Source organism: Mycobacterium montefiorense (assembly GCF_003112775.1).
In the GTDB taxonomy this organism is placed as follows: Bacteria; Actinomycetota; Actinomycetes; order Mycobacteriales; family Mycobacteriaceae; genus Mycobacterium; species Mycobacterium montefiorense.
Genome location: NZ_BFCH01000019.1, coordinates 57,672 through 115,342 on the forward strand (window position 1 = coordinate 57,672; position 57,671 = coordinate 115,342).

The window sequence follows — 57,671 nt, forward strand, 5'->3', positions numbered from 1 at the left end:
GCGGGTGTTCGACGCCGACACCGACAGCCCGGTAGCGGGCACGGTGCGCTTCGAATGGGACGCGCTGCGGTGGTTCGAGGAGGACGAGCCCATCTACGTCCACCCGCGCAATCCCTACTCGCGGGTCGACGCCCTGCGCTCGCGCCGGCACATTCGGGTAGCGCTGGACGGCGTCGTGCTGGCCGATACCAAGTCGCCGGTGCTGCTCTTCGAAACCGGTTTGCCGACAAGGTATTACCTCGATCCCACCGATGTCTTTTTCGCGCATCTGGAGCCCAGCCCGACTCAGACGCAATGTCCGTACAAAGGGGTGACGTCGGGCTACTGGTCGGTGCGCGTCGGCGACACCGTGCATACCGATCTCGCGTGGACGTATCACTATCCGCTGCCGGCGGTGAGCCAGATCGCGGGGCTGGTGGCGTTCTACAACGAGAAGCTCGATATCGAGGTCGACGGTGTCGGCCTGGCCCGGCCAAAGACGCAGTTCAGCTAATTAACCGCGACATGCCGAGCCCGCTGAATGTGACATTTACCTCTTTTTGCCGAAAAATCTAATGAATTCTTATTCGGCTATATGCTCACTGCTCGCATCAGCATTAGCCTGGCTGCACATAGCCGCAGATAATCCCTCTATGACTTGTTTGCCTGGGGGTGGCCGTGTATATACTCGGTAACAATCACCTGAGCAGATCCTGAGGCCGCACGGTGATTTAGCCGACATTGCCGATTTAAATGAATTTTGGCCGAAATTGGGCCAGTAAAATTTGTGCAGATCAGCGCATTTCTCCGGTGCTGAAACGCGGTTATCCCAGCCGCCGGTGTCGCATCAGAGTTGCGGTGACCGGCTCGAGCGGGGATCGCCGTTGACAACAGCGAAGGCGGTACGAACGTGAACGAACTCAACGGCCGGCAGGCCGCCAGCGAGATCGTCGAGGTCGACCCCACGCCGGTGGCCGTCGAGATCGCGGTCGGCAACGGCCCGATCAGCGGCATCGCCATCAGCCGCGACGGCAGACGACTGATGGTGACCAACTTTCGCGCTGGCAGCGTCTCGGTCATCGACACTGAATGCTTCCGGGTCGTCGATTCGATCGACGGCGTCGACGAACCGTTTGCCATTGCGGTGGACGGGTCGGGACTACAGGCATACGTCAGCACGGCGTCGGCGTCCTATGACTCAATCCAGGTCATCGACATGTCCACGAACGCGGTGGTCGCGACGCACCCGCTGGCGCTGTCCGTCAGCGACCTAGCGGTCGATGCCGCCGGGCGCCATGTCTACGCGAGCCGCAACGCCGCCGGTGTTGTCGACCTCGCTGTCCTGGACACCACGACCGGACGGGTTCAGGCAATCAGTGTCGCGGACGCCGCGGCGGGCACCGCGACGGAATGCGTGCGGGTGCGCCCCGACGGGACTCGGGCCTATGTGGGGATCAACGGGCCCGCCGGCGGCCGGCTCGTGGTGATCGGCACGAAAGCGCAGTCCGGTGCGGCCGGCGGCCACACCGGCTGGCGGAAGAAGCACGGCACCGACCGCCAGACCGCATTGCAGGTCATTGACACCGTGGAGATCGGCTTGCCCGTCCGCGACGTCGCCCTGAGCCGGGGCGGTGCGCTCGCCTACGTGGCGAGTTGCGCTCCCGAGATCGGCGTCGTGGTCGACGTCATCGACACCCGGACCAACAAGATCACCAACACGCGCAAGGTCGGCGAGATCGGCGGCATTCTCACCGGGATGACGCTGTCCGCCGACGGCGATCGCGCCTATCTGGTCAGCGACGACAGGGTCACCGTGCTGTGCACGCTGACCCACGACGTCATCGCCACCATTGGCGCGGGCACCCAGCCGTCGTGCGTGGTGGAGAGCCCGGATGGGACGCGCCTGTACATCGCCGATTACTCCGGTGCCGTGAGCGTTGCGCCGATCGCCTCGGCCACCACGCTGGCCATCGAGAGCGCCGTGCCCAACAGCGAGCTGTCGGCGACCGGTTGGATGCTCCCCGATCTGATGCCGCAGGAGCCGGTGCCCGCCTGACTCTCGGCCGGGGGTACAACACGCCTTGTCAGGGGAACCCTTTCTCCTGATGTAGCGCGGCGATACCATTCGCCCGACCGACCATGTGGCGGTGCTGCGCCGAGACCGTAAGGCGGTAGATCGATGGACAGCACAATGCAGGACTTTCCGCTGACTATCTCCGCGATCATGCGGCACGGCTGCGGCGTTCACGGGGCCCGAACGGTCACCACCGCGATGGCTGACGGCTACCGCCACACCACGTACCGCGAATTGGGTCAGCAGGCGGCTCAACTGGCGAACGGGTTGCACGGCCTGGGCGTGACCGGAGATCAGCGGGTCGCGACGTTTATGTGGAACAACGCCGAGCACCTGGCGATCTACCTCGCGGCGCCCTCGATGGGGGCCGTGCTGCACACCCTCAACATCCGCTTGTTCCCCGAGCAGATCGCCTACGTCGCCAAGGAAGCCGAAGACCAGGTCGTGCTGGTCGACATGTCGCTGGCCAAACTGCTCGCCCCGGTGCTGCCTGAGCTCGAAACGGTGCACACCGTGATCGCGGTCGGCGACGGCGATACGGCGCCGCTGCAGGAGTCGGGCAAGACGGTGCTGCGCTACGCGGAATTACTCGAGGGCCAGCCGACCGAATTCGACTGGCCACGCATCGACGAGAATTCCGCGGCCGCGATGTGCTACACCAGCGGCACCACCGGCAACCCCAAAGGTGTTGTCTACAGCCATCGTTCGAGCTTCCTGCACGCAATGGCCACGTGCAGCACCAACGGGATGGGGGTTGGGGCCTGTGACCGGGTGCTGCCGATTGTGCCGATGTTCCACGCCAACGCATGGGGGCTGCCGTACGCGGCGGTAATGGCGGGCGCCGAATTGGTGCTGCCCGATTGCAACCTCGACGCTCGGTCGGTGATCGGCATGATCGAGAAGCTGCGGCCTACCCTGGCCGGCGCGGTACCGACCATCTGGAACGACGTGATGCATTACCTCGAAAAAGACCCCGACCACGATATTTCGTCGCTGCGGCTGGTCGCCTGCGGCGGCTCGGCCGTTCCGGTGTCGATGATGCGCACCTTCGAAGACAAGTACAACGTCCAGATCCGGCAGCTGTGGGGCATGACCGAAACGTCGCCGCTGGCTACTTTGGCCTGGCCGCCGGTCGGAACGCCGCAAGACCGGCACTGGGCCATCCGCGGCACCCAGGGCCAACCGATATGCGGTGTGGAAATGCGGATCGTCTCCGACGACGGCACGGTGCTACCCAACGACGGTCAGGCCGTGGGTGAGGTGGAGGTCCGTGGCCCTTGGATCACCGGCTCCTACTACCGCGGGCACGACGATTCGAAATTCGATTCCGGCTGGCTGCGCACCGGCGATGTCGGTCGCATCGACGAGGAGGGCTTCGTCACCCTCACCGACCGCGCCAAGGACGTGATCAAGTCCGGCGGGGAGTGGATCTCCTCGGTGGAGTTGGAGAATTGCCTGGTCGGTCACCCCGACGTGCTCGAGGCCGCAGTCGTCGGAGTTCCCGACGAACGCTGGCAGGAACGCCCACTGGCCGTCGTCGTGCTCAACGAAGGTGCGTCAGTCAGCGCCGGCGAGCTGCGAACGTTCCTCTCGGACAAGGTCGTTCGTTGGTGGCTGCCCGAACGGTGGGCTTTTGCCGACGAAGTCCCGCGCACCAGTGTGGGTAAGTACGACAAGAAGGCGATCCGATCCCGCTACGCGGACAACGCATACGAGGTCACCGAGGCGCGCGACTGAGCGGCTCGTCAAGCCAGAGGTCTGAAAGGGTTAAGCGCATGGCACATTCGCGTGTTGTCTCCGAATCGCTGGTGATCCCCGTGCCCGTCGAGGAGGCCTTCCACCGCACCCTGCCGGCGCCGCTTCCGGAGATTTTCAGCCGCCGGCACGGGGTGTTCCCGCCGATCAAGGAGGTCCGCGACCAGACGGGTGGTTGGGACGCGGCGGGCCAGACCCGCACTGTGGTGTTGGCCGGTGGTGGTAGCACCCGCGAGGAGTTGACCAGCGTCGACCCACCGCGATCGTTCGGCTACCGGCTCGGCAACGTCACCGGCCCGATGGCCTTGCTGGTCGACCACGTGCTGGGCGAGTGGATCTTCACCCCGGCCGCCGGCGGCACCCAGGTCACCTGGCGCTGGGACATTCACCCGCGGTCGGCGCGCAGCGCCTTGGCGCTCCCGGTGTTCGCCGCGATGTGGAAGGGCTACGCGCGCCGGTCGCTGCATGAGCTGTCGGTGCTGCTGACGCGCTGAGGCCGCAACGGCATTCGGTACCGTCGAGCCATGTGTCGACTCTTTGGCCTGCACGCCGGGACGCACGCTTGCACCGCGACCTTCTGGCTGCTGGACGCACCGGACAGCCTGTCCGAACAGAGCAGGCGGAACCCGGACGGCACCGGCCTGGGTGTGTTCGAATCCAACGGCGGACCGCGGCTGTACAAGGAGCCGATCGCGGCCTGGCAGGATGCCGACTTCGCCACCGAAGCACACCGCAAGACCGGCACGACGTTCATCGCCCACGTGCGCTACGCGACGACCGGGTCGCGCGACGTCCGCAACACCCACCCGTTTCTGCAGGACGGCCGGATCTTCGCGCACAACGGTGTGCTTGAGGGGCTGGGGATCCTCGACGAACGGCTGCGCGAGGTCGGCACCGATGACTTGGTGCTGGGCCAAACCGATTCCGAGCGGGTATTCGCGTTGATCACGGCATCGATCCGCGCCGCCGACGGCGATGTCTGCGCCGGCATCACCGACGCGATGACCTGGCTTGCGGCGAACGTGCCGATCTATGCGGTCAACGTGCTGCTGAGCACGGCCACCGATATGTGGGCGCTGCGCTACCCGCAAACCCACCAGCTCTGCCTGCTGGACCGCCGCGACGGGGCACCCGATCCGGAGTTCGATTTGCGTACCAAGCGAATTCACGCCCAATCCGAAGCTCTGTGCACGCGCCCGTCGGTGGTGCTGGCGACCGAACCGATGGACGACGACCCGCGCTGGCGTCTGCTGCATCCCGGCGAGCTGGTGCACGTCGACGGCTCGCTGCAGATCAACCGAACGATGATCCTGCCGGACCCGCCCCAGCATCTGCTGCGCCGGCAGGATCTCAGCGTCCCGGTCGAAGACGCGCAGCACGCACTGCCCAACACCAGGAAGTTGTGACATGACAATCAGACGCGCGCTGGTGCTGGCCGGTGGGGGGATAGCCGGAATCGCTTGGGAGACAGGTATTCTGCAGGGCATCGCCGATGAGTCGCCGGCCGCGGCACGGCTGCTGCTGGATTCGGATGTGCTGGTCGGCACGTCCGCGGGTTCGGCGGTCGCCGCCCAGATCGGCGCCGGCAGCACGCCCGAGGCGCTGTTCGAACGGCAAGTCGCCGAGACGTCGGCCGAAATCGATTCCGGCGTCGACTTCGAGACCATCACCGAACTGTTCTTGACCGCCCTGGCCGAGCCGTACGACGAGTCGCCGCCCAGGACGCGTCAGCAGATGCAGCGGATCGGGGCGGTGGCGCTGGGTAGCAAAACCGTGCCCGAGCCGGTCCGCCGCCAGGTGATCGTGCAGCGCCTGCCGTCGCACGACTGGCCTAGCCGCACACTGCGCATTACCGCAATCGACACGGCCACCGGCGAATTGGTGGTCTTCGACTCCGATTCGGCAGTGCAGCTTGTCGATGCGGTGGCGGCCAGTTGCGCGGTGCCGGGCGCGTGGCCGCCGGTGACGATCGCGGGTCGGCGGTACATGGACGGCGGGATCGCCAGTTCGGTGAACCTCGGTGTCGCCGACGACTGCGACGCGGCCGTGGTGTTGGTGCCCTCGGCGCCCGATGCTCCAGCACCGTTCGGCGACGGACCGGCCGCCGAGATCGCGGCGTTCGACGGCACCACATTCGCGGTGTTCGCCGACGATGGCTCGTTGAAAGCGTTCGGGCCCAACCTGTTAGACCCGCGCTGTCGGGTCAGCTCGGCCGAGGCTGGACGTGAGCAGGGTCGCCGTGAAGCGCGCGCGATCGCCCGGTTCCTGGGCGTCTGATCGGATCAGCCTTCGATCGCGGGCCCTACGGGTTCGGTGGCCACGTGTTCGAGCGCATCGAGGGCCCGATCGGCCAGTAATCGGCCGACGTCGATCACCTCCGCGGCCCGGTGAAAGTCCAGGCTCCGGCAGGTCGAACGTGGTACCTCGATCAGCAGATCGGGCGGGTAGGCCGACAGCATGTGGCGGGTGAGCGCCGACTGGGCGATGTCGAACGCCCGGTACATCACTTCGAAGCTGCCCAATTTCGGAACCCCGGGCCCGCCCACGAGGTCGTCGGTATCCGCGTCGCCGGCTTCCTCTGACCAAGTGTCAGCGCCGAATCGGCTCAACACGGCGCGCGCGGTGGGCCGGTCGAGCAGCGAGCGAACGGCCGACGTGTCGAGCAGCGCAGAAGTGCTGCGCACCATCCGGTTCAGCAACTCGACGGTTGCGCCGGGCTCGGGGGATCGTTTGGCGATCACTTCGCTGCCGCTGACGCCCACCGCGATCGTCAGGTCGGCGTTGACCGCGGCGAGCGGAGCCATCGGCAGCGGATCCAGGATGCCGCCGTCGGCGAGCAGGCGTCCGCCGACTTGGTGGGGAGGGATCACACCCGGAATCGCGATGGATGCCCGGATCGCCTCGTCGAGCGGTCCGTGCTGAAACCACACCGACTTACCGGCCAGCAGGTCGGTCGCCACCGCGGTGTACGGGATCGACAGTTCCTCGATCGTGACCGGGCCGAGGATGTCGCGCACGGCCTCCAGGATCTTCTCGGCCCGCATCACCCCCGCCGCGCTGATCGACGGGTCAAGCAGCCGCAGAATCGTGCGTTGTGTCAACGACTTCGCCCAGTCGGCGAACTCGTCAAGCCGCCCGGCGGCCTGCAGACCCCCGATCATCGCGCCCATCGACGAGCCGGTGATCCCCACGATCTCGAAGCCGCGCGCATCGAGCGCCTCGATCACCCCGATGTGGGCGTAGCCCCGGGCGCCACCGCTCCCGAGCGCGATCGCGACCCGGGGCGGTGCTGAGCGTCGTGCGGCAACTTCGGTAGGCACCCCTACATTTTGCGTGGCGGATCGTGCCGTCGCCGGGTCGGGGCGGCACTTTTTACAGCCGTGATCGCAATTGCGCAGGCGTTCGAAGCCCGTTCGCCTGGTGCTACCCGCATTCGTCGTTGGCGGCCGCCCGCGCGGCGGTGATCACCGCCGCCTGCCGGGCCGGCGCCAGGTCCACCCACCTGGCATTCCAGCTGCCAGCAGTGCCCGAAGACGAGGTTTGGACCATGGCCAGATACGGCTCGAACTGGGATTCTCCGGTCTTAGGCCGGGCGTCCATCCACACTTTTGCGGCGTGACAGGCCTGGTAATACTCTTCTTCGGTCGAATCCGCGGGGACGTCGACCCTGGTTGTCACGCCGGCGGGGGAGAGCCCGACAGCTCCCGGTGGCGCCGAAGTGGGGCCGTGCGGAATGGCCGCCGGCCGCGTCGTCGACGATGTGACCTTGCCCGGGGGACCGCTGCCCGGCGAGCATCCCGTGACCGCAGACAGCCCGGTCACACACGTCGCCGCAACGAGCGCGCCCCACAGCAGGGGACGATGACAGCACCAGCGCACCGTCTCAATCTATGCAACACTTGCGGCCGTGATGGAGCGCTTCGGATTTTGCGAGTGTTGTCGGCCCTAACGCGCCGCCCTTGCCCCTTCCGCTTTCTCTGGAGCTCTCCCAATGTCATTGCCTGTCACCAGTTCCGTTGCGTTGCGTTCGCCGACCATCGCGTCGCCTGCCGCGGGGCCGACGCGGCTGCGGGTTCCCGACCTGCTGCGCGCCACCGACCAAGTCGCCGACGACGTACTCAGCGGCCGTTGCGACCACCTGCTGCCCGACGGCGGCGTACCGGATTCGCAGCGCTGGTTCACCCGCGTCCACGGTGACGACGAACTCGACGTCTGGCTGATCAGCTGGGTTCCCGGTCACGCCACCGAATTGCACGACCACGGTGGGTCACTGGGCGCGCTGACCGTGGTGTCCGGGTCGCTCAACGAATTCCGTTGGGATGGGCGCAGATTGCGGCGCCGCCGCCTTGACGCGGGTGATCAGGCCGGCTTTCCGCTGGGCTGGGTGCACGACGTGGTGTGGGCGCCCAGGACTGTTCCAAGCCCGGTCCCGGGGACCGTCATGCCGATCAAGACACCGGTTGCACCGACGCTGAGCGTGCACGCCTATTCGCCGCCGCTGAGTGCGATGTCCTACTACGAGGTCACCGGGAACAACACGTTGCGCCGCCAGCGCACCGAACTGACCGACCAGCCAGAGGGGACGTGATGAGCCGTATCGATGTGGTCTTGAGATCCGCCCGACGCCGCTATCGCCGGCTTTCAGCCGCCGAGGTGCCCGATGCGCTGCGGCGCGGCGCGGTGCTCGTCGACATCCGCCCGCAGGCTCAGCGATTCCGTGAGGGCGAAGTGCCCGGCGCGCTGCTGATCGAACGCAATGTCCTGGAATGGCGTTGCGACCCGACCAGCGACGCCCATCTGCCGGAAGCCGTTGGCGACGACGTCGAGTGGGTGATCCTGTGTTCCGAGGGTTACACGTCCAGCCTGGCGGCGGCCGCGCTGCTCGACATCGGCCTGCACCGCGCCACCGACGTCGTCGGCGGCTACCACGCGCTGGCTGGCGCCGGCGTGCTGGCGGAGTTGGCCGGTGCCGCGGTCGACCCGGCGGCGCTGGCGAATGCGGGGGCGACCGGCCGCCGCTGGCTGTAGTTATTCGTTGGCGTGCAACAGCGGCCGCAGTCGCTCGGTCTTCTCCGGCGTCCACCCGGGCGGTGACAGCACCGCGGCCCAGCCATTGGCGACGTCGGCGACGTAGCGGTGTCCGTGCCCGTCCGGCACATCCACGGCGACCGCCATGTCCGCCGACACCTGTAGGAACGTCACCACCGGAATCCAATTGGTTTGCGGCAGCACGTCGTAGCCCCGCCGTTCGCGCAGCCAATCCGGCTCGCTGAACAGCAGATCGGGTGTCCACCACGCGATCGGGTCGGAGGCGTGCTGCAGATACACCACTCGCGGTGCGCCCCACGGGTCCTTGGGACGATCCAGATTGGTTGGGCGAGCGACGAATCGGACGTTGTGGCCGTCGTCGTAGATGGGCAGCCACTGCGGTGAACCGGAGTCCCGGGTGGAGGTCAGGTCCGTCCAGATGGTGTTGTTGAAGGTCGGTCCGCTGAACAGGGCACCATCCGTTCGGGCCAGCACATTGTTGAGGCTCATGAACGGCGCCTCGCCGCCGAACGAACCCAGGCTTTCGCCGAACACCACGAGTTTGGGGCGTTGCGCCTCAGGCATTTGGCGGATCAGTCTGTCGACGGCTTCGAACAGCGCCTGGCCGGCATGCCGAGCGTTCTCCTTGTCCACCAGGAACGAGAGCCAGCTCGGCAGAAACGAGTACTGCATGCTCACGATCGCGGTGTTGCCGTTGTACATGTATTCCAGCGCCGACGCCTCCGCCTCGTTGATCCAGCCGGTCCCGGTGGTGGTCGCGACGGCGACGACGGCACGTTGCAGCCCGCCTTCGCGTAGCAGTTCGCGCGCCGCCAGTTCGGCGGTCGCGGTGATGCCGTCGGCCGAATTCAGGCCGGCGTAGGCGCGGATCGGCTGGGTGGCGGGGGTTCCGTTGAATTTGGTGAGGTCATCGACTCGGGGACCGCCCTTGACGAAGATACGGCCCTGATGGCCCAGGGATTCCCACGACACCAGCGACTGCGGACTCCCGGATCGCTCCGAAATTGTCGGGGCCGTGCTGTCGGGATTCATCTCATTGTTGACCGAGGCGAACGTGTTGTTCATCGTGCGCATCGCGAACTTGATGACCACGCCGTTGAGCAAGGTGATCGTCAAGACGACCAGCAGGACCACCACGATGGTGGCTGAAACGCGGAACGGCGCGAGCCGATCGAGTTGGCCGACAAGGAATCTGACCAGGAGGCGGATGGCCTGGCCGATTTCGACCACCGTGAACAACACGATGACCGACAGGATCCCGGTCAGGGGGTAATCGAACCAGTGCAGGTGAGCGACCCCCATCAGGTTGCGCACGTCGTCCTGCCACACGTGAAACCAGATCGCCATCAGCACCTGGCCGACCAGGGCGACCGGTACGAGTACCTTCCACGCCCAGCGTGGCGGCGGCGGGCTGTGACGCTTTTCGCGCATGAACCGCACCAACCACACCGAAAACACGCCCAGGCCGTAGCCGATGGCGCCGGAGAACCCGCTGACCAACGCCTGGAACAGCGGGCCGCGGGGCAGCAGCGACGGCGTCAGGGAGAACCAGATGAAGATCAGGCCGACCGCCGTGCCGGTGAAGGTGTAGTGACGCACCCAAAACGGCTTCGTCGCGATTTCCGTCGCATCAGCAGCATCGTCAGCGGAGAGGATTTCGGGAGCCGTTTCGGCCTTGGTCGCCTCTCCGGTGACCTGGGCGTCGTCGGAGCCCGCGAGTTTGTCTGCGCTGACCGCTGGTTCGTCGTCGGTGCCGGTCGCAGAACCTGGCTCGCTCATCCGAGCATCTTAGCGATGCGTGAAGTTAGGAGCCCGCTTCTCGACGAATGCCGCCATCCCTTCGGACTGATCGTCGGTCGCGAAAGTCGAATGGAAAAGCCGGCGCTCGTAGAGAAGTCCCTCGGCCAGGGTGGACTCGAAGGCACGGTTGACGGCTTCTTTGGCCATCCGGGCCGCCGATAGCGACATCTGCGAAATGGTGGTGGCGACGGCCTTGGCCTCGCCGAGTAGGTCGTCGGCCGGCACCACCCGCGAAACCAGGCCGCTGCGTTCGGCTTCTTCGGCGCCGATGGTGCGGCCGGTCAGGATCAGGTCCATCGCCTTGGCCTTGCCGATGGCGCGGGTGAGGCGCTGCGAGCCGCCCATGCCCGGCAGCACACCGAGTTTGATCTCGGGCTGTCCGAACTTCGCGGTATCGGCCGCGATCAGCAGGTCGCACATCATCGCGAGCTCGCAGCCACCGCCTAGTGCGTGGCCGGCCACCGCGGCGATCGTCGGGGTGCGCACGGCGGCCAACTTGCCCCAAGCGGCGAAGAAGTCGGCGCCGAACGCGTCGGCGAAGCTCAGCGCGGCCATCTCCTTGATGTCGGCCCCGGCCGCGAACGCCTTGGCCGAACCGGTGATGATGATCGCCCCGATGCCCGGATCCTCGTCGAGTTCGGCTGCGGCACTGGTGACTTCGTGCATCACCTGACTGTTGAGCGCGTTGAGTGCCTGCGGCCGGTTCAGCGTGATGATGCCGACCCGCTGATCGCGCTCGACCAGGATGGTTTCGTACGTTGTCTCGCTCACCCAAATCGCCTTTCTAGAAACTCAAGTCGTCGTCGACCGGCGCGAAGTACGCGTCGATGTCGGCCGCGGAGACCGCGGCAAGGTTCGGCGGCGACCACTTCGGATCACGGTCTTTGTCGATGATCTGTGCTCGAATGCCTTCCACCAGATCGTGTGAGCTCGCCGACGCCGACGACACTCGATAGTCCTGTACCAGAACGTCTTCCAGTGTGTCCAGCTTCGCAGCTCGGCGTACCGCCTCCAGTGCCACCGACACCGCGATGGGGGAGCGAGTGTCGATCAGGTTGGCGGCGTCTTGGGCAGGCCCGGCGTCATGCCCGCGCAACGCTTCGATGATGTCCTGCACGGTCTCACCGGCAAAGCAATGGTCAATCCAATGGCGTTGCGCGACAAGTTCACTGGCCGGTGGATCGACAGCGTGCGCGGCGAGCGCACTTTCAACGCCGTCGTCGACGATCGCCTTCGTGAACGCGCCCAGCTGCTGGTGCGGGACGTAGTGGTCGGCAAAGCCCAATGCGATGGCGTCCGCCCCGCCGAACGGTGCTCCGCTGAGGCCGGCGTACAGCCCGAGCGCACCCGGCGCCCGGGACAACAGAAATGTGCCGCCGACGTCGGGGATGAACCCGATACCGACCTCCGGCATTGCGATCTTGGACTTTTCTGTCACCACGCGGACGCTGCCGTGCGCACTGACCCCGACGCCGCCGCCCATCACGATGCCGTCCATCAACGACACGTAGGGCTTGGCGAACCGGCCGATCTGGCCGTTCAGCAGATACTCGTCGCGCCAGAATCTCCGTGCCTCGACGCCATCCTTGCGGGCGCTGTTGTAGACCGCGACCACGTCGCCGCCGGCGCACAGTCCGCGTTCGCCGGCCCCGGCCAGCACCACCGCGCGCACTGCATCGTCGTTTTCCCAACGGCGCAGCAGCGGGCCGAGCACGTCGACCATCGTCTGGTTCAGCGAGTTGATTGCCTTAGGGCGGTTGAGCGTGATCAGGCCGACGCCATTGTCGATACGGGTCAATACCTCGTCGATTTGGTCAGTCGCGCCTTCGGTCACGCCGTGGCTCCCATCGCCGGAATCGGTGCCCGTGTGTCGCCTTGCCGGGCCTTGACCAGCAATCTAGATCGTTACAACAGAAGCGATACCCGCGGGTAAGGATTATGTTTGAGCCGACGACAGCGGCCGTGCCCAGAGATACCCTGAAAACACCAGTTCCGCTGGGAACCTGGGAAGGTGACTGATCGTTGAGCAAGTGTTCGCACAGCTCGAACCCACAGTCCTAAGAGAGGAACCGACGGTGCGGGAGACCAGCAACCCGGTATTTCGTTCGCTGCCCAAGCAGAGCGGCGGATATGCGCAGTTCGGCACTGGCGCGGCCCAGGTGCAGCAGGGCTACTACCAGGGCGACCCCTACACGGCAGCTCCATACCAGGAGGCCAAGGCCTCCCGGCCGCTGACCATCGACGACGTCGTCACCAAGACCGGCATCACGCTGGCCGTTTTGACGGCCTCCGCCGTTGTGTCGTTCTACCTGGCGTCGACTAACCTCGCGCTGGCGGCGCCGCTGACCTTCATCGGCGCCATCGGCGGTTTGGTGCTGGTGCTGATCGCCACGTTCGGCCGCAAGCAGGACAACCCGGCGATCGTGCTCGGCTACGCCGTTCTCGAAGGCCTGGCCCTCGGCGCTATATCGCTACTTCTGACCTTCCAGGTATCGGTCGGCAGCGGTCGGTCGGTTAACGCCGGGGCGATGATCGGCGAGGCGGTGCTGGGGACGCTCGGCGTGTTCTTCGGGATGCTCGTCGTCTATAAGACCGGCGCCATCCGGGTCACGCCCAAGTTCACCCGCATGGTGGTCGCCGCCATGTTCGGCGCGCTGTTCCTGATGCTCGGCAACTTCGTGTTGGCGCTGTTCGGTGTCGGCGGCGGCACCGGGCTGGGCCTGCGCAGCGGCGGACCCGTGGCGATCATCTTCTCGCTGGTCATGATCGCTATCGCGGCGTTCAGCTTCCTGATCGACTTCGACGCAGCCGACCAGATGATCCGCGCCGGAGCGCCGGAGAAGGCGGCGTGGGGGATCGCGCTGGGCCTGACCGTGACCCTGGTCTGGCTCTACCTCGAGATCCTGCGTCTGCTCAGTTACTTCCAGGGCGATAGGTAGCCCGCTTAACGGGAAAGCCGGTGCGCCCACGGGCGTGCCGGCTTTTTTGTGCGCTGACGAGGTCCGCAACCGCATCGTGTGTGCGGCTACGGCCTCGAGTGTGCGCTGACGGTTGCCTCATCCGGCGTGTCGTCACCCTGGGCGCACACTCGGCGCTCAGGACGCACACTGAACAGCTGAAAGCGCTAGCTGAGCCGCTCGATGATCATCGCCATGCCCTGGCCGCCGCCGACGCACATGGTCTCCAGACCGAACGTCTTGTCGTGCGTCTGCAGGTTGTTGATCAGCGTCGCGGCGATGCGTGCGCCGGTCATGCCGAACGGGTGGCCCAGGGCGATCGCGCCACCGGAGACGTTCAGCTTTTCCTCGTCCATGCCCAGCTCGCGGGCCGAACCCAGCACCTGCACCGCGAAGGCCTCGTTGATCTCGTAGCGGTCGATGTCGTTGATCGACATGCCGGCCCGGGCCAGCGCCTTCTTGGACGCCTCGATCGGGCCCAGGCCCATGATCTCCGGCGAAAGGCCGCTGACTCCGGTGGACACGATGCGGGCCAGCGGCGTGAGGCCCAACTCCTTGGCCTTGACGTCGCTGGTGATCACCAACGCCGCCGCACCGTCGTTGAGCGGGCAAGCGTTGCCTGCGGTCACGGTGCCGTTGGGCCTGAATACCGGCTTGAGTTCGCTGATCTTCTCGTAGGTGGTACCGGGGCGCGGGCCGTCGTCGGTGCTCACCGTGGTGCCGTCGGGCAGGGTCACCGGCGAGATCTCCCGCTCGAAGAACCCGCTCTTGATCGCTTCCTCGGCGCGGTTCTGGCTGCGCACGCCCCAGTGGTCCTGGTCTTCGCGGCTGACGCCGGTCAGGAGCGCGACGTTCTCCGCCGTCTGCCCCATCGCGATGTAGACGTCGGGAATGTTCTCGTCGGCGCGCGGGTCGTGCCACTCGTCGGCACCGCCTGCCGCGGCGGCAGACCGCTCCTGCGCCTCGCTGAACAGCGCGTTCTTGGTGTCCGGCCAGGAGTCGGCGCTGCCCTTGGCGGAGCGGGACACGGTTTCCACACCCGCGGAGATGAACACGTCGCCCTCGCCGGCCTTGATCGCGTGGAAAGCCATCCGGCTGGTCTGCAGCGACGACGAGCAATACCGGTTGACGGTGGTGCCGGGCAGGAAGTCATAGCCCAGTTCGACGGCAACCACGCGCGCCAAGTTGAATCCGCCCTCACCGCCGGGCTGGCCGCAGCCCAGGATCAGGTCGTCGATCTGGTGTGGGTTGAGCGCGGGCACCTTGTCGAGCGCGGCGCGCACCATCTGCGCGGCCAGGTCGTCGGGCCGCATGCTGACCAGCGACCCCTTCATGGCGCGCCCGATCGGAGAGCGGGCGGCGGAGACGATGACGGCTTCGGGCATGACGATTCCCTCCAATGGGATACGGGCTCGCGTAACAATCGGGTGGCACACCCACCCCGACGGGCTAAGGCAAATCTAGACGGTGCCGATTGATCAGTTCGACGATGGGGCGGCCGCGCTGGACGCCGGGCGCCGCCATAGCCGCGACATGGCACTCAGTGGGGTGTGGCCCGCGCTGACCATGGGTGTCTCGGAGCGTGCCGCCAGATTCAGCACCGGGCTCGCAACCTCTACACCCAGCGAATCGCAGAGCGCCACCAGCAGCTGCGCCGCTGCCAGCGCGTACGCGGCCGGTGACGGATGGAAGCCGTCGGCGGAGAACATCAGCTCGGGAGTGGCCCGGAATTGGGGAGCCAGCAGATGCGCCAGCGGCACCGGCAGCCCTCCGGCGGACCGCACCGCCGCGGCCTGCGCGCGGGCGAGCTGTCTGGTCCGCGCGCGCGCCAGCGAGCGCAGCGGCTGGGGGATCGCGGAGATCACTCCCAGATCCGGGCAGGTACCGATGATCACCACGGCGCCTCGCGAACGCAGCTTGCGCACGGTCCGGCCGAGCCGGCGTGCGGACTGGCTGATCCCGTTGAGGGCGGTGACGTCGTTGGCGCCGATCATCATCACGGCAGCGTCCGGCGGCGACCCGGCCACGAACATCGCGTCGACCTGCCCGCTGACGCCCTTCGAGGTGGCGCCGACAATGGCCTTGGTGCTCAACCGAATACGTTTGCCGGTCTGTTCGGCCAGGCCCCGCGCCACCAGCACACCCGGCACTTCTTCGGCGCTCGCGCAGCCGTAGCCGGTGGCGGTCGAGTCCCCGAAGATCATCAGGTGCAGGTCCGCGGTCATGCCGCGCTGCCACCGTTCCACCGGCCCGCCGCCCGGGCTGTACACGCCGTCGGCGCGGGGTGGAATGTCCCAGGCTTTGGGAATGACGGTGCGCGCGTGCGTCGCCTGGCCGACCAGCAGGTTGCGTGCGCCCAGATAGGCCGTCCCCGTCGAGGCGAGTGCGCCCGCTGTGGCCAGGGCGATCGTCGAGCGACGCGGCACCCTAATGGTCACTGGATCAGTTTAGATCGGCTGTCGTGTTTGCGCGGACGCCCGACAAACAATGCGGTCACGTTGTGAATCAGATGTGGTATCAAATCAGACTCTTCAAACGTTCTTCTAAGTAATGCCTGCGAAGCTAAGTTCAACGGGTTGGCTGAACGGCTCGGTGCACGAAATGAACTGAGCGCTTGGCTTCCTCGTCACATGCTGTATCGCACTACAAAGGCGTAGGAGTGTCGAGCATGACCGCACCTAGCAAGGTTTCCGGTGCACCCCGGAATACCAGCCATCTCCGTGACCTGCTCAAGTCACGCAGGGCCGAGGCACGCAAATTCGCTATCAGCGACGGCGCGCCGGTCGAGGTCCTGGAGTCGGGCCCCAGCGTCCAGGCGCGAGTAGCCACGCTGGCCTCGCGCGTGACGATACGGCCGATTTTGGCGGCCGGCAGCTACGTGCCCAACATGCCGTGGCCATGGGGCCTGATCGACCTCGCAGCCCGGGCGTTGCTGCCCGCCTCCGCAACCGTGCGACAGACTGTGACGTTGCCGAATGCGTCGGCACAATTGGTTCGTGCTCCCGGCGTGCTGCCCGCGGACGGCACCAGGCGGATGGTGCTCTATTTCCATGGCGGCGCGTTCCTGACCTGTGGAGCGAACTCCCACGGCCGGGTGGTCGAATCGATTTCGAAGTTTGCTGATTCACCCGTTTTGGTGGTCAATTACCGGCTGTTGCCCAAGCACTCGGTGGGCATGGCTCTGCAGGACTGCCACGACGCCTACCGGTGGTTGCGGCGGCGCGGCTATCAGCCGGACCAGATCGTGCTCGCCGGAGATTCCGCGGGCGGGTATCTCGCGCTGTCCCTCGCGCAACGGCTGCAGGAGGAAGGCGAGGAGCCAGCGGCGCTGGTAGCAATCTCGCCGCTGCTGCAGCTAGCAAAGGAATACAAGCAAACGCATCCCAACATCAAGACGGATGCGATGTTCTCTGCCAAGGCTTTTGATGCGCTCGTCGAATTGGTTGCTGGCGCGGCGCAGAAGAACGTCGTCGACGGCAAGGCCGAGGAGATCTACGAACCCCTCGAGTACATCAAACCCGGACTTCCGCGCACGCTGATCCACGTTTCGGGTTCCGAGGTTCTGCTGCACGACGCGCAGTTGGCGGCGAGCAGGCTTGCCGCCGTTGGCGTGCCGGCCGAAGTTCGGGTCTGGCCCGGACAGGTTCACGACTTCCAGCTGGCGGCGCCGCTGGTTCCCGAAGCCGTCCGTTCGCTGCGCCAAATCGGGGAGTACATCCGCGAAGCCACCGGCTAGCTGCTCGGTTGTTCGCCGCGCGCCGGGATCTCGATCACACCGAGAGTGGGTGTGCGCGGCCACAAATGGCCTGAGACGATGGACGCATGCGAATTGCGCAGCACATCAGTGACATCATCGGCGGCACGCCGCTGGTTCGCCTGAACTCCGTCATCCGCGCCGGCGCTGGCACTGTTGCGGCAAAGGTCGAATACCTCAACCCGGGCGGCAGCTCCAAGGACCGCATCGCGGTGAAGATGATCGACGCCGCCGAGGCCAGCGGGCTGCTCAAGCCGGGCGGCACCATTGTCGAACCCACCTCGGGCAACACCGGCGTCGGTCTGGCTCTGGTTGCCCAGCACCGCGGCTACAAGTGTGTGTTCGTCTGCCCGGACAAGGTCAGCGAGGACAAGCGCAACGTCCTGATCGCATACGGCGCGGAGGTGGTGGTGTGCCCGACGGCGGTGCCGCCGGAGCACCCGGAGAGCTACTACAGCGTCTCCGACCGGCTGGTCGCCGAGATCGAGGGCGCCTGGAAGCCCGATCAATACGCCAACCCCCAGGGTCCCGCCAGCCACTATGAGACCACCGGGCCCGAGATCTGGGCCGACACCGACGGCAAGGTCACCCACTTCGTGGCCGGCATCGGCACCGGCGGGACGATCACCGGCGCAGGCCGCTACCTCAAGGAGGTGTCGGGCGGCGCGGTGCGCGTCATCGGCGCGGACCCCGAAGGGTCGGTGTATTCGGGCGGCACCGGCCGGCCGTATCTGGTCGAGGGCGTCGGTGAGGACTTCTGGCCGGCGGCCTATGACCCCGCGGTGCCTGACCAGATCATCGCGGTGTCCGACTCCGACTCGTTCGACATGACCCGGCGGCTGGCTCGTGAAGAAGCCATGTTGGTCGGCGGTTCGTGCGGCATGGCCGTGGTGGCCGCCGCGAAGGTGGCCGAGGAAGCGGGGCCCGACGCGCTGGTTGTCGTGTTGCTCCCCGACGGCGGCCGCGGCTACATGTCGAAGATCTTCAACGACTCGTGGATGTCGTCGTACGGCTTCCTGCGGACCCGGCTGGACGGCTCGACCGAGCAGCCGACGGTCGGTGATGTGCTGCGCGGTAAATCGGGTGCGCTGCCCGATCTGGTGCACACCCACCCCTCGGAGACGGTGCGCGACGCCATCGGCATCCTGCGCGAGTACGGGGTGTCCCAGATGCCCGTCGTCGGCGCCGAGCCGCCGGTGATGGCCGGTGAGGTCGCCGGCAGTGTCTCCGAGCGCGAACTGCTGTCGGCCGTCTTCGAGGGCCGCGCCAAATTGGCCGACGCCGTCTCCGTGCACATGAGCCCGCCGTTACCGATCATCGGTGCCGGCGAGGTGGTAAGCGCCGCCGGGCAGGCGCTGCGTGACTGGGACGCGTTGATGGTTGTCGAGGAAGGCAAACCTGTCGGGGTCATCACCCGATACGACCTGTTGGGCTTTCTGTCGGACGGACCGCGACGGCGTTAGCGGCGCCGGTCGCAGAGCTCGCGCGGAGCCTCCGCTCAGGGGCGGCTCTCAGGTAGGGTAATGCGGCTAGTTCAGCTAATCCGCAGTGGAAGGTTGCACCATGACCGATCAACCGCCGCCCTCCTCGCCGCCCGAACCACCTGGTGGCTACGAACTGCCCTCCGGCGGGCATGAACCCACTCCTTCCGCGCCGGGCGCCTCGTACCCTCCACCACCGCCGCCCGGCGGCGGTTACCCCCCACCTCCGCCGGCTGCCGGTGGCTACGCGCCGCCGCCGCCCGGACCGGCGGTCCGAGCGCTGCCGACAGACTCCTACACGCCGTGGCTCACCCGGGTAATCGCGCTGATCATCGACTACCTGCCCTACGCGATCGTGCAGGGCATCGGCACCGGAATCATGTACGCCACCCAGACGTCGTCCTGCGTCACCGATATCACGCAGTACGACGTCAGCCAGTACTGCGCCAGCCAGCCCTCGATGATCGGCCAGTTGCTGCAATGGCTCGCGACGCTGGTGGGCTTGGCCTACTGGATCTGGAACCGTGGCTACCGCCAGGGCACCACCGGCTCGAGCCTCGGCAAGACGGTGATGAAGATCAAGGTGGTCAGCGAGACCACCGGGCAGCCGATCGGTTTCGGATTGTCCGTCGTGCGCGACCTCGCCCACTTCGTCGACGCGGTCATTTGCCTCATCGGTTTCCTGTTTCCGTTGTGGGACGCCAAACGGCAGACCTTCGCCGATAAGATCATGACAACGGTGGTCCTGCCGGTCTGACGGAGTGCGAGTGCGCCTGACGTGATCGTGCGTCGCTCACTAGGCTGATCCTTGATGAGCGAGAACCGTAACGGACACGACGGAATCCAAGGACTGGCCACCAAGGCCATCCACGCCGGCTATCACCCGGATCCGGCTACCGGGGCAGTGAACGCGCCGATCTATGCCAGCAGCACGTTCGCCCAAGACGGTGTCGGTGGGCTGCGCGGTGGGTTCGAATACGCGCGCACCGGCAACCCGACCCGGGCCGCGCTGGAGGCCTCGCTGGCGGCCGTCGAAGGCGGCGCATTCGGGCGAGCGTTCAGTTCCGGCATGGCCGCAACCGACTGCGCCCTGCGGGCGATGTTGCGTCCCGGCGACCATCTGGTCATCCCAAATGACGCCTACGGCGGCACATTTCGCTTGATCGACAAGGTCTTCAGCCAGTGGAACGTCGGGTATACGCCGGTGGCGTTGTCCGACGTCGATGCGGTGCGGGCCGCGATCACGCCACAGACCCGGCTGATTTGGGTGGAAACACCGACCAATCCACTGCTGTCCATCGCCGATATTGCGGCCATTGCCGAATTGGCGGCCGCGAATAACCCGGTGAAAGTGTTGGTGGACAACACTTTTGCCTCGCCCGCGCTGCAGCAGCCGTTGGCGCTGGGCGCCGACGTCGTGCTGCATTCGACCACCAAGTACATCGGTGGCCACTCCGACGTGGTGGGCGGCGCGTTGGTCACCAACGACAATGCACTCGACGATGCCTTCGCTTTTCTGCAGAACGGCGCCGGCGCGGTGCCGGGCCCGTTCGACGCCTACCTGACGATGCGCGGCCTGAAAACGTTGGTGCTGCGGATGCAGCGGCATAGCGAAAACGCTTTGGCCGTAGCGGAATTCCTCGCCGGGCAGCCATCGGTGAGTACGGTGCTGTATCCGGGTCTGCCCACCCATCCCGGGCACCATGTCGCCGCACAGCAGATGACGGGCTTCGGTGGCATGGTGTCGGTGCGGATGCGCGGCGGCCGCGCGGCCGCCGAAAAGCTGTGTGCCGGCACGAAGGTTTTCATCCTGGCCGAATCGCTGGGCGGGGTCGAGTCGCTGATCGAGCACCCCAGCGCGATGACCCACGCGTCAACGGCCGGTTCGCAACTGGAAGTACCCGACGACCTGGTGCGGCTTTCGGTCGGCATCGAGGATGTCGTCGACCTGCTGGCCGATCTCGAACAAGCCCTGGGCTAGTTCGCGGTCGAACTAGGAGTGATACGGCTCCGCGCTGATCAGCGTGACCTCGACGGTGTTGCCGTTGGGCACGGTGTAGCTGCGGGTCTCACCGACCTTGGCGTCGATCAGCGCCCCGCCCAGCGGTGAGAGCGGCGAGAACACTTCGAGCTTGCCTTCGTTAACGCCCTCCTGGCGGGTGGCGATCAGGAACGTCTCGGTGTCCGACTTGTCACCGTTGTAGTAGACCTTCACCACCGAACCGGGCAGCGCGACGCCGGACTGCTTGGGCGCCTCGCCGACCTTCGCGCTGTTCAGCAGGTCCTGCAGCTGGCGGATGCGGGCCTCTTGCTGGCCCTGCTCGTCACGGGCGGCGTGGTAGCCGCCGTTCTCGCGAAGGTCGCCCTCTTCGCGGCGGTCGTTGATTTCCGCGGCGATGACGGGACGATTCGCGATCAGCTGATCGAGCTCCGTCTTCAGTCGGTCATGTGACTCCTGGGTCAGCCAGGTCACCTGAGTGTCCGTCATCTTGTCGTGCTCCTCGTCCTGTCGTTTCGCGTAGCCGCGTAAGTTTCTGCACTCCATTAAGGGGAGTGTCTAGGTTTCCACCCCTTGCTGCCATTTTGTTGGGCTGATGGCCGCTAATGCAGCAATACACGGTCCCAGCCGGAACCGTGCATTCATCCATGTTACCACCGAGGAAACAGCCGATGACATCATTTGAGGTTCGCCTTTGTGACCGATCAGGCTGCGCGCAGGTAGCTGGGCACGTCGGTGCCGCATCCGTAAATGTCCGCCATCGCCGGCGGCTGCGAAGACTTCACGATGGTCGTGACCTGCACCGTTGCCTGCGTGGAGGGCGGGACCTTGACCTCTCGTCGGCCCGTCTCGCTGCCGTCCTTCGCGCGGACGCGCACGATGCAGTCCACCGGCCGGGACGGATCGGATCGCGTCACGCTGATCGTGACCGAGGCCGTTTCGGCGTCGATCACCTGGTAGCCGCCCAGCGAACCCGAAACGTCGCTGGTGGCCAGCCTTTGGTAGCCGACGAACGCGACGCCGATGCCCGCAACCAGGGCCAGCACACCCAGCGCGATGGCCACCCGGCGTCGCGAGGCCGTAGACAGTCGCGAACGCCCGTAGCGGGACTCGGGACGCGGAATGGAAGTTTCGATCATGGGAGTTTCACGTGTTCAGTGTGGCTGCCGGCGGGGGCCGACAGCATGCAACATGGGAGAACTGGAATTATATGGTCCTTATAGGCTTCGAAGGGAGACCGGCGGACCGACAAGGGGACACGTGAGCGAACTGCGGCTGATGGCGGTGCACGCCCACCCCGACGACGAGTCCAGCAAGGGCGCGGCCACGCTTGCCCGGTATGCCGACAAGGGTCACCGCGTGCTGGTCGTGACACTGACCGGCGGTGAGCGCGGCGACATCCTCAACCCGGCGATGGATCTGCCCGACGTGCAAGAGCACATCACCGAAATTCGTCGTGACGAGATGGCGAAAGCCGCCGAAATTCTCGGCGTCGAGCACACCTGGCTCGGTTTCGTCGATTCTGGTCTACCCAAGGGTGATCCGCCACCGCCGCTGCCCGACGGCTGCTTCGCGCTGGTGCCGTTGGAGAAGTCCGTCGAGGCGCTGGTACGCGTGGTCCGCGAGTTCCGGCCGCACGTGATCACTACCTACGACGAGAACGGCGGCTACCCGCATCCGGATCACATTGCCTGCCATCAGGTTTCGGTCGGTGCCTACGAGGCGGCGGGCGACCATGCCCGTTTCCCGGATGCTGGTGAACCCTGGACGGTGTCCAAGCTGTACTACGTCCATGGCTTCCTGCGTCAGCGGATGCAGTTGTTACAAGACGAATTCGCCAAAAATGGCGAAGAGGGCCCGTTCGGCAAGTGGCTGAAGCACTGGCAACCCGAGCACGATCCTTTCGAGTCCCGGGTGACGACGCGGGTGGAGTGCTCGGAATATTTCAGCCAGCGCGACGATGCGCTGCGCGCACACGCCACGCAGATCGACCCGAAAGCCGAGTTCTTCGCCGCCCCGATCGCCTGGCAGCAGCGACTATGGCCGACCGAGGAATTCGAGTTGGCTCGCTCGCGCGTCCCCGCCCCGCTGCCCGAGGACGACCTGTTCGCCGGAATCGAGAATCACGCGTGAGCCACCTTTTACTCACGCTGATCGCTGACGTCGCACCGCAGCACACCGGGCCCGATTTCGGCAAGGCCAGCCCGATCGGGCTGCTGGTCGTCGTGCTCTTGTTGATCGCCACCTTGTTCCTGCTGCGCTCGATGAATCGGCAACTGAAGAAGGTGCCCGATTCGTTCGATCCCACGCACCCCGAACCCGATCAGGCCGCCGATGAGGGCACCGATGCGGTCAGATCACCCCCTGACGAAGCACCCGGGCCCACGAACGGATCCACCAGGCCGTCAGGACCCGGCGATGAGCCCGGCTGAGTCGTCTTCGGTCAACACCCTCGGGCTGGCGACGAGCCCCTATTTGCGTCAACACGCAGACAACCCGGTGCACTGGCAGCAGTGGACGGCGCAGGCCATGGCCGACGCGGCGGCGCGCGATGTGCCGATCCTGCTTTCGATCGGTTATGCCGCCTGCCACTGGTGTCACGTGATGGCCCACGAATCGTTCGAGGACGATGAGGTGGCCGCCGCGATGAACGCGGGATTCGTCTGCGTCAAGGTCGACCGCGAGGAACGGCCGGACATCGACGCGGTCTACATGAACGCCACCGTTGCACTCACCGGGCAAGGCGGCTGGCCGATGACATGTTTCCTGACGCCCGACGGCAGGCCCTTCTTCTGCGGCACTTACTATCCGAAAGTCGGTTTTCTGCAACTTCTTTCGGCCGTCACTGAGACATGGCAGCAGCGCCGCGACGAGGTCGAGGAGGCGTCGGACCATATCGCCGGCGAGTTGCGCAAGATGTCGTCCGGACTGCCGGGTGGCGGCCCTGCCATCGGGCCGGAGCTGTGCGATCAGGCGGTCGCCGCAGTGCTGGCCGACCAGGACACGGTGCGTGGCGGGTTCGGCGGTGCGCCCAAATTCCCGCCGTCGGCGATTCTTGAAGCGCTGCTGCGCAACTACGAGCGCACCGGATCGCCGGCAGCGCTAGAGGCCGTCGAACGCGCCGGCAACGCGATGGCCCGCGGCGGCATCTACGACCAGCTCGCCGGCGGTTTCGCCCGATACAGCGTCGACAACGCTTGGGTAGTACCGCATTTCGAGAAGATGCTGTACGACAACGCGCTGCTGCTGCACGCCTACGCGCACTGGGCCCGGCGCACCGGCGACCCGTTGGCCCGCCGCGTCACCGCGCAGACCGCGCAATTTCTGCTCGACGAGCTGGCCGACGGCGCCATGTTCATCTCGTCGCTGGACGCCGACGCCGACGGCCGCGAGGGCTCGACCTACGTCTGGACGCCGCAACAGTTGACCGACGTGCTCGGCCCCGACGACGGCCGCTTCGCCGCTGAGGTTTTCGCGGTTACGCAATCCGGCACCTTCGAACACGGGACGTCGGTGCTGCAGTTGCCCGGCGACCCGGACGATCCACAACGGCTGGAACGGGTGCGGACCGCGTTGCTGGCCGCCCGAGCCACCCGGACCCAGCCGGGACGCGCTGCCTTGGTCGTCACGTCGTGGAACGGGCTGGCGATCACCGCGCTGGCCGAGGCCAGTGTGGCCCTCGAAGAACCCGAGTTGGTCCGCGCGGCACGACGCTGCGCGACGGCGCTGCTGGACACTCATGTCGTCGACGGCCGACTGCGCCGGGCCAGCCTCGGCAGAGTGGTCGGCGACAGCGCCGCCATCCTGGAGGACCACGCGATGCTGGCCACCGGACTGCTGGCGCTCTATCAACTCGACGCCGAAGACGTCTGGCTGACTGCGGCGTGCGGGCTGCTCGACACCGCGTGCGCGCATTTCGCCGATCCGCGCCAACCCGGGCGCTGGTATGACACCGCCGACGATGCCGAGCAGCTGATGCTCCGGCCGTCAGACCCGCTGGACGGAGCTACCCCGTCGGGCGCGTCGACGATCACCGAAGCGTTGCTGACCGCGGCGCATCTGGTCGACAGCCGCAACGCGCCGCGGTATCTGCAAGCGGCGACCGAGGCCCTGACCGCGCATTCGGCATTGCTGGCGCAGGCCCCACGGTCGGCCGGGCATTGGCTGGGCGTGGCCGAAGCCGCGATCCGCGGGCCGCTGCAGGTCGCGGTCGCCTGCAGCTCGCCGCGCTCACCGCTGCTGCTCGATGCTCGCCGGTTCGCGCCGGGTGGAGCGATCGTGATGGGCGGCAAGATGGACTCGTCGGCGCTGCTGGTCGGCCGGGACCGAGTGCACAGTGCCGACGCCGCCTACGTGTGCCGCGGACGTCTGTGCGACCTGCCCGTGACGCGGTCGGCCGACCTGGCCGCCGCCCTGGGCGTCCCCGCGCGGTAGCGCCGATTCAGAAGACGACGAACCACATCGCGATGTAGTGGCAGATCGCCGCTACCGCGGTGCAGGCGTGGAAGAACTCGTGATAGCCGAACGTCGACGGCCAGGGGTCGGGCCAGCGCAGCGCGTAGAGAATGCCGCCGATGCTGTACAGCGCACCGCCGACGAACAGCAGCACCATCGCGGCCACGCCCGCGTTGTGCAGGATCTCGCCGGTGTACCAGACCGCTACCCAGCCCAGCAGGATGTACAGCGGCACGCCCACCCACCGCGGCGCCGACGGCCACAACATCTTCAGCAGGATTCCAGCCGACGCGCCGCCCCACACGATCCACAACACCACGTGCCCGTCGCGACCCGGCAGTGCCAAAAGCGCGAACGGGGTGTAGCTGCCGGCGATGAACACGAAGATCATCGAGTGGTCGGCCCGCCTCATCCATTTCTGAGCGGTGGCCGACTGCCAGCGGACGCGGTGATAGGTGGCGCTGACGGTGAACATGATGATGGTGGCGAAGGTGTACAGCAGCGTGGCCAGCCCGGCGCGGGTGGATCCCACCGCCCACGACACCGCGACCAGCGAGGCGCCCGCGAAGACGGCGGTGCCGGCGGAATAGACGTGAATCCAGCCGCGGAATCGCGGCTTGGTCAGTACTCGGGCCACACCATCGACAAGGTGCTGCGCGGCGTTGGCCGCGACCCCCTGCGATTCGGGTTCCGGGTCGGTGGCCGTGGTCGTCGAGCCGCTCATGTCTCCTGTTGCCTTGTTCAAGGTGGGTATGCCTGACATCGATAGACACTAGTCGGCACCGGCCGGGGAGTGTCCTTTCAGCGGCAGCGACGTCGGCGAAAATCTGCCCGAGAATTACTTGCCGCCCACAGTAGTGTGGAGCTTCGTGGAGATTATCCCGCCGCGGCTCAAGGACCCGCTGTATCGCGTCTACGAGCTTCGGCTGAGGCAAGGCCTGGTTGCCTCGAAGTCCCAGCTTCCGCGGCATATCGCGGTGCTATGCGATGGGAATCGGCGGTGGGCCCGCGACGCGGGATACGACGACGTCAGTTACGGCTACCGGATGGGCGCGGCCAAGATTGCCGAGATGCTGCGCTGGTGCCAGGAAGCCGGCGTCGAAATGACCACGGTCTATCTTCTGTCCACCGAAAACCTGCAACGCGATCCCGACGAGCTTGCCGGGCTGATCGAAGTCATCACCGACGTCGTCGAGGAGATCTGTGCACCGGCCAACCGCTGGAGTGTGCGCACGGTGGGCGACCTGGAACTGCTGGGCGACGAGCCGGCCCGCCGGTTGCGGGGCGCGGTCGAGTCCACGCCCAGCGTCGCGCCGTTTCATGTCAATGTGGCGGTCGGTTATGGCGGCCGGCAGGAGATCGCCGGCGCGGTGCGTGCGCTGTTGAGCAAGGAACTCGCCAATGGCGCCACCGCCGAGGAACTGGTCGACGCGGTGACCGTCGACGCCATTTCCGAGAACCTCTACACCTCCGGGCAGCCCGACCCCGACCTGGTGATCCGCACGTCGGGCGAGCAACGGCTGTCCGGGTTTCTGCTGTGGCAGAGCGCCTATTCGGAGATGTGGTTCTGCGAAACGCACTGGCCGGCGTTTCGCCGCGTCGACTTTCTGCGCGCCTTGCGCGACTACACCCGGCGGGATCGCCGGCACGGCAAGTAGTCGGCCAAGGCGCTCAAGCGGCAGGTCACCCGCGTGCCACACTGGGTAGATGGCTGCACTGTCGGCGGTGGTGTTCACGCTGAGTGCCTGGCTGGGCCTGTATCTGGCGGCCCGTGATCCGCGTAAACCCGTCCTCGCGCTGGCGGCGATTGGACTGTGCGGCTTCGCGCTCGTGGTGGGGCTGGATGCGGTTCGGACCGCCAATCCCGCGCATGCCCAGCTGCTGAGTCGAGTCGAGATCTACCTGACGGCCATCCCCGGCGTGGCGTGGTTCGCGGTGCTCGTCGAGCTGTCCCGGCCCAGCGACGGCGGGCGGACGCGCACCCGCGAGTTGTTGCTGGTGGCCGGGGTTGCCGCGCTGACCCTGTTCGGAGCGATGATGGCCGGCAGTGTGGAGGGGCCGCTGCGGCCAGGTCACTGGGTGATGTTCGCAGTGATCTCGATATCGACCCTCGGCGCGATGGCGGTCGCGTTGCGCCGCCCGCGGCGGCCGAGGCCGGCCGTGGGACTCGCCATTACCGCGACCCTGTTCTTTGCATTGGCCAATGCGATCCTGATCATTCCGCTGGGCCTGGTGCCCAGCTGGGTTGCGCTGGCGTCGACGAGTTGCGACGTCCTCGCGCTCGGGCTTGCCGTCGCGCTGTGGGACGCATTTGATGAGGGCCAGGCGCTGCGCAACCACATGCTGCGCTCGTTCGCCGGTTCGGTGGCGGTGGCGGTGCTCTTCGGCGGCCAGGCGCTGATCGGGTTGGCGGTGACCCGCGACGACCCCGCCGCGCAGACCGCGCTGACCGTGCTGCTGTTCACCAGCCTGGCGATCGCGATCACCGTGCAGGTGCTCGCGGATCCGCTGGCCGGTGTCCTCGACCGGCTCGCGTTCTGGAAATCGCCTGCGCTGCGGGCGGATCGGGCCGTGCTGCGACATACCGGGGCGGCCCTGCCGCTGCGGCAGGAGTACCCGCTCGGCGACGTCGGCGACGTCACCTTCGTCAGGCTCACCCGCCGTGCGCTAGGCCACTACGGCGACCTGAGCAAGCTGGTCGCGAGCCCGTTGACGGCGTTGCCGGTGATCGACGAGCGGCTGACCGCCCGCGGCGCACCCGACCATCCGGTCGAACGGGCCAACGAACTCAAGGCCCTGCTCGCCGACGGCATTTCGCGGCTGAAGCCCCGCGAAGGTGGCGACTTCGGCACCACCGAAGAATGGCGGTACTACAACTCGCTGTATTTCCCCTACGTCGTCGGGGTGCGCGCTTACGCGCAGAACGCCACCGCCTCGGGTCTGGATCCGACCGCTCGGCAGGCGTGGCAGTGGTTTGTGACGGAGGTCCCACAGCGCTCGCTGCACAACTGGCAAAATGCCGCGGCCCGGCTGATCGCCGCCGATCTTCGCGGGCGCGTCGCCGTCCCTACCGAGTAGCTCGACGCCGCCGCGGGCGCGCTTGCGCCCGAGCCTTATCTGTACAGCCATCAGCGTTATTCGGCTGACAACGCCGGTTGTAATGGCCCCGCGGCCCATCTTCGGGTGGACTGGCAACGAATGCGTTAGGTGCGGCCGGCCGGCCGGCACGTGCCATCCCGAGTCTGCCAGGGGGACTTATGTTTTCGCCGACCCTTCCGCCCGCCCAATTTGCGCGGATTGCCGAGATCGTCCGGCACCGCGTCGGTCGGCTGCACCAACGCATGGTTCCACCGCCTGCCGCGATGCTGGAAATGATCACGAATGCCTGGTCAGCGCAAGCGATTACCGCGGCAGCCGACCTCGGCATCGCCGACGTGCTGGCCAAGCAGCCGATGAACGCTGACGAGTTGGCCGAAGCGGTCGATGCGGACGCCGACACGGTCGTCCGTCTGATGAGGGCGCTGATATCGCGAGGCATTTTTCGGCTGCGCCGGGACGGGCGCTATGGCCTCACCCCACTGGCGGACACACTGCGCAGCGACAGCGATGCCTCGCTGCGCGCGTTCGCCCGGTTCGTGGGCTCACCGCAGGAGCGGGAGCACTGGAGCCACATGACCGACTCGATCCGCACCGGCCGGGCCGTTGTCCCCGAGATACGCGGCAAATGCATTTTCGAGTATTTCGCCGAGCAACCCGAACTCGACGAGATCTTCAACAACGCGATGACTGACCTCTCCGAACTCGAAATTCCCCCGATCGTCGCGGCCTACGACTTCAGCCGCTATTCGACGATCGTCGACGTCGCCGGTGGGCACGGTCGGTTGTTGGCCGCGATCTTGAACGCCACGCCACACGCCCGGGGGATTCTGTTCGACCAGCCGCACGTCGTCGCGGACGCAGCACCGCTACTCAAGCAGCATCGGGTCGCTGACCGGGTGAAGCTGGTCGATGGTTCCTTCTTCGAGTCTGTCGCCGACGGTGGCGACGCCTACCTGCTCAAGCACATCATCCACGACTGGCCCGACGACGAAGCCGTACAGATTCTCGGCAACATCCGGAAGGCCGCCGGGGTCGGAAAGCATGTCCTGATCGTCGAATTCGTCATTCCACGGCACGACCGCGAATTCCCCGGCCACTGGATGGACTTGGAAATGCACATCGGGGCCGGGGCCCGCGAGCGTACCGCCTCCCAATACGGCCGGCTCTTGAGCCGTGCGGGCTTCCGGCTGACGCGGGTGGTCGAAACGGCCTCACCGATCAGCATTGTCGAAGCAGTCGCTGTCTAACACTGAATCATCAAGGAGTACCTATGTTTTCGGTTAAATTCCCACAGACCGAGGTTATGCAGATCGTCGGCATCGCTCGGCATCATCTCGGTCGGCTACACCAACGCATGGTCCCGCCGCCGGCGGCGATGGTGGAATTGGTCATGAGTGCGTGGGCGGCGCAAGCGATTACCGCCGTGGCAGATCTGCGTATCGCCGACGCGCTGGCGAACGGACCGTTGTCGGCCGACGAGTTGGCCGACGCGGTCGACGCCGATGCCGACAGCCTCGCGCGCCTGCTGCGGGCGTTGATCGGCCGTGGCGTCTTCCGTCAGCTGCGCGACGGGCGCTATGCCCTCAACCCGCTTGCGGAAACGCTGCGCAGCGACAGCGAGGTATCGATGCGAGGCTTCGTCCGGTTTCTCGGCGCCCCCGAGCATCGGGAGCACTGGAGCCACTTGACGACCGCTATCCGCACCCGCCGGGCAGTCGTTCAAGAGATGCGCGGCAAACCGATCTTCGATTATCTGGCTGAGGAAAAGGAATTCGACGAAGTTTTCAACGACGCCATGACCAGTGCGTCCGAACTCGCGATCGCGCCGGTTGTCGCGGGCTACGACTTCAGCCGCTATTCGACGATCGTGGACGTCGCCGGTGGGCACGGTCGGTTGTTGGCCGCGATCTTGAACGCCACCCCGCAGGCTCGGGGGATTCTGTTCGACCAGCCGCACGTCGTCGCGGACGCGGCACCGCTACTCAAGCAGCATCGGGTGGCCGACCGGGTCCGGGTGGCCGAGGGGTCATTCTTCGAGACGATCACCGAGGGCGGCGACGCCTACGTCCTCAAACACATCGTTCATGACTGGCCCGACGACGAGGCGCTGCAAATCCTGCGCAATGTTCGTAAGGCGGCCGGGGCCGGTAAGCATGTGCTGCTCGTCGAAATGGTGCTGCCCGGCCACGATCGCGACTTTATGGGCAACTGGCTTGACCTGGAAGTGCTGGTCGAATTCGACGCACGCGAGCGGACCGCCGCCGGATATGCCGAATTGTTGAATCGTGCCGGGTTCCGCATGACACGGGTGGTGCCAACGGCATCGGTGTACAGCGTCGTCGAAGCCGTCGCCGTCTGAATCCCCATTCGCCGCCGATTTTGGGAATACCTGGATGCGATCCCTCGTCATTTCTTCCGTGGCAGGAGTTGGCAGTGCCACGAGTCGATATGGCAGTGCTCCGGCGGCACGCTCAAACCAGTTCGACACAAAACGCCATCGCGAGGAGTAATCAAATGTCCGTTGTCACTGGCATACCGAATAGACACATGTACGACTCGACGGAATCGTTGTTGCGTTTCGCGATGCGTGCAGACGGCACTTTGACCGGGCTGTTCGGTCTGGCCATCGCCGTCATCGCCGACCTGAACTCCGATCTGGAATACGCCCTGGGCGCTCTGTTCGTGGTCTACGGCCTGGTGGTGTACAGCCTGACGGGGTTGGCGGACCTGCGCGGCGTTGGTGTCGGTGTCATCGTGGCCAACATCGTGTTGACCCTGGGCGCCCTGGTGGCCGTCGAAGCAGTCCCCATGTCCGCGGCCGGGGTGGCCGCCACGCTGGCCACCGGCGTTTACGCCGCGGGCTTCGCGTGGCTGCAATACCTGGGAGTGCGTCGGCTCCAGACCGCCTAGCTCCCCATCCCGCCGGTGCGGGGCGCCTCCGCGGCCACGGAGCGTCGCCCCGCTCCGGCCTGCTGGGGGCCTTTACAGCTTGCGCAACCGCAACCGGTTGATGGAGTGGTCGGCGTCTTTGCGTAGCACCAGGGTCGCGCGCGGACGGGTGGGGAGAATGTTCTCGACCAGATTGGGCCGGTTGATCGACCGCCAGATCTCACGCGCGGCGGCGACTGCCTTGGTGTCGTTGAGGGCCGAGTAGTGGTGGAAGTGCGATTCCGGGTCGGCGAAGGCCGTGCCGCGCATGGCCAGGAACCGCGAGACGTACCACTGTTCGATGTCTTCGATCCGGGCGTCCACGTACAGCGAGAAGTCGAACAGGTCCGACACCATCAGCGTCGGACCGGTCTGCAATACGTTGAGACCTTCCAGGATCAAGATGTCTGGATGCCGAACCACGTGTTTGGCCCCGGAGATGATGTCGTAGCGCAGGTGTGAGTACACCGGTGCACACGCGTAGTCCGAGCCCGATTTGACCGAGGTGACGAACCGCATCAGCGCCCGGCGGTTGTAGCTCTCCGGAAAGCCTTTGCGGTGCATCAGGTTTCGTCGGTCTAGCTCGGCATTCGAATAGAGGAAGCCGTCGGTGGTCACCAAGTCGACCCGCGGGTGGTGATCCCAGCGCGCCAGCAACGCCTGCAGCACACGGGCGGTGGTCGATTTCCCGACCGCCACGCTGCCGGCCACGCCGATGATGAACGGCACCGGCCGGTCCGGGTTCTGCTGCGGCTCACCGAGGAATTCCGAAGTGGCAGCGAACAATCGCTGCCGGGCCGCGACCTGAAGATGGATGAGCCGGGCCAGCGGCAGATACACCTCTTCGACCTCTAGCAGGTCGATCTGCTCGCCGAGACCACGCAGGCCGACAAGTTCCTCTTCAGTGAGGGCCAGCGGCGTCGACATGCGCAACGCGCGCCACTGCTTTCGGTCGAACTCCACATAAGGGCTCGGCTCGCTCAGCCGGGGCATAGTGCAAGTGTGGCAGGGGCGATAGCACGCCGGACGGCTGGGCTGGCTTAAACCGTCGCTCGTTAGACTGGGGCTCGTGACTGCCGCACCTGATGCCCGTGTTTCCACGTCCCTGATGTCTGCCCCGCTCGCCGAAGTCGACCCGGATATCGCCGAGCTGCTCGGCAAAGAGCTGGGCCGGCAACGCGACACCCTCGAGATGATCGCGTCGGAGAACTTCGTACCGCGCTCGGTGCTGCAGGCCCAGGGCAGCGTGCTGACCAACAAATACGCCGAGGGATTGCCCGGCCGGCGCTACTACGGCGGCTGCGAGCACGTCGATGTCGTGGAGAACATCGCCCGCGACCGTGCCAAGGCGTTGTTCGGTGCCGACTTCGCGAACGTGCAGCCGCACTCCGGTGCGCAGGCAAATGCGGCGGTGCTGCACGCCCTGATGTCACCCGGGGAGCGGTTGCTGGGTCTGGACTTGGCCAACGGTGGGCACCTGACGCACGGAATGAAGCTCAACTTCTCCGGCAAGCTCTACGAGAACGGCTTCTACGGTGTCGACCCGACGACGCATCTCGTGGACATGGACGCGGTGCGCGCTCAGGCGCTCGAATTCCGCCCCAAGGTGATCATCGCCGGCTGGTCGGCCTACCCGCGGATTCTCGACTTCGCGGCGTTCCGGTCGATCGCCGACGAGGTCGACGCCAAGCTGTGGGTGGACATGGCCCACTTCGCGGGCCTGGTCGCAGCCGGACTGCACCCCTCTCCGGTGCCGCACGCGGACATCGTCTCCACCACCATTCACAAGACGCTGGGTGGCGGGCGCTCCGGGATGATCCTGGGGAAGCAGGAATACGCCAAAGCCGTCAACTCAGCGGTGTTCCCCGGCCAGCAGGGCGGCCCGCTGATGCACGTGATCGCGGGCAAGGCTGTCGCGCTGAAGATCGCCGGCACCCCTGAATTCGCCGAGCGCCAGCAGCGCACGCTGTCCGGCGCCCGGATCCTCGCCGATCGTCTATTGGCAACCGATGTCGCCAAGGCCGGGGTATCGGTGGTCAGCGGTGGCACTGACGTCCACCTGGTGCTGGTCGACCTGCGCAACTCCCCGCTCGACGGGCAGGCAGCCGAGGATCTGCTGCACGAGGTCGGCATCACGGTCAACCGCAACGCCGTACCCAACGACCCGCGGCCACCGATGGTGACGTCTGGTCTGCGGATCGGGACCCCCGCGCTGGCTACCCGCGGCTTCGGCGACGCCGAGTTCACCGCGGTGGCCGACGTCATCGCCACCGCGTTGGCGGCCGGCACCTCGGCCGATGTCACGGCGCTGCGAGACCGGGTGACCCGGCTTGCCCGGGAGTTCCCGTTGTACGACGGACTCGAGGACTGGGCATTGGTCGGTCGCTGACGCGACACACCGCCGCGACGCGGCGCGGCCTGTTTTATTAAACCTGTGTCTATCGGTTACAGTTACCGCATGGCACAGAAACCTGTCGCTAACGCGCTGACCCTGGAACTCGAGCCGGTCGTCGAGGCGGAGATGGACCGCCACCTGTCCACCGACGACATCTGGTTCGCTCACGACTACGTGCCGTTCGACCGCGGCGAGAACTTCGCCTTCCTCGGCGGCCGCGACTGGGACTCGTCCAGCATGACGCTGCCGCGGCAATTCACTGACGCCTGCGAGATCCTGGTGCTGCTCAAGGACGACTTGGCCGCTCATCACCGCGAGCTTGTCGAACACTTCATTCTCGAGGACTGGTGGGGCCGCTGGCTGGGCCGCTGGACCGCCGAAGAGCATCTGCACGCCATCGCGCTGCGCGAATACCTGGTGGTGACCCGCGAGGTCGACCCCACCGCCAACGAAGAAGCCCGCGTTCAATATCTGATGCAGGGCTACCGCGCCGACACTTACACGCAGGTGGAAACCCTGGTGTACATGGCTTTGACCGAGCGCACGCATGCCGTCTTCTGCCGCAACCTGGCTGCCCAGCTCGAAGAGCCGATCTTGGCCGGCCTCATCGACCGGATCGCCCGCGACGAGGCGCGCCACGAGCTGTTCTTCTCCAATCTCGTCGCGCACTGCCTGACTTACACCCGCGACGAGACCATCGCCGCGATCGCCAAACGAGCGGCCGACCTCCAGGCCGTCGGTGCCGACATCCAGGCGTATCGGGACAAGGTGCGCAACGTCGCCGACGCGGGGATTTTCGGTCCCGCCGAACTGCGTCGGGCGATCTCCGATCGCATTACCGAGTGGGGCGTCGCTGGCGAGCCCCAACTGCGGCAGTTCGTCGGCTAAGCCAACCTTCGCGGCGATCACTGCGCTCGCCGTTCTTCACCACCCATCACCACCCCGGCGTCGGCGCGCCTGCGCTGCTGCAAAGCGGCGACGGGAGTAGCGTCATTCTCGATGGTCAGCGTCATGCTCAGCTGCCAGGGCGGCACCTCCCGTCACCACAACGGAAGGACCGGCCCCGGTCCTGGTGTCGCAGTTCCCGCCGACATGCCTGCGCGGGTCCGCGCGGGCTCATCCCGCTCGAGGAGCGCTACGTGACCGAACTCCGGACCTACGTGATCGACACTTCGGTGCTGCTGTCCGACCCCTGGGCATGTAGTCGGTTCGCCGAGCACGAGGTGGTGGTCCCGCTGGTGGTGATCAGCGAACTCGAGGCTAAACGCCACCACCATGAGCTGGGATGGTTCGCCCGGCAGGCGTTGCGATTGTTCGACGACCTGCGGCTCGAACATGGACGACTGGATCAGCCCATTCCCGTTGGGGCGCAAGGCGGTACGCTGCACGTCGAGCTCAACCACACCGACCCGGCGGTGCTGCCGGCCGGTTTCCGCAATGACAATAACGACTGCCGGATCCTGAGTTGCGCGGCCAACCTCGCTGCTGAAGGCAAGCGGGTTACGTTGGTCAGCAAGGACATTCCGCTGCGCGTCAAGGCCGCCGCGGTGGGTCTGGCCGCCGACGAGTACCACGCGCAAGACGTGGTGGTCTCCGGTTGGTCGGGGATGCAGGAGATCGAGACCGCCGCTGAGGACATCGACTCGCTGTTCGCCGACGGCGAGATCGACCTGGCCGATGCTCGAGACCTCCCGTGTCACACTGGAATTCGGCTTCTCGGCGGTACCTCTCATGCGCTGGGCCGGGTCAATGCGGACAAACGTGTCCAGCTGGTTCGCGGTGACCGCGAGGTGTTCGGACTGCGCGGTCGCTCCGCCGAGCAGCGCGTCGCGCTCGACCTGCTGCTCGACGAGTCGGTGGGCATCGTGTCGCTGGGCGGCAAGGCCGGCACCGGTAAGTCGGCGCTGGCGCTGTGCGCCGGCCTGGAGGCGGTGCTGGAACGACGGACCCAGCGCAAAGTGGTGGTGTTCCGCCCGCTGTACGCCGTCGGCGGCCAGGAACTGGGCTACCTGCCCGGCAGCGAGAGCGAAAAGATGGGTCCCTGGGCGCAGGCGGTCTTCGACACCCTGGAAGGGTTGGCCAGCCCGGCCGTGCTGGAGGAAGTGCTATCCCGCGGCATGCTCGAAGTGCTGCCGCTGACCCACATCCGCGGTCGTTCGCTGCACGACTCGTTCGTCATCGTCGACGAGGCGCAGTCGCTGGAGCGCAACGTGCTGCTGACCGTGCTGTCCAGGCTGGGCACCGGTTCGCGAGTGGTGCTGACCCACGACATCGCCCAGCGTGACAATTTGCGGGTGGGCCGCCATGACGGCGTCGCGGCCGTCATCGAAAAGCTCAAGGGTCATCCGCTGTTCGCGCACATCACCCTGCTGCGCAGCGAGCGGTCACCGATTGCCGCGCTAGTCACCGAGATGCTCGAAGAAATCGCCGGCCCGAACTGACGTTTCCGCACCACCCGGCCGCCGGCTTTCGTCGGCACCTTTGGGCTTGAGTGTGCGCTGAAGGCGGGATTTGAGCCGTTTTCCCGCCTCGTGGGCACACTCGGCGCCCACGTCGCACACTCGGGGGTGAGTAGGCTTTTACCGTGCCGAAACGACCCGACAGCCAGGCCTGGCGCTATTGGCGGACCGTGTTCGGTGTCGTGGCCGCCGGCGCGGTGCTGGTGATCGGTGGCCTGACCGGTCACGTGACGCGCGCCGACAACCTGAGTTGCTCGGTGGTCAAATGCGTCGCGCTGACGTTCGACGATGGGCCCAGCCCGTTCGACGAGCGGCTGCTACAAATTCTGAAAGACAATGACGCCAAGGCCACCTTCTTCCTGATCGGCAATAAGGTGGCTGCCAACCCGGCCGGGGCAAAGCGCATCGCCGATGCCGGCATGGAGATCGGCAGTCACACCTGGGAACACCCCAACATGGCGACGATCCCACCAGACGACATTGCCGCACAGTTCGCTAAGGCCAACGATGCGATCAACGCCGCGACCGGGCGGACTCCGACGCTGTATCGGCCCGCCGGCGGGCTGTCCACCCCCGAGGTACGCCAGACCGCCGGCCGTTACGGGCTGTCCGAAATCCTTTGGGATGTAATCCCTTTCGATTGGACAAATGACTCGAACATCGCCGCCACCCGGTACATGCTGATGACGTACATCAAGCCTGGCTCGGTGGTGTTGCTGCACAGCACCTACTCGAGCACCGTCGATTTGGTGTATCAGTTCATTCCGGTGCTCAAGGCCAACGGCTACCGGATGGTGACGGTCAGCGAATTGCTGGGCCCGCGCGCCCCGGGCAGCAGCTACGGCAGCCGGGAAAACGGGCCCCAGGCCAACCAGCTTCACGACATCCCACCCGGTGAGATCCCGACGTTGCCCAATACGCCGTCGCCCAAGCCGATGCCGAACTTCCCGATCACAGACATCGAAGGCCAGAACTCGGGCGGGCCAAATAACGGCGCTTAGCGCACGCGCGGCTACCTTTAGAGGGTGATCAAAGCGGACGGGCTGCGAGGTCGGAGTGGGCGAGGGTCGAGCGCGGCGACATCCGAGCCGCCGCAGCGCAAGTCGGCCCGCAGGCTCTTGATCGAATACGCGATCGACCTTGCCCTGTCCTACATCATCGCCGTCATCGACGTTGCCGCCATCCTGATTCCGCTGCGGGGTCATACTTCCGCCGCCACCAGCGTCGTCTTCGCGGAAAAAGACACCGCCATCGTGGTCTTGCTGGTGGTGCTGGGGATCATCGGTGTCGCGGTGTCCGGCATGGTCAGCCTCACGCCCACGGTGCGCTGGTATGCCGCCGGCGACGAACCCACCACGGCGCAACGGGAAGTCGCGATGCGGCTGGCCGGCCGCCAGACAGGAATCCTGCTGGCGGCCTGGGGCCTGGCCGGCGGCATCTTTGTGTTGGTCAACCTGAGCGGTGGCGCCGCGCTGCTGTTGCCGATGATGCTCGGCGTGCTGCTCGGTGGTCCGGCCGCCGCGGGCACGGGAATGCTGCTCGCGCAACGCACGCTGCGGCCCATCATGGGTGCCGCCACGCGGGGGCAAGAGCCCCGATTGGCGGTGCCGGGAGTGTTCGCACGGTTGGTCATGCTGTGGTTTCTGGTCAGCGCGCTACCGATCGGAGTCGTGGCAACGCTGGTGGTGCTGCGCTCATACGGCTGGCTGATTCAGAAGTCCGCTTCGTTAGACGTGCCCATCCTGGTGGTGTCGCTGGCCGCGGTGTTGCTCGGGCTGCCCACGATGATCCTGACCTCCCGCTCGATTTCGGACCCCATCGGCGAAGTGGTGGACGCGATGGCTCAGGTCGAACGCGGCCACATTGACACCACCGTGGGCGCCTACGAGCGATCCCAAATCGGGCGTCTCCAAACGGGATTCAACCGGATGGTGACCGGGCTTGCCGAGCGCGACCGGTTGCGTGACCTGTTCGGCCGCCACGTCGGGGCCGACGTGGCTCAGCGCGCCATCGAAGAGGGTGCATCTTTATCGGGGGATGTGGTCGAGGCCGCGGTGCTGTTCATCGATCTGGTGGGCTCCACTCAGCTTGCGGAAAGCCGTCCGCCCCAAGAGGTTGCCGACGTGCTCAACGACTTCTTCCGAATCGTCGTCGATGCCGTCGACGAACACCACGGACTGATCAATAAATTCGCGGGCGACGCTGCGCTGGCGATCTTCGGGGTGCCGCTGCGGACCGGCGAGCCGGCATCGGCGGCGCTGGCCACTGCGCGCACGCTGGGCATCCAATTACGCCGGCTCCCCGTGGTCGATTTCGGTATCGGGGTCTCGGCGGGCCGTGTCTTCGCGGGCAACATCGGTGCTGAAAACCGCTATGAATACACGGTAATCGGTGATGCGGTCAACGAGGCCGCACGCCTGGCGGATCTGGCGAAGACCTCGGATCGGCGGATTCTGTGCTCGGCGGCGGCCATCGAACGAGCCGACGAAACCGAACGGGATCACTGGGCGGCGTGCTATTCCACCGTGCTGCGCGGCCGATCGGAGGCCACCCTTGTCTCGGCGCCCGCGGGCCCCGCCTAGGCGCGACTTACTTCGAGACCTTCAGCGAGCCGATCACCTGGTTGAGGATGCCCGCCGAGGCGGTATCTCCGATGGGTGTTGCGCCCAGGAAGATGGTGACCGGCTTGGTGTCAACCGCGATGATGGTTACGGCATCGCCCTTCACATTTCGGGCGGGGTCGGCGATCGTGACGTTGGCGTCCACCCGGGCGGCCTTGATCCCCTCAACCGTCATCGACGACTTTTTGATCGGGCCCAGCGTCGGTGAGGCGTTCGAATAGCCGGGACCTTCGGCCACGCAATTCATCAACTTCGCCGCCTGTGCGGTGACATCCATACTCGGAACAAAATTGCTCACTGCGACCTCGGCCTGCATTACCCACTGGCTGGCTCCCTGCACCTCTTGCGCGAGGCCCACTGCGCCAATCAGATTCGGACTCTGGTCGTCCGAAAACGGCATCCATCCGGGTGCCGCGTTGGCCGGGAACGACAACTTGCCGGCCTTGATCGGGGCGCCGCCCGCCGGCTTGTCGCCACCGGACACGTTCGGGGTGCAATCGGTTGCGGTCTGCCCGGACCCGCTCGGCTGCGACGTCGGCGCGACCGAACTGGTCGAGGGGTTGGCCTTGGGGGACTTGGATCCGTTGCCCAGGCTGAGCACCAGAATCACCACCAGCGCGATGACGCCAAGCACCGCGATACCGGCGACGATCAGCCATGGCATATTCGACCGTGGGCCATTCGGCGGCGGTCCGGGAGGATAGGACCCGGGTGGCCAGCCGGGCGGGAACTGTTGGCCGGGCGGCGGATACGGGTGACCGGGGTAGCCCTGCGCCGATGGGTCCACGCCGCCCGCGGGATTGGTGAACGGACCGGTCGGCGGATAGGGGTACGAGCCGCTTTGCGGCCCCGAGTGGGGGCCGCCCTGCGGATACGGCGGGGGGCCGCCTTGCGGCGGGCCCTGGGGTGGACCGCCCTGCGGAGGACCGCCCCAATAGGGGCCCTGCCCATACGGATTCGCTCCGTACGGATCCTGGCCGTAGGGACCGCCCGGAGGAACCGTCATTGCAGAACCACCCCCACTTAGTTCGCTGGTTTGACCTTGGCCATCGCCAGCACGTCAAGCCGGCGGTCCAACTCCTCGAGCGACAACTTGTCGCCGATCAGGCCGCGGTCGATGACGGTCTGGCGAATCGTCTTGCGCTCCTTGAGCGCTTGCTTGGCCACGGCAGCCGCTTCCTCATAACCGATGGCCGAATTCAATGGTGTCACGATCGACGGCGACGACTCGGCCAACTCGCGCAGGTGCTCGACATTGGCCGACAGCCCGATGATGCAGCGTTCGGCGAACAGCTTTGACACGTTGGTCAGCAGCTTGAATGACTCCAAGACGTTGCGGGCCATCATTGGGATGTAGACGTTGAGTTCGAACGCGCCGGACAGGCCGCCGACGGCCACCGCGGCATCGTTGCCGATCACCTGCGCGGCGACCTGCGTAACCGCCTCCGGCAGAACCGGATTGACCTTGCCTGGCATGATCGAGCTGCCCGGCTGTAGGTCCGGCAGTCCGATCTCGGCCAAACCGGTCAGCGGCCCGGACCCCATCCAGCGGACGTCGTTGGCGATCTTGGTCAGCGACACGGCGATGGTACGCAGCGCGCCGGATGCCTCCACCAGGCCGTCGCGCGCGGCCTGTGCCTCAAAAGAGTTTGCCGCCGTGCGTAGTTCGGACAATCCCGTGGAAGCAACCAGGGCCTCGACAACCTTGGCGCCGAAACCGTCGGGAGCGTTGAGCCCGGTGCCCACCGCGGTTCCGCCGATCGCCAGCTCACCCAGCCGGGGCAGCGTGGCGCGCACCCGCTCGATCCCGGCCTCGATCTGGCGGGCATATCCGCTGAATTCCTGGCCGAGCGTCACCGGCACGGCATCCATCAGGTGAGTGCGGCCGGACTTGACCACGGTGTGCCATTCGCTGGCTTTGGTTGCCAGTGCGTCGTGCAGTATCTCGAGCGCCGGGATGAGATGGCGGACAGCGGCTTCGGTGGCCGCGATGTGGGTGGCGGTCGGGAAGGTGTCGTTGGACGACTGCGACATGTTGACGTCGTCGTTGGGGTGCACCGTGACGCCATTGGCCGCCGCGATGGATGCGATGACCTCGTTGGTGTTCATGTTGGAGCTGGTGCCCGAGCCGGTCTGAAACACGTCGATCGGGAACTGGTCGTCGTGTTTGCCGTCGGCGATCTCAGTTGCCGCCGCGACTATCGCGTCGGCTTTCTCCTTGGCCAGCAGCCCGCGGTCGGAGTTCACCTGGGCGCAGGCGCCCTTCAGCAGTCCCAACGCGCGGATCTGAGTGCGTTCCAGCCCCCGGCCTGAGATCGGAAAGTTCTCCACGGCGCGCTGGGTTTGGGCTCGCCACAACGCTTTTGCGGGCACTCGTACCTCGCCCATGGTGTCGTGCTCGATGCGATATTCGCCGCTTTCGGCCATCAATTAGTTCCTGTTCGTCGGGTTATCGCGGTTACGGCAGGGGGTAGGCAGCGGTGCTGTCGCCGGTGAAGTCGATCGCTGAGTATTCGTTGAGCTTGGAGAGCCGGTGGTAAGCCTCGATCATCCGGACGGTGCCCGACTTCGACCGCATCACGATCGACTGCGTGGTGCAGCCGCCGGGGTAGTACTGCACGCCCTTGAGCAGGTCGCCGTTGGTGACCCCGGTCGCGCAGAAGAAGACGTTGTCGCCGGACACCAGGTCTTCGGTGGTCAGGATCTGGTCCAGGTCGTAGCCGGCATCGACCGCCTTGCGGCGTTCGGCGTCATCGTGCGGCGCCAGCTGCGCCTGGATAGCCCCACCCATGCAACGGATCGCCGCGGCGGCGATGATGCCCTCCGGCGTGCCGCCGATACCGGCCAGCATGTCGGTGCCCGAGTTGGGCCGGCAGGCGGAAATCGCGCCGGCGACGTCGCCGTCGGTGATCAGCCGAATGCGGGCACCGGTGGCGCGGGCATCCTCGATGAGCTGAGCGTGCCGGGGCCGGTCCAGGATGCACACGGTCATGTCCCGCACCGACAGGCCCTTAACCTTGGCGACCGCGCGGATGTTGTCGGCGATCGGCGCGGTGATATCCAGCACGTGCGCGGCTTCGGGGCCGACGGCGATCTTGTTCATGTAGAACACTGCCGACGGGTCGAACATGGCCCCGCGATCGGCTACCGCCAGCACCGAGATCGCGTTGGGCATGCCCTTGCTCATCAGTGTGGTGCCATCGACCGGGTCAACCGCGAAGTCGCAATCCGGGCCGTCACCGTTGCCGACCTCTTCGCCGTTGTAGAGCATCGGCGCTTCGTCTTTTTCGCCCTCGCCGATCACGACGACCCCGCGCATGGAAACCGTGTTGACCAGTTCGCGGATCGCGTCGACGGCCGCGCCGTCACCGCCCTCCTTGTCGCCGCGACCCACCCAGCGACCGGCGGCCATCGCGCCGGCCTCGGTGACCCTGACCAGTTCCAGGGCCAGGTTGCGGTCGGGGGCTTCGCGGCGTGCCCGTACCTGCGGGTCGGGGCCCGCGGTTGCGGTCGAAGACGAACCGGAGCTGCCCGATGCTGTCATGGTTGCTGATTCTCCCAGAAGCAGATCGGCCAGCTGGATCTGGGCTGTGGCTGTTGACAGCGGGCTGGGATACTGCAGGGGTGACCGACGAGCAGCCCAACGCGCAGGAGGCCGGTGAGCCCGTGCCCGCGCCCAGGCCGGCCAAACCGCGGCTGCTCCAAGACGGTCGGGACATGTTCTGGTCGCTGGCACCGCTGGTAATCGGGTGCATCCTGCTGGCCGGCATGGTCGGGATGTGTTCCTTCCGGCCGACCGGGGCGAACAAAGGAGCAATTCCGTCCTACGACGCTGCGACGGCCTTGCGTGCGGATGCTCAGACACTGGGGTTTCCCATCCGATTGCCCTTGCTACCCGCAGGCTGGCAGGCCAACTCCGGCGGCCGCGGCGGCATAGAGAATGGGCGATCCTCGGGTAGCCAACGGCTGAACGCGGCCACCTCGACGGTCGGGTACATCGGCCCGACGGGAATGTATTTGAGCCTGACGCAGAGCAACGCCGACGAGGACAAGCTGGTCGGCTCGATTCATCCTTCGGCGTATCCGACCGGAACGGTCGACGTCTCGGGGACGAACTGGATCATCTACCGCGGATCCGGTGAAAGTGGTGCCGACGCCGAGCCGGTATGGACGACCAGGCTCACCAGCCCGGGTGGTGCCGCCCAGATCGCGATCACGGGTGCCGGAAGCACCGACCAGTTCCGTACGCTGGCGTCGGCGACGCAGTCACAGCCGCCGCTGCCGACAAGCCGATAGGAGCGACTCGCGTGACAGCACCCGAAGCGGACCTCTCAGGATGGGTTGCGGAAGCGTTCACCGGTGGCGGTTATACCCATGACGTCTATCGCAGGGGCACCGGCCCCGGGGTGGTGCTGATCCCCGAGATACCCGGGATCCATCCAGGGGTGCTGGGTCTGGGTAATCACTTGGTGGACAACGGTTTCACCGTCGTCATCCCGTCGCTGTTCGGCGTGCCGGGCCACCCGAAGACCGCCGGGTACACGGCGGGGGTGATCGCGCGGGCTTGTGTGGCAAAGGAATTCGCGGCCTTCGCGACCAACAAGCAGCGGCCGGTGTCGCTGTTCCTCCGCGCGCTGGCCCGTGATCTCAAGGCGTCGGCGGGAGGCAAGGGCGTCGGCGTGATCGGCCAGTGTTTCACCGGCGGCTTCGCGCTGGCCGCCGCGGTCGACGACAGCGTGCTGGCCCCGGTGCTCAGCCAGCCTTCGGTACCGCTGCCCCTTGGCCTGACGCGTCGCAGTGACACCGGACTCAGCGAATCCGAGCTGACCACCATCGCCGACCGCGCTGCCAACGAGGGCTTGTGCGCCATGGGTTTGCGATTCAGCGAGGATTGGATGTCTCCGCGGAATCGATTCACCGCGCTCAAGGACCGCCTTGGAGACGCGTTCGAGGTGATCGAGATCGATTCACGCCCGGGCAACGAACACGGTTTCGGCAAGATGGCGCACTCGGTGCTCACCGACGAGGTCCGTGAACTCGAAGGTCAGCCGGCCTACGAGGCCCGCAAGCGGGTCGTCGAATTCCTTACTGCGCGGCTGACTTAACGCCTGCTCTCGCCTTCCGGCGCGGCAGCCAGCCACGGCGCTTCGGCGCTTCGTCGTCCGGGTTCACCAGCTCGACACCCTGGTAGACCGCCAGGTAGACATCGATGGTCGTGACGATCAGGATCATCACCACCGGCCCGATGACGATGCCCCAGGGGCCGAACATGGCGAGCCCGGCGAACACCGACAGCAGCATCAGCGCCGAATTCAGCCGGGCGTCACGCGGGACCAGGATCGGGCGCAGGAAGTTGTCGATGTTGGTGACTACCAACAGATGCCACAAAATCACGAACGCGCCGCCGAAGATGTTGCCGTAGAAGATCATTCCGATCCCGAACGGAATCGTCACGATGCCGCCGCCCAGCGGAATGATCGACAGCGCCGTTAGCAGGATCGCGAAAATGAAGAAGCCGTGCTGGAATCCGGCGATGTAGATCGACGCGGCGCCCGCGACACCTTGGCATAGCGCGATGACGAACTGACCGAACACGGTGCCGCGTACCATCGCGCCGGTCTTCTTCAGGTATAGATCCGTGACTTCCTCGCCGAGCGGGTTGAGCTGACCGATCAACGTGCGCAGCTTCTCGCGGTGCACCAGTAGTGCGATGAACACATACAAGAAGATTATCGCGTAGGTGACCGCTCCCGCGATCCCGCCGGCGGCGCTCTGCAGGAATTGCAGCAGCCATTGACCGGCGTGCTGTGCTGCGGTGACCATCGCCTTACGCAACATCTCCGGCGTTACCGTGATGTGCAGGAAGGGGATTCGGGCCAGTACGTCATTGACGAGCTGTAGGACTCTGCCGCCGAGTTCGCTTGGATCGGTGGTCTTGACCCAGCCGGAAACGCTGTCGACCATGCGGGTGATCTGGACGACGGCCAAGACAATGAAGAGGCCGACCGGAACGATGACAATGGCCAACGCCGACATCAAAGTGCAGGCGGCCGACAGGCCGGTGCCGAGGCGGCGGTTGAACCGATTGAACAGCGGCGTGAACAAGTACGCTCCGACCGCGGCGACGACGATCAGCACGAAGTAGTCGCGCAAGAAGTACGCGCCGAAAACCAGCGCTATCAGCGTGAAAACCGCGAGGGCGCGCTTCTGAGTGAGCGTGAATTCGGTGTTCATACGAGCCGTCCGCCCTCCACCTCGCCGTTGAGCGCAACCTTAGCCCGAGGCGGTGGTTTTCGGCAGTATCCGCGCTACCGTTTGGCGGCGGCTTTGGCCGCCAGGTCCTCGCGTTCCATCTGCTGGTACAGATCTATGTAGTACGACTGGCACTCGGTCAGCGCCTTCTCGGTGGTGAACAGCGGCTGGTAGCCCAGGTCACGGGAAGCCTTGGCGACCGAGAAGAAGTTGTCCAGGTAGAGCCGCTCGATCGCCAGCGGCTCTAGCAGCGGCGCGGGAATTCCGAACCGGAAGTGCAGCCGCTGCCAGCCGGTCATCGCCGCGCGCACGATGGGCCCGTTGACCCGGATCCGCGGCCATGGTTGCCCGCAGGCCTCCACCACCGGCCGGGCGAACTCGAACATGTTGATCGGTTCGGCGTCGTTGATGAAATACGCCTGACCGGGCGCCGTGCCGCCGGGCACCAGATGCTGGGCGGCCAGGATGAAACCGTGAATCAGGTTGTGCACGTACGAGTTATCCAGGCGGGCCGACTTGCGGCCGATCAGCACCTTGACGTGGCCGGCGATCACGCTCTCGAACAACTTCCTGAACATCGTCTGGTCGCCGCGGCCCCAGATGCCACTGGGCCGGATCGCGCACGTCAGCATGCCGTCAACGCCGTTCTGGGACAACACGTATCGCTCGGCGACCACCTTGGTCTCGGTGTAGAGGTCATTGAATCGAGCAGTGTAGGGCAGGGTCTCGTCGCCGCCGGCGATGTTCTGGCCGCCCATCACCACGCTGTTGGATGACGTGTAGACGAATCGCTGCACACCCGCGGCGCGCCCGGTCTCCACCAGATTCTCGGTACCGCCGACGTTGATGCCAAAGCTGCGCTGGCGATATTCCTCGGTCACCGACGCGCCACCCATCAGCTCGATGATCGCCGCGGTGTGGAACACCGTGTCGATGCCGTCCACCGCCTGAGCGCAGACGGCTTTGTCGGTGATGTCGCCCTGCAGCACCTGCAGCTTCGGATGCGCAGCGAGCGGCGACGGGGCGCGGTCGAAGGAACGCACCGAGTACCCGCGGTCGAGCAAGGTGGTCACCAGGTTGGCGCCGACAAACCCAGAGCCACCGGTGACCAGGACGTGGCCGAGTTCGGTTGTCAATGATGCATCACCCATGCCGTACAGGATAACTGAGACATTGTGTTACTGAAACACGTTCCAATTTTGTAAAGATAGCTCAATAAGTTCTGCGGATTCGGCCGGATTCAGGCCCTGTCGTCCTGTCCGGACGCTAGCGCATCCTCCACGCGCTTGCGGGCGCCAGCTAAGTGTTCTTCACAGCGTTTTGCCAGCTGTTCGCCTCTTTCCCACAGCGTCAGCGATGCATCGAGGTCCAGGCCGCCCTGCTCCAGAAGGCGCACGACTTCGATCAACTCATCCCGGCAAGATTCATAGCCAAGTTGACTAATGGGCGTAACTGATCTGGCGCCGCCGCCGCCGCCGTCGTCGTCGTCAGTGACCATCGGTCAGCCCTTCACTCACCGCAGCTACGGCGCCGTCGGAAACCCGCACCCGCAGCCGGGTGCCGGCCGGCGCCTCGTCCACAGAGCGTAGGACGCGCATGGCACCGGCTGGCTCGGAAGCGGGAACTGTCTGCACCACCGCATAGCCGCGGGCCAAGGTTGCCGCCGGGCCCAGCGTCGCCAGTCGCGCGCCCAGATGGCCGACGCGTTCGGATTCCGCGGCGACCAGCCGGGTGATGTCGCGGCACACCGCCGAGCGGGCGCGGTGGATCTCCTCGGCGCGCGCCGTCAACGCGGTCAGCGGCTCGGCCAGCACCGGGCGGCTGCGCAATTGGGTCAGCGCGCGCTGTTCGCGAGACACCCAATTGCGCAGCGCCTGCGCGCTGCGCCGGCGTAGGTCCTGGATTCCTCGCTGCTCTGCGGCAGTGTCTGGAACCACCCGCTTGGCCGCGTCGGTGGGGGTGGCTGCGCGTAGATCGGCGACCAGATCGCACAGCGGATTGTCGGGTTCGTGGCCGACCGCGCTGATCACCGGCGTGCGACAGGCCGCGATCGCGCGGCACAGCGTCTCGTCGGAGAACGGCAGCAGGTCCTCGACGCTGCCGCCGCCGCGGGCCAGCACGATCACGTCGACGTCGCGGTCGTGGTCGAGTTCGCGTAGCGCCTCGACGATCTGGGCGACCGCGTTGGGTCCCTGCACGGCGGTGTTGCGCACCGCGAAACGCACCGCGGGCCAACGGGTGCTGGCCACCGTGGTGACATCGCGCTCGGCGGCACTGGCACGGCCGGTGATCAACCCAATCATGTTCGGCAGGAAGGGGATTGGCCGCTTGAGTCTCGGATCGAAGAGGCCTTCGGCATCCAGCAGCCGACGCAGCCGGTCGATGCGGGCCAGTAGCTCGCCCACGCCGACAGCGCGAATCTCGGACAGCCGCAATGAGAATGTGCCGCGCCCGGTGTAGAACGAGGGCTTACCACAGACCACCACCTGCGTGCCCTCGACCAATTTGACCGGAGCGTTGAGCACCAGGTCGCGCGGACACGTCACGGTCAGCGACATGTCGGCGGCCGGATCACGTAGCACCATGAACACGGTTTTGGACTGGGCGCGAATGTTGATCTGTGCCAGTTGCCCTTCGACCCAGACGCTTCCCAGCTTGTCGATCCAGCCGGCGACCCTGATCGCGACCGCACGAACCGGGAACGGGTTCTCGACGGAGTTCGCCTCCGAGTTCGCCGCCCGGGTCACTTCGCGGTCGCGCGGGTGATCCTGTTGGCCAGCAACGTCTGAAACGGTGCCCGAGCCTTGGTGGCCTGCTCGTAGGCCAGCAGGGCTTCGAGCTCGTCGACGCCCAGCGATTGCACTCGCGCCCGCAGCTGGGCCAGTGTCAATGTCGGGTAGTCGAGTTCGGCTGCCACCGACGGCTCCGCAATCGACTTCTTCGATTGCGCCGACGGCTTACTTGGGGCGCCCGCATCCAGCGCAGCATCGGCAACCGAGTACAGGGCGAAGCGCCCCTCAGCCCGGCGATCGCCCCCGGCGCCGTCCGGCAATTCGCTGAAAGCCCCATCGATGGCATCGGCCGAGTCTTCGTCGAAGGTGGCCCACTCCGGTTTTTCGTCCTTGGGCGGGAAAATGGATTCCAGGGTCGAGTCGCCCTTGATCACTAGCTCCGCCAGATTCTGCTGAAATCGCATCACGATGTGTGCCGCCTGACTGGCTACCGTCATCGGGTACATCAGGATCGTCTTCGGCAGTCTCATGGTCTCCTCGACGGCGACTGTCGCCGCGCCGACCAATAGTCGAACTCCGTACGGTGCAGTAGCCATGGGTCCAAGATTGCCTTACGCAAGGACGAACTCCAAGCCCAGCGCCGCTAGCTGGCAAGCCGGTGTCGGCAGAAAGTACCCTTGATGTCATGCCGCCGACTGTCGACATGGGGATTCCCGGCGCATCCAGCTCGGTAGCCACCGATCCGGCCGGTAAGCGAGTGCTTCTGGCCGAGCCACGTGGCTATTGCGCGGGTGTGGACCGGGCTGTCGAAACGGTCGAACGCGCCCTGGAAAAGCACGGAGCACCGGTCTACGTCCGCCACGAGATCGTGCACAACCGGCACGTCGTCGACACCCTCGAAAAAGCTGGCGCGGTGTTCGTCGAGGAGACCGATCAGGTTCCCGAGGGCGCGATCGTGGTGTTCTCCGCACACGGTGTCGCGCCGACGGTGCACGCCGCGGCCGCCGAACGCAACCTGCACACCATCGACGCCACCTGCCCGTTGGTCACCAAGGTGCATAACGAGGCCCGGCGATTTGCCCGCAACGACTACGACATCCTGCTGATCGGTCACGAGGGCCACGAGGAGGTCATCGGCACCGCCGGGGAGGCGCCCGACCATGTGCAGCTGGTCGACGGGGTCGCCTCGGTGGATCACGTGACGATTCGCGACGAGAACAAGGTGGTGTGGCTCTCGCAGACCACGCTGTCGGTCGACGAGACCATGGAGATCGTGCAGCGGCTCCGGCAGCGGTTCCCCAAGCTGCAGGATCCGCCCAGCGATGACATTTGCTATGCGACGCAGAACCGGCAGGTCGCGGTCAAGGCGATGGCGCCGGAGTGCGAGCTGGTGATCGTCGTCGGGTCCCGCAATTCGTCGAACTCGGTGCGGCTGGTGGAAGTGGCGTTGAACGGCGGCGCGCAGGCCTCCTACCTGGTCGACTGGGCCGACGATATCGACCCGGCGTGGCTGGAAGGCGTCACCACGGTCGGGGTCACCTCCGGGGCGTCGGTGCCCGAGGTTTTGGTGCGCGGAGTGCTGGAGCGGCTGGCCGAGGCCAGCTTCGACATCGTGCAACCGGTGACGACGGCACAAGAAAGGCTGGTATTTGCGCTGCCCCGAGAAATCCGCTCGCTGCTCTAGGAGCTCGGCACGCCGCGCTTATTCCCAGGACTCGGCCGGGGGTCGTCCCTGCGGCCGGCCATTCGCCCGTGATCGGCCGCGTGGCTCACCGCGGTGCTCGTCCAACGGACCTGACCCGCGGTAGCGGACCTGCGAAATCGGGTGGTGCGTCGAATCCGTGCCGTTCGCGCCGTTCGCGCCGGCATGGCGGCGTCGGGGGTCCGGGGCGGGCTGATAGGATTCGTAAGGCTGATAGGACTGGAACCTGCTGTACGAATCCTGCGAGACGGGCGGTTCGTACCTGTCGTACCCGTCGTAGCGACCGCTGCGTGGCGCCGGGCGCTCGTAGGGACTGCGGCGGCTGCGCGGATCCCGACGGCCTTCGCGCGACTGGGCCCGCTGGTCGGGATCGGTCGGCGGCCGTCGCCGCGTCGGGCGGCGCGGCGGGTCGGCGGGGTCATAGTCACGAGGCGGTGGCTGGCGGCGCCGGCGTGCCCGCTTGTCGGCGGGGTCGTACTCGTCTTCCGGCGACGGGCGGGCGTGCCGGGACCGGCTTCGGGCCGAACTCGTCGCGGGCCTTGCGCTGCGCGCCGCCCGACCGGTTCTCGCCGAGCTCCGCTGCGAGTCGGTGGACGTTTCTTCGTCGTCCTCGTCGTTGGACGACGCGACGCCCAACAGCGAATTCAGTTTCGCGCTGATCGCCCGGACGATGGACGACTGTTCCTTGGTGACAGCGGTCGCGTTGTCCTCGGTCGCGTCGGCCGCCGCGGGCGTTCGCTGCAACGTCGCCAAGTACCACCTGATCAGGCCGATCAGCAACACGACGCCGGCGGTACCCAGCATCAGCGGGAAGCGCTCGATGAGCGGATAGCCGCAGTTGATCAGCAGGTCTTTGAGGCTGCCGATCTTGCCCCCGTGGAACAGCCAGTAGGCACCGGGCACCGCGCAGAAAAGTATCAGCGGCGGCTGGATGATCGCGGTGAACAGGCCTTCTTGGCGTACCGCCAGCACCCCTGCCAAACAGCCCGCTATATAGAAGCCGGCGAAGATGCCGGTCAGCTCCTTGTGGCCGGAGCCGGAGTCGATTCCATATCCGATAGCGGTTGCGGTAATGGCGATGAGCAGCGCTATCCAGGACGGCGCACCCGCGATGCCGGGGTGGATCGAGCGATGGGCAGCTTCTACTGCCGAGGTTCCCCGCTGCGCTGACACATGTAGACCGTACCGGCAATGGGGGAAAACGCCCGTAAATACCTTGTTAGGGCTGCCGGGCGTGCCATCTCACCGCGCACTACCTGATCCGCGGCGCCTGAGCCTGGCGCGGAGCCCTAAACTTGGTTCCCCGTGAGCCTGAGCCTGGGAATTGTGGGCCTGCCCAACGTGGGCAAGTCGACCCTGTTTAATGCGCTGACCCGGAACAACGTGGTGGCGGCCAACTATCCGTTCGCGACCATCGAACCGAATGAGGGCGTCGTAGCGCTGCCCGATCCGCGACTGGACAAGCTGGCGGAGCTGTTCGAATCAGAGAAGACCGTGCCGGCGCCGGTGACGTTCGTCGACATCGCCGGAATCGTGAAGGGCGCCTCCGAGGGCGCTGGCCTGGGCAACAAGTTCCTGGCCAACATCCGCGAGTGTGACGCGATCTGCCAGGTGGTGCGGGTTTTCGCCGACGACGACGTCGTGCACGTCGACGGCAAGGTCGATCCCCGTTCCGACATCGAGGTGATCGAGACCGAGCTGATACTCGCTGACATCCAGACATTGGAGAAGGCCGTCCCACGGCTGGAGAAGGAAGCCCGCAACAACAAGGAACGCAAGCCCGTGCACGAAGCGGCCGTCGCTGCGGAGGCCGTGCTGGACTCTGGCAAGACGCTGTTCGCGGCCGGTGCCGACGCGGCACTGCTGCGCGAGCTCAACCTGATGACCACCAAGCCGTTTCTGTACGTTTTCAACGCCGACGAGTCCGTGCTGACCGACGATGCCCGCAAGGCCGAGCTGTGCGCGATGGTCGCACCCGCCGACGCGGTGTTCCTCGACGCGAAGATCGAAGCCGAACTGCAGGAGCTTGACGACGAGTCTGCCGCGGAGTTGCTCGAATCCATCGGGCAGACCGAGCGTGGACTGGATGCGTTGGCGCGAGCCGGTTTTCACACGCTGGCGTTACAGACATACCTGACGGCGGGTCCAAAAGAGTCGCGGGCGTGGGTGATTCATCAAGGTGATACCGCGCCCAAGGCCGCCGGGGTGATCCACACCGACTTCGAGAAGGGCTTCATCAAAGCCGAAATCGTGTCCTACGACGACTTGATCGAGGCCGGTTCGATGGCGGCGGCCAAGGCGGCCGGCAAGGTCCGGATGGAAGGCAAGGATTACGTGATGGCCGACGGCGACGTAGTCGAATTCCGGTTCAACGTGTGACGGTTGCGCTCGGGAGCATTCAGATTGCTGTGTGCCGGTTGAGGGCTCAACTGCGCCAGAGGTCGAGGGTTTCCCAGTCCAGGGGAGCGCCTAACGACTCGACTGTCAGGGCATGCGAGGTGGGAAACTCTCTTAGCAGTGCCGTCAGCCGGGTCGCCCAGTCGGCGTCGTCCTCGATCGATGTCAGGAGGTAGGCGATCACTGCAAGCGCGTTGTAGGAGCCGTAGACCCTCTTGGCCTCCTCGGAGGCGCGCAGGTGGTCGAGTGTGGGGATCTGGCCGACCTTGGGTCGAGAGGGTGCGTTCTGGAGCTTACGGTTGAACAGTCGTGCGTGGTGGGCCGCGACATTTCTCACATAGTTGAGCGCAGCCAGCCAGCTAGCCATCATCCTCTTCGTCGGGACTCCGAACGAGACCGCGATCTCCTCTGCGTCCTTTTGATTGATGCCCCGGTAGAGAACCGAGAGGTGTCCGAGCTCGAGAATCTCGGTTAGGGCCCAGACGGGCATCCGATCGTCATATTTGTCCCGAAAGTGCTCGACGAACTGTTCATCTGAGCCAGCTTGGCGCTCATTGACCCGTTGGAGCCACTGCACGTGCTTGCTTGGCGATGGGGCACGCACATCAGTGCCGTCCGCGGTGAAGGTATGTGTGAAGTAGGTTGGATCTTCGTAGGCGAAGGGTGACGCTCTGCCGACCACGTATCCGATCCGCATGCGGGCAGCTACTTCGACGTGTTCGAGCCCGTCGAGGACAAGGATGCGGAGGCGACGGTCGAAGTCGATGATCTTCTCGGCGTGCATCAGAGCTGTCCCGGGCTGGAAGTCACTGAGAACGCGAATACGGGTCCGTCCGTCCTCGTCGAAGTATTCTTCAGACGTCCGGAACGGGTAGAGATAGCCCGTGAGACGGTAATAGCCGATCGACCCCAGAACCCTGTCTGCGTGGGCGGTGTCGCCAACTTCGAGGCCATGCTTTGCGAGGCGCTCGACCTGCTGACCTACCGACAACCAGGGCTTGTCGTATGGCCATGCGTCGCATCATAAAGAAAATCAGCCCGCGCCTTACGGCAACGGGCTGATCATGATTTTCCCATCCTAGCACGCTGATTGGACTGTGCGTCAGCGTGCGATGTAGATGGTTCTGTGCTCAAGGTCCGACAGGGCGATCAAAGTCGGGGAGTTTCCAATTGGCGTCGTCTCGATGGTAGGTCTGCCATCGGATGACGAATTCGCTGACGGTCTGACGTTGTTTGGCGTTGGTATTGCGTCGAATTCCGGTTCAACGTCTAGCAGTTGCGAAGAGGCGTTGAGAGTCTCGGATTGTCGTAGCGCACGGTTAACGTGCTGGGCAGGATCTCGGCATCGGTCGCCGTAACCCTGCCGCAGCGATAGGGGTAGCCGTCGTGAAATTCGTCTCGACCCGGATCATCACAGCCGATGTCAATCGGCTCGTTTCTTCTACGAGAAGGTCACCGAAATCAAGGCTGTCTGGGGCAACGAACTCTTCGCCGAGATCCCAACACCGGTGGGCGCACTTGCCATCGGTAGCGACAAGACTGTCGCGCTGTTCGGGGCCGGATCGGCCGAGCCGGCCGCCAACCGCAGCGCGATCGTCGAATTCATCGTCGAGGATGTGGACGCCGAGTATCAGCGGCTCCGGGGGAGCGTCGGCGAGGTTGTGACCGAGCCGACGACGATGCCGTGGGGTAACCGTGCCCTGCTGTTTCGGGACCCGGATGCAAACCTGGTCAATCTGTTCACCCCGGTCACGGACGAGGCTCGCGCCAAGTTCGGAGTCTGATGGCCCAGTACTTCGGTGCAGCGTTCGAGCCGGGTAGATCACGCGCAGTGGGTCGAACACTAGCGGCCACGCCGCCGGCCGACCATTCTTAGGGCATGGCGACGGTAAAGCACACCAGACCGTGGGTTCGGCTGTTGACGCAAGGCGGGTTGGCGTTGTCCGCATTGGGGCTGGCCGGCGGTGTCGCCCAGGCGGCTCCGGCTCCCGCGCCCAGCAATCACTGGTGTCCTGGTCAGCAATGGGACCCGGCCTGGGGCACCAGCTATCACTGGGACTGGAATCAGTGCCACGACTGGCAGGGTCCGGCACCAGCGGGCTGGGGGCCCTGGGGACCGCCGCCGCCCTGGGCTCCGCCGCAGCCGCCGCCACCCGCGTGGGCGCCTCAGGCGCACCTGATGTGGAACCCGACCTCCGGCGCGTGGGGCTTCTTCAACAACGGAGTATGGACTCCGATCTAGTAGAGCGCCTCGCCGCGTTTGGTCGGCTTATGATCAAGGATCAGATTTCCGAATCGGAAATTGCGATTATTCGCATGCTACGCGAGTGGCCGGGTTTCGCTGACGGCGATATGGTGGAGTAATTCCGCCGATGCGGAATGCATCGAAATATATTCTGCCGCAGCACTATTGGAACGAGTAGTCATATTCGGCCGGTAGCGGAATTTGTGTCTCGGTGCTTGATGGCTTGCCCGCGAACCGTTACCGGTGCTGCGCGCAGGAGAGGAGTTGGGCAGCAATGGTTTCCGGCAGTCAAGATCCGACGCGGACGGCGGCGTTTGACCACACCGACTCATCAGTTCCGGCTGCGGCAGTGCGGCAACTCTACAAGGACATGCTTCAACATTGTCCGATCGCTCACAGCGAGCGCTATGGCGGCTTCGACTATGTCAACCGCTACGACGACGTCCGTGGCGCACTGCATGACAATGCCCGGTTCTCTAGCGCTGATGGAATCTTCATCCCGCAGAACGGATTTCCAAAAATACCAGCGTTAGAGGACGATCCCCCGGATCACACCGTGCTGCGACAACTGATGGAAGGTCCGCTCAATCCGCGGGCAGTCCGCGCATTCGGTCCGACTATCCAGCAGATCGTCGATTACCTGATCGACCACTTCGTGGCCCGAGGTTCGGCCGATCTGGCGTCCGAGTTCTGCGATCCACTGCCTGCCATCGCGATCTGCCGCGTGATGGGACTCGACCAGGGGGAGGCGGGCGATGTCCGCCAGCTGGGTATGACCCTTTTCACCAGCATTGGCACAGAAACGTTTGACGCAGCGTGGCAAGAGTTTTCGAACTTCATCGACGGTCAACTTCAGCTGCGTACCCGTGCGCCCCGCGACGACTACTTGACGAAGTTAGCCCAAGGCAATGTTGGCGGAGTAGCGATTGACAGCGATTTGGTCACCCGGATTATGACAGCCTTCCTGGTAGGTGGTCACCACTCAACGTCGACAGGCATCGCAGGAACGCTGCGCCACATATTGGCGTATCCGGGTCTCGCTGCTGAAGTGACCGAGTCCGACTCAACACTAGGGCGCGCAATTGAAGAAAGTCTTCGCCTGACGACACCGCTGCAACTTTTCGCCCGGACCGTGTACAGCGACACAACCATCGGTGATGTGCAGTTCACCCGAGGAGATCGGCTGATGTTGAACATAGGGGCCGCCAACCGGGATGAGGATCAGTTTCCGAATCCCGACGCCTTTGACATCGACAGAGCGCGCAAGCCGCATCTCGCGTTCGGTGCAGGCATTCACTACTGCGTTGGGCAACACTTGGCCCGCGCCGAGATCCGGATCGGTGTCCGCACGTTACTGCGGCGCTTACCGGATCTCCACCTTGTCGGCCCGGTCGTCGAGGCAGGCCTGACTGGAGGAACATTGATGGCTATCACCTCGCTTCCCGTCGAGTTCACACCGGGGCTGCGGAGCTGCCTTAACGACTAGTCATGCGCGCCAAGGAAGTCCCGCATGCATCGATCGAAACGTTCTGGCTGCTCAAAAGGGCATATGAGCGCTGCCAGTGAACAACGCAAACCGTGACCCCTTGATGCGCCGATGCATTTCCCACATGTGGTCAGGGGTGCACTCGTCGAAGGTGCCGGCGATGATGAGGCTTGGCAGGCAAATCTCAGCCAAACGGTCGAGGATGTCCCAGGTTCGAAGATTTCCATTGATGCTGAACTCGCTTGGTCCGAACATCGTTTCGTAAATCTGAACTCCGACGTTGTTAATGGAGTGCTCGAGCTCTGCCGGCCAAGGAAGCACACGACAGATGTACGTCTCAAACCAGGTTTTGCTGGCGGCCTGGTAATCGTCGGAGTCGGTCGTGCCCGCGGACTCGTGATGGTCGATGACCGATTGCGTTGCCGGGTCCAACAGCGACTTCAGATACGCAACGTCTTGCGCAAATCTCTGCATCGACGCGAGGCTGTTCGAAAGGATCAAGCTAACCGCCTGAGGCGGCGCGTCGAGTACGTATTGTTGCGCCAGCATGCCGCCGAAGGAATGACCGTAGAGATGGAACCGATCTAAGTTGAGCGCTGCGATAACGGCACGGAGCTCTGCCACAGAGCGGCGCATCGTCCACAGCTCGGCATTAGACGGTGATTCGGATCTGCCACAGCCAAGCTGATCCCAGAAGATGACCTCTCTGCTGTCGGCCAGTCGCTCCAGTGAGCCGAGGTAGTTGTGGGGGAATCCCGGCCCACCGTGAATGACCAGCAGGGGTAGTCCCGTCCCGCCCCCAATGCGCTTGAACCAGATGTTCCCGCCAGGGACGGCAGCCGTCCCTTCCGATCGAGTCATTACGTGGTCCATTCTTTGGTATCTGCTGTACTGCAGGGAATTTCGTGGGTCAAGACGTCTAGCATAGGTCTTCAGTAAGGGCATCGATATTTCGATCGCTAGGAATTGCCTTGCAGGAGACAGCTTTTGCGGCCGCAAAACCCTGAAGTGTCCAGATCGTCCGGCTTCAACTGAGCTCGTGGTACCGAGCTTATAGTCGAGATATTCGTAATATCGTTGTGCTAGTGCATAATTTCGCATCCTTGCGCGGCACATCGCACCGTGTATCTGCGACCTTGCGCGCCTACACTTGGCTGTGAGGGCTTCGACGGATTTGTTAGTCCGAAGCTTCGCCTCATTAATGAAATCACCAGGGCTGCAAGCGATAGTGCCTACTCGATGCGATTGGACTGGGTCTGCAGTTCTACTAGCGGTAGGGGATCGAATGAATCTGAGCGCGGCCCAGCGGCAACACTGGCAGGATACCTATCAAGCTCATCCGCATATGTATGGCTTTGCGCCTTCGGCGCCAGGGGTATACGCCGCGCGCGCCTTCAAAGCTGCTGGGGCCGAACGGGTACTCGAGTTGGCGGCAGGCCACGGTCGCGATGCCCTATATTTCGCAAAGCAGGGATTCACGGTGTTGACCTCAGACTTCAGCAGTGTCGCGGTCGCGCAGATCCGGCGCGATGCCAGGTCGGCAGACCTGGAACCACGAATTCAGGCATTCGTTCACGATATTCGAGAACCGCTGCTGCTGAGCAGAAGCTCCGTTGACGCGGTTTACGCGCACATGGCGTTATGCATGGCACTGAGTACCAGCGAGATTCACCGCATCGTTGACGAGATCCACAGTGTGCTGCGTCCTAACGGAATGTTCGTGTTTACCGTCCGGCACAGTGGAGATGCGCACTACCGCGCTGGCAACAGCCACGGTGACGACATCTTTGAGTCCGGTGGCTTCGCAGTCCACTTCTTCACTCGACAGCTTCTCGATGACCTGGCCAACGGGTGGGTGTGCGACGAGGTGCACGCTTTCGAAGAAGGCGAGCTACCCCGACGATTGTGGCGAGTCACATTCCGCAAGGACGGTTCGAAACTTTGAAGTCGACCGGTGGCGGCCACTGCTCTAATCCCCACTCCGCAAGTGGTGACGGTCGTACACCAAGAGGCAGGGCCTGCTCGCTTATCCTGCGCGGCAGTGTGTCTCAA

At 65.4% G+C, this 57,671-nt stretch carries 55 protein-coding genes and 2 pseudogenes (1 of these 57 only partly in view); 34 read left to right on the plus strand and 23 right to left on the minus strand.

The features are described from left to right. The 6 genes from DB708_RS18545 to DB708_RS18570 form a co-directional block, all read left to right on the plus strand. Positions 1–493, plus strand: partial view of a DUF427 domain-containing protein gene (locus DB708_RS18545; protein ID WP_108924443.1) — the 3' portion only. 278 nt of this gene lie to the left of the window's left edge; 493 of the gene's 771 nt are visible here — the last part of the coding sequence; its start codon lies off the left edge, out of view; it ends in the stop codon at positions 491–493. A 396-nt stretch (positions 494–889) separates the two neighbouring features. Then, a complete protein-coding gene (locus DB708_RS18550; protein WP_108924444.1) occupies positions 890–2,035 on the plus strand; it encodes a YncE family protein in 1,146 nt (381 codons plus the stop codon). A 123-nt stretch (positions 2,036–2,158) separates the two neighbouring features. Then, the gene (locus DB708_RS18555) at positions 2,159–3,790 is read left to right on the plus strand and encodes a long-chain fatty acid--CoA ligase (protein ID WP_108924445.1); all 1,632 of its coding nucleotides are present in this window, start codon (positions 2,159–2,161) and stop codon (positions 3,788–3,790) included. Positions 3,791–3,828: 38 nt separating this feature from the next. Beyond that, entirely contained in the window at positions 3,829–4,302 is a 474-nt protein-coding gene (locus tag DB708_RS18560) for an SRPBCC family protein (RefSeq protein WP_108924446.1), read from the plus strand. 30 nt (positions 4,303–4,332) lie between these two features. After that, complete coding sequence (locus tag DB708_RS18565) at positions 4,333–5,214, plus strand: class II glutamine amidotransferase (RefSeq protein ID WP_108924447.1); 882 nt, start codon at positions 4,333–4,335, stop codon at positions 5,212–5,214. A gap of 1 nt (position 5,215) precedes the next feature. After that, entirely contained in the window at positions 5,216–6,085 is an 870-nt protein-coding gene (locus DB708_RS18570) for a patatin-like phospholipase family protein (protein WP_108924448.1), read from the plus strand. A gap of 5 nt (positions 6,086–6,090) precedes the next feature. Here DB708_RS18570 and DB708_RS18575 read toward each other — a convergent pair whose 3' ends face one another. Both DB708_RS18575 and DB708_RS18580 read right to left on the minus strand, forming a co-directional pair. Further along, complete coding sequence (locus DB708_RS18575; RefSeq protein ID WP_108924449.1) at positions 6,091–7,128, minus strand: patatin-like phospholipase family protein; 1,038 nt, start codon at positions 7,126–7,128, stop codon at positions 6,091–6,093. Positions 7,129–7,231: 103 nt separating this feature from the next. Continuing rightward, positions 7,232–7,630 carry a lipoprotein LpqV gene (locus DB708_RS18580; RefSeq protein WP_108924450.1) on the minus strand — a complete coding sequence of 133 codons (399 nt, stop codon included), beginning with the start codon at positions 7,628–7,630 and terminating at the stop codon, positions 7,232–7,234. A gap of 169 nt (positions 7,631–7,799) precedes the next feature. Between DB708_RS18580 and DB708_RS18585 the strand changes: the two genes are divergently transcribed. Beyond that, positions 7,800–8,396, plus strand: coding sequence for a cupin domain-containing protein (locus DB708_RS18585; RefSeq protein WP_108924451.1), 597 nt, complete (start codon positions 7,800–7,802; stop codon positions 8,394–8,396). After that, complete coding sequence (locus DB708_RS18590; protein WP_108924452.1) at positions 8,396–8,836, plus strand: rhodanese-like domain-containing protein; 441 nt, start codon at positions 8,396–8,398, stop codon at positions 8,834–8,836. The genes DB708_RS18585 and DB708_RS18590 overlap by 1 nt, the downstream gene beginning before the upstream one ends. Here DB708_RS18590 and DB708_RS18595 read toward each other — a convergent pair whose 3' ends face one another. The 3 genes from DB708_RS18595 to DB708_RS18605 are packed head-to-tail and all read right to left on the minus strand — an operon-like array spanning position 8,837 to position 12,491. Continuing rightward, a complete protein-coding gene (locus DB708_RS18595) occupies positions 8,837–10,636 on the minus strand; it encodes an alpha/beta hydrolase (RefSeq protein ID WP_108924453.1) in 1,800 nt (599 codons plus the stop codon). 9 nt (positions 10,637–10,645) lie between these two features. Beyond that, entirely contained in the window at positions 10,646–11,428 is a 783-nt protein-coding gene (locus DB708_RS18600) for an enoyl-CoA hydratase (protein WP_108924454.1), read from the minus strand. 13 nt (positions 11,429–11,441) lie between these two features. Next, positions 11,442–12,491, minus strand: a complete 1,050-nt coding sequence (locus DB708_RS18605; protein WP_108924455.1) for an enoyl-CoA hydratase/isomerase family protein — start codon at positions 12,489–12,491, stop codon at positions 11,442–11,444. Positions 12,492–12,732: 241 nt separating this feature from the next. Between DB708_RS18605 and DB708_RS18610 the strand changes: the two genes are divergently transcribed. Then, positions 12,733–13,596 (plus strand): Bax inhibitor-1/YccA family protein, encoded by an 864-nt coding sequence (locus DB708_RS18610; protein ID WP_108924584.1) that lies wholly within the window; start codon positions 12,733–12,735, stop codon positions 13,594–13,596. Positions 13,597–13,781: 185 nt separating this feature from the next. Here the strand turns inward: DB708_RS18610 and DB708_RS18615 are convergent, their stop codons facing one another. Beyond that, positions 13,782–14,999: an acetyl-CoA C-acetyltransferase gene (locus DB708_RS18615; protein WP_108924456.1), complete on the minus strand. Its 1,218-nt coding sequence runs from the start codon at positions 14,997–14,999 to the stop codon at positions 13,782–13,784. A 93-nt stretch (positions 15,000–15,092) separates the two neighbouring features. After that, on the minus strand, positions 15,093–16,040 hold the full coding sequence (locus DB708_RS18620; RefSeq protein ID WP_409347617.1) for an SGNH/GDSL hydrolase family protein: 948 nt from the start codon (positions 16,038–16,040) through the stop codon (positions 15,093–15,095). A 242-nt stretch (positions 16,041–16,282) separates the two neighbouring features. On the opposite strand from DB708_RS18620, the gene DB708_RS18625 reads away from it, so the two are divergent. The 4 genes from DB708_RS18625 (at position 16,283) to DB708_RS18640 (ending at position 20,830) form a co-directional block, all read left to right on the plus strand. Beyond that, positions 16,283–17,350 (plus strand): alpha/beta hydrolase, encoded by a 1,068-nt coding sequence (locus DB708_RS18625; RefSeq protein WP_108924458.1) that lies wholly within the window; start codon positions 16,283–16,285, stop codon positions 17,348–17,350. Positions 17,351–17,436: 86 nt separating this feature from the next. Further along, positions 17,437–18,831, plus strand: a complete 1,395-nt coding sequence (locus DB708_RS18630) for a cystathionine beta-synthase (protein WP_108924459.1) — start codon at positions 17,437–17,439, stop codon at positions 18,829–18,831. A 100-nt stretch (positions 18,832–18,931) separates the two neighbouring features. After that, the gene (locus DB708_RS18635; protein ID WP_108924460.1) at positions 18,932–19,606 is read left to right on the plus strand and encodes an RDD family protein; all 675 of its coding nucleotides are present in this window, start codon (positions 18,932–18,934) and stop codon (positions 19,604–19,606) included. A gap of 54 nt (positions 19,607–19,660) precedes the next feature. Beyond that, positions 19,661–20,830, plus strand: a complete 1,170-nt coding sequence (locus DB708_RS18640; protein ID WP_108924461.1) for a cystathionine gamma-synthase — start codon at positions 19,661–19,663, stop codon at positions 20,828–20,830. 12 nt (positions 20,831–20,842) lie between these two features. Here DB708_RS18640 and greA read toward each other — a convergent pair whose 3' ends face one another. After that, positions 20,843–21,337 (minus strand): transcription elongation factor GreA, encoded by a 495-nt coding sequence (gene greA, locus DB708_RS18645; protein WP_108924585.1) that lies wholly within the window; start codon positions 21,335–21,337, stop codon positions 20,843–20,845. A 215-nt stretch (positions 21,338–21,552) separates the two neighbouring features. Beyond that, a complete protein-coding gene (locus DB708_RS18650) occupies positions 21,553–21,987 on the minus strand; it encodes a DUF4307 domain-containing protein (RefSeq protein WP_108924462.1) in 435 nt (144 codons plus the stop codon). 121 nt (positions 21,988–22,108) lie between these two features. On the opposite strand from DB708_RS18650, the gene mca reads away from it, so the two are divergent. The 3 genes from mca to DB708_RS18665 are packed head-to-tail and all read left to right on the plus strand — an operon-like array spanning position 22,109 to position 25,282. Beyond that, positions 22,109–22,981 carry a mycothiol conjugate amidase Mca gene (gene mca / locus DB708_RS18655; protein WP_108924463.1) on the plus strand — a complete coding sequence of 291 codons (873 nt, stop codon included), beginning with the start codon at positions 22,109–22,111 and terminating at the stop codon, positions 22,979–22,981. Continuing rightward, entirely contained in the window at positions 22,978–23,280 is a 303-nt protein-coding gene (locus tag DB708_RS18660) for a hypothetical protein (RefSeq protein WP_108924464.1), read from the plus strand. Before mca ends, DB708_RS18660 begins: the two co-directional genes overlap by 4 nt. After that, complete coding sequence (locus tag DB708_RS18665) at positions 23,267–25,282, plus strand: thioredoxin domain-containing protein (protein ID WP_108924465.1); 2,016 nt, start codon at positions 23,267–23,269, stop codon at positions 25,280–25,282. The genes DB708_RS18660 and DB708_RS18665 overlap by 14 nt, the downstream gene beginning before the upstream one ends. Positions 25,283–25,289: 7 nt before the next feature. Here the strand turns inward: DB708_RS18665 and trhA are convergent, their stop codons facing one another. Beyond that, positions 25,290–26,027, minus strand: coding sequence for a PAQR family membrane homeostasis protein TrhA (gene trhA / locus DB708_RS18670; RefSeq protein ID WP_108924466.1), 738 nt, complete (start codon positions 26,025–26,027; stop codon positions 25,290–25,292). A 145-nt stretch (positions 26,028–26,172) separates the two neighbouring features. Between trhA and DB708_RS18675 the strand changes: the two genes are divergently transcribed. The 5 genes from DB708_RS18675 (at position 26,173) to DB708_RS18695 (ending at position 31,312) form a co-directional block, all read left to right on the plus strand. After that, on the plus strand, positions 26,173–26,961 hold the full coding sequence (locus tag DB708_RS18675; protein ID WP_108924586.1) for a (2Z,6E)-farnesyl diphosphate synthase: 789 nt from the start codon (positions 26,173–26,175) through the stop codon (positions 26,959–26,961). 49 nt (positions 26,962–27,010) lie between these two features. Next, complete coding sequence (locus tag DB708_RS18680; protein ID WP_108924467.1) at positions 27,011–28,381, plus strand: hypothetical protein; 1,371 nt, start codon at positions 27,011–27,013, stop codon at positions 28,379–28,381. A 179-nt stretch (positions 28,382–28,560) separates the two neighbouring features. Then, on the plus strand, positions 28,561–29,649 hold the full coding sequence (locus tag DB708_RS18685) for a methyltransferase (RefSeq protein WP_108924468.1): 1,089 nt from the start codon (positions 28,561–28,563) through the stop codon (positions 29,647–29,649). Between the two features lie 23 nt (positions 29,650–29,672). Next, on the plus strand, positions 29,673–30,761 hold the full coding sequence (locus DB708_RS18690; protein WP_108924469.1) for a methyltransferase: 1,089 nt from the start codon (positions 29,673–29,675) through the stop codon (positions 30,759–30,761). Between the two features lie 155 nt (positions 30,762–30,916). Continuing rightward, on the plus strand, positions 30,917–31,312 hold the full coding sequence (locus tag DB708_RS18695) for a hypothetical protein (RefSeq protein ID WP_108924470.1): 396 nt from the start codon (positions 30,917–30,919) through the stop codon (positions 31,310–31,312). Positions 31,313–31,384: 72 nt separating this feature from the next. Here DB708_RS18695 and coaA read toward each other — a convergent pair whose 3' ends face one another. Next, the gene (coaA, locus tag DB708_RS18700) at positions 31,385–32,323 is read right to left on the minus strand and encodes a type I pantothenate kinase (RefSeq protein ID WP_108924471.1); all 939 of its coding nucleotides are present in this window, start codon (positions 32,321–32,323) and stop codon (positions 31,385–31,387) included. Between the two features lie 115 nt (positions 32,324–32,438). On the opposite strand from coaA, the gene glyA reads away from it, so the two are divergent. After that, entirely contained in the window at positions 32,439–33,719 is a 1,281-nt protein-coding gene (gene glyA, locus DB708_RS18705) for a serine hydroxymethyltransferase (RefSeq protein ID WP_108924472.1), read from the plus strand. A gap of 69 nt (positions 33,720–33,788) precedes the next feature. Next, the gene (locus DB708_RS18710) at positions 33,789–34,613 is read left to right on the plus strand and encodes an acyl-ACP desaturase (RefSeq protein WP_108924473.1); all 825 of its coding nucleotides are present in this window, start codon (positions 33,789–33,791) and stop codon (positions 34,611–34,613) included. A gap of 17 nt (positions 34,614–34,630) precedes the next feature. Here the strand turns inward: DB708_RS18710 and DB708_RS28005 are convergent, their stop codons facing one another. Next, entirely contained in the window at positions 34,631–34,759 is a 129-nt protein-coding gene (locus DB708_RS28005; protein WP_261859536.1) for a hypothetical protein, read from the minus strand. Between the two features lie 105 nt (positions 34,760–34,864). On the opposite strand from DB708_RS28005, the gene DB708_RS18715 reads away from it, so the two are divergent. The 3 genes from DB708_RS18715 (at position 34,865) to DB708_RS18725 (ending at position 38,766) form a co-directional block, all read left to right on the plus strand. Then, positions 34,865–36,166, plus strand: a complete 1,302-nt coding sequence (locus DB708_RS18715; protein ID WP_108924474.1) for a PhoH family protein — start codon at positions 34,865–34,867, stop codon at positions 36,164–36,166. Positions 36,167–36,309: 143 nt separating this feature from the next. Next, the gene (locus DB708_RS18720) at positions 36,310–37,185 is read left to right on the plus strand and encodes a polysaccharide deacetylase family protein (protein WP_108924475.1); all 876 of its coding nucleotides are present in this window, start codon (positions 36,310–36,312) and stop codon (positions 37,183–37,185) included. 120 nt (positions 37,186–37,305) lie between these two features. Continuing rightward, the gene (locus tag DB708_RS18725) at positions 37,306–38,766 is read left to right on the plus strand and encodes an adenylate/guanylate cyclase domain-containing protein (protein ID WP_409347618.1); all 1,461 of its coding nucleotides are present in this window, start codon (positions 37,306–37,308) and stop codon (positions 38,764–38,766) included. Between the two features lie 7 nt (positions 38,767–38,773). Here DB708_RS18725 and DB708_RS18730 read toward each other — a convergent pair whose 3' ends face one another. The 3 genes from DB708_RS18730 to glpX are packed head-to-tail and all read right to left on the minus strand — an operon-like array spanning position 38,774 to position 42,349. Next, a complete protein-coding gene (locus DB708_RS18730; RefSeq protein WP_108924477.1) occupies positions 38,774–39,811 on the minus strand; it encodes a hypothetical protein in 1,038 nt (345 codons plus the stop codon). Between the two features lie 17 nt (positions 39,812–39,828). Further along, positions 39,829–41,232, minus strand: a complete 1,404-nt coding sequence (locus tag DB708_RS18735) for a class II fumarate hydratase (RefSeq protein WP_108924478.1) — start codon at positions 41,230–41,232, stop codon at positions 39,829–39,831. A 31-nt stretch (positions 41,233–41,263) separates the two neighbouring features. Next, positions 41,264–42,349 (minus strand): class II fructose-bisphosphatase, encoded by a 1,086-nt coding sequence (glpX, locus tag DB708_RS18740; protein ID WP_108924479.1) that lies wholly within the window; start codon positions 42,347–42,349, stop codon positions 41,264–41,266. 80 nt (positions 42,350–42,429) lie between these two features. On the opposite strand from glpX, the gene DB708_RS18745 reads away from it, so the two are divergent. Both DB708_RS18745 and DB708_RS18750 read left to right on the plus strand, forming a co-directional pair. Next, the gene (locus DB708_RS18745) at positions 42,430–43,101 is read left to right on the plus strand and encodes a DUF4245 domain-containing protein (RefSeq protein WP_235616850.1); all 672 of its coding nucleotides are present in this window, start codon (positions 42,430–42,432) and stop codon (positions 43,099–43,101) included. 11 nt (positions 43,102–43,112) lie between these two features. Then, on the plus strand, positions 43,113–43,910 hold the full coding sequence (locus tag DB708_RS18750; protein WP_108924480.1) for a dienelactone hydrolase family protein: 798 nt from the start codon (positions 43,113–43,115) through the stop codon (positions 43,908–43,910). On the opposite strand, the gene DB708_RS18755 is transcribed toward DB708_RS18750, so the two are convergent. From DB708_RS18755 to DB708_RS18775, 5 genes are all read right to left on the minus strand, one after another. Beyond that, positions 43,891–45,039 carry an AI-2E family transporter gene (locus DB708_RS18755; RefSeq protein WP_108924481.1) on the minus strand — a complete coding sequence of 383 codons (1,149 nt, stop codon included), beginning with the start codon at positions 45,037–45,039 and terminating at the stop codon, positions 43,891–43,893. The genes DB708_RS18750 and DB708_RS18755 overlap by 20 nt on opposite strands. 74 nt (positions 45,040–45,113) lie before the next feature. Next, positions 45,114–46,220 carry a 3-beta-hydroxysteroid dehydrogenase gene (locus tag DB708_RS18760; protein ID WP_108924482.1) on the minus strand — a complete coding sequence of 369 codons (1,107 nt, stop codon included), beginning with the start codon at positions 46,218–46,220 and terminating at the stop codon, positions 45,114–45,116. Between the two features lie 77 nt (positions 46,221–46,297). Continuing rightward, complete coding sequence (locus tag DB708_RS18765; protein ID WP_108924483.1) at positions 46,298–46,555, minus strand: exodeoxyribonuclease VII small subunit; 258 nt, start codon at positions 46,553–46,555, stop codon at positions 46,298–46,300. After that, positions 46,545–47,804 (minus strand): exodeoxyribonuclease VII large subunit, encoded by a 1,260-nt coding sequence (gene xseA / locus DB708_RS18770; protein WP_108924484.1) that lies wholly within the window; start codon positions 47,802–47,804, stop codon positions 46,545–46,547. Before xseA ends, DB708_RS18765 begins: the two co-directional genes overlap by 11 nt. Further along, a complete protein-coding gene (locus DB708_RS18775) occupies positions 47,801–48,385 on the minus strand; it encodes a lipid droplet-associated protein (protein WP_108924485.1) in 585 nt (194 codons plus the stop codon). Before DB708_RS18775 ends, xseA begins: the two co-directional genes overlap by 4 nt. An 89-nt stretch (positions 48,386–48,474) precedes the next feature. On the opposite strand from DB708_RS18775, the gene DB708_RS18780 reads away from it, so the two are divergent. After that, entirely contained in the window at positions 48,475–49,473 is a 999-nt protein-coding gene (locus tag DB708_RS18780; protein ID WP_108924486.1) for a 4-hydroxy-3-methylbut-2-enyl diphosphate reductase, read from the plus strand. 18 nt (positions 49,474–49,491) lie between these two features. Here DB708_RS18780 and DB708_RS18785 read toward each other — a convergent pair whose 3' ends face one another. Continuing rightward, complete coding sequence (locus DB708_RS18785; RefSeq protein WP_108924487.1) at positions 49,492–50,664, minus strand: DUF6542 domain-containing protein; 1,173 nt, start codon at positions 50,662–50,664, stop codon at positions 49,492–49,494. Positions 50,665–50,796: 132 nt separating this feature from the next. On the opposite strand from DB708_RS18785, the gene ychF reads away from it, so the two are divergent. Continuing rightward, positions 50,797–51,870, plus strand: a complete 1,074-nt coding sequence (gene ychF / locus DB708_RS18790; protein ID WP_108924488.1) for a redox-regulated ATPase YchF — start codon at positions 50,797–50,799, stop codon at positions 51,868–51,870. A gap of 46 nt (positions 51,871–51,916) precedes the next feature. Here ychF and DB708_RS18795 read toward each other — a convergent pair whose 3' ends face one another. Further along, the gene (locus DB708_RS18795; protein WP_108924489.1) at positions 51,917–52,879 is read right to left on the minus strand and encodes an Abi family protein; all 963 of its coding nucleotides are present in this window, start codon (positions 52,877–52,879) and stop codon (positions 51,917–51,919) included. A gap of 395 nt (positions 52,880–53,274) precedes the next feature. Here DB708_RS18795 and DB708_RS18800 point away from each other — a divergent pair. The 3 genes and pseudogenes from DB708_RS18800 to DB708_RS18810 all read left to right on the plus strand — a co-directional run bounded on the left by DB708_RS18800 (position 53,275) and on the right by DB708_RS18810 (position 55,619). After that, positions 53,275–53,672, plus strand: a pseudogene (locus DB708_RS18800) (VOC family protein). Between the two features lie 95 nt (positions 53,673–53,767). Beyond that, positions 53,768–54,130, plus strand: coding sequence for a hypothetical protein (locus tag DB708_RS18805; protein WP_201263560.1), 363 nt, complete (start codon positions 53,768–53,770; stop codon positions 54,128–54,130). Between the two features lie 277 nt (positions 54,131–54,407). Continuing rightward, entirely contained in the window at positions 54,408–55,619 is a 1,212-nt protein-coding gene (locus tag DB708_RS18810; protein ID WP_108924490.1) for a cytochrome P450, read from the plus strand. Here DB708_RS18810 and DB708_RS18815 read toward each other — a convergent pair. Further along, positions 55,616–56,480, minus strand: a pseudogene (locus tag DB708_RS18815) (proline iminopeptidase-family hydrolase). The gene DB708_RS18810 and the pseudogene DB708_RS18815 overlap by 4 nt on opposite strands. Before the next feature lie 424 nt (positions 56,481–56,904). Here DB708_RS18815 and DB708_RS18820 point away from each other — a divergent pair. Beyond that, complete coding sequence (locus DB708_RS18820; RefSeq protein ID WP_108924491.1) at positions 56,905–57,564, plus strand: class I SAM-dependent methyltransferase; 660 nt, start codon at positions 56,905–56,907, stop codon at positions 57,562–57,564. Positions 57,565–57,671: the final 107 nt, after the last annotated feature.

Excerpts from the sequence above, each read along its gene's own strand:
- DB708_RS18690 (WP_108924469.1), top strand. The coding sequence starts at position 29,673 with ATGTTTTCGGTTAAATTCCCACAGACCGAGGTTATGCAGATCGTCGGC.
- DB708_RS18640 (WP_108924461.1), top strand. The coding sequence starts at position 19,661 with ATGAGCGAGAACCGTAACGGACACGACGGAATCCAAGGACTGGCCACC.
- DB708_RS18590 (WP_108924452.1), top strand. The coding sequence starts at position 8,396 with ATGAGCCGTATCGATGTGGTCTTGAGATCCGCCCGACGCCGCTATCGC.
- DB708_RS18595 (WP_108924453.1), bottom strand. The coding sequence starts at position 10,636 with ATGAGCGAGCCAGGTTCTGCGACCGGCACCGACGACGAACCAGCGGTC.
- DB708_RS18625 (WP_108924458.1), top strand. The coding sequence starts at position 16,283 with ATGACCGCACCTAGCAAGGTTTCCGGTGCACCCCGGAATACCAGCCAT.
- DB708_RS18735 (WP_108924478.1), bottom strand. The coding sequence starts at position 41,232 with ATGGCCGAAAGCGGCGAATATCGCATCGAGCACGACACCATGGGCGAG.
- DB708_RS18755 (WP_108924481.1), bottom strand. The coding sequence starts at position 45,039 with ATGAACACCGAATTCACGCTCACTCAGAAGCGCGCCCTCGCGGTTTTC.
- DB708_RS18780 (WP_108924486.1), top strand. The coding sequence starts at position 48,475 with ATGCCGCCGACTGTCGACATGGGGATTCCCGGCGCATCCAGCTCGGTA.
- DB708_RS18810 (WP_108924490.1), top strand. The coding sequence starts at position 54,408 with ATGGTTTCCGGCAGTCAAGATCCGACGCGGACGGCGGCGTTTGACCAC.
- DB708_RS18650 (WP_108924462.1), bottom strand. The coding sequence starts at position 21,987 with ATGATCGAAACTTCCATTCCGCGTCCCGAGTCCCGCTACGGGCGTTCG.
- DB708_RS18560 (WP_108924446.1), top strand. The coding sequence starts at position 3,829 with ATGGCACATTCGCGTGTTGTCTCCGAATCGCTGGTGATCCCCGTGCCC.
- DB708_RS18775 (WP_108924485.1), bottom strand. The coding sequence starts at position 48,385 with ATGGCTACTGCACCGTACGGAGTTCGACTATTGGTCGGCGCGGCGACA.
- DB708_RS18680 (WP_108924467.1), top strand. The coding sequence starts at position 27,011 with ATGGCTGCACTGTCGGCGGTGGTGTTCACGCTGAGTGCCTGGCTGGGC.
- DB708_RS18570 (WP_108924448.1), top strand. The coding sequence starts at position 5,216 with ATGACAATCAGACGCGCGCTGGTGCTGGCCGGTGGGGGGATAGCCGGA.
- coaA (WP_108924471.1), bottom strand. The coding sequence starts at position 32,323 with ATGCCCCGGCTGAGCGAGCCGAGCCCTTATGTGGAGTTCGACCGAAAG.
- DB708_RS18615 (WP_108924456.1), bottom strand. The coding sequence starts at position 14,999 with ATGCCCGAAGCCGTCATCGTCTCCGCCGCCCGCTCTCCGATCGGGCGC.
- DB708_RS18635 (WP_108924460.1), top strand. The coding sequence starts at position 18,932 with ATGACCGATCAACCGCCGCCCTCCTCGCCGCCCGAACCACCTGGTGGC.
- DB708_RS18565 (WP_108924447.1), top strand. The coding sequence starts at position 4,333 with ATGTGTCGACTCTTTGGCCTGCACGCCGGGACGCACGCTTGCACCGCG.
- glpX (WP_108924479.1), bottom strand. The coding sequence starts at position 42,349 with ATGACAGCATCGGGCAGCTCCGGTTCGTCTTCGACCGCAACCGCGGGC.
- DB708_RS18630 (WP_108924459.1), top strand. The coding sequence starts at position 17,437 with ATGCGAATTGCGCAGCACATCAGTGACATCATCGGCGGCACGCCGCTG.
- glyA (WP_108924472.1), top strand. The coding sequence starts at position 32,439 with ATGTCTGCCCCGCTCGCCGAAGTCGACCCGGATATCGCCGAGCTGCTC.
- greA (WP_108924585.1), bottom strand. The coding sequence starts at position 21,337 with ATGACGGACACTCAGGTGACCTGGCTGACCCAGGAGTCACATGACCGA.
- DB708_RS18765 (WP_108924483.1), bottom strand. The coding sequence starts at position 46,555 with ATGGTCACTGACGACGACGACGGCGGCGGCGGCGGCGCCAGATCAGTT.
- DB708_RS18730 (WP_108924477.1), bottom strand. The coding sequence starts at position 39,811 with ATGACGGTTCCTCCGGGCGGTCCCTACGGCCAGGATCCGTACGGAGCG.
- DB708_RS18805 (WP_201263560.1), top strand. The coding sequence starts at position 53,768 with ATGGCGACGGTAAAGCACACCAGACCGTGGGTTCGGCTGTTGACGCAA.
- DB708_RS18685 (WP_108924468.1), top strand. The coding sequence starts at position 28,561 with ATGTTTTCGCCGACCCTTCCGCCCGCCCAATTTGCGCGGATTGCCGAG.
- DB708_RS18585 (WP_108924451.1), top strand. The coding sequence starts at position 7,800 with ATGTCATTGCCTGTCACCAGTTCCGTTGCGTTGCGTTCGCCGACCATC.
- DB708_RS18555 (WP_108924445.1), top strand. The coding sequence starts at position 2,159 with ATGGACAGCACAATGCAGGACTTTCCGCTGACTATCTCCGCGATCATG.
- DB708_RS18820 (WP_108924491.1), top strand. The coding sequence starts at position 56,905 with ATGAATCTGAGCGCGGCCCAGCGGCAACACTGGCAGGATACCTATCAA.
- DB708_RS18710 (WP_108924473.1), top strand. The coding sequence starts at position 33,789 with ATGGCACAGAAACCTGTCGCTAACGCGCTGACCCTGGAACTCGAGCCG.
- DB708_RS18695 (WP_108924470.1), top strand. The coding sequence starts at position 30,917 with ATGTCCGTTGTCACTGGCATACCGAATAGACACATGTACGACTCGACG.
- trhA (WP_108924466.1), bottom strand. The coding sequence starts at position 26,027 with ATGAGCGGCTCGACGACCACGGCCACCGACCCGGAACCCGAATCGCAG.
- DB708_RS18665 (WP_108924465.1), top strand. The coding sequence starts at position 23,267 with ATGAGCCCGGCTGAGTCGTCTTCGGTCAACACCCTCGGGCTGGCGACG.